At 60.2% G+C, this 57,671-nt stretch carries 46 protein-coding genes and 1 pseudogene (2 of these 47 only partly in view); 20 read left to right on the top strand and 27 right to left on the bottom strand.

All coding sequences use genetic code 11. The features are described 5' to 3' along the window. The 6 genes in view from DQ393_RS13825 to DQ393_RS13800 are tightly spaced (at most 42 nt apart) and all read left to right on the top strand, a layout consistent with a single transcriptional unit that may run on beyond the window. Positions 1 to 74 carry the end of a putative bifunctional diguanylate cyclase/phosphodiesterase gene (locus tag DQ393_RS13825; RefSeq protein WP_112342342.1) on the top strand. Its footprint begins 1,630 nt before the window's first position, so 74 of the gene's 1,704 nt are visible here — the last part of the coding sequence; its start codon lies beyond the left edge, outside the window; its stop codon occupies positions 72 to 74. A 42-nt stretch (positions 75 to 116) separates the two neighbouring features. Continuing rightward, positions 117 to 623, top strand: coding sequence for a ubiquinone biosynthesis methyltransferase UbiE (locus DQ393_RS13820; RefSeq protein ID WP_112342341.1), 507 nt, complete (start codon positions 117 to 119; stop codon positions 621 to 623). After that, a complete protein-coding gene (locus tag DQ393_RS13815; RefSeq protein ID WP_112342340.1) occupies positions 620 to 1,795 on the top strand; it encodes a class I SAM-dependent methyltransferase in 1,176 nt (391 codons plus the stop codon). The genes DQ393_RS13820 and DQ393_RS13815 overlap by 4 nt, the downstream gene beginning before the upstream one ends. Beyond that, positions 1,792 to 4,152 carry a SpoIIE family protein phosphatase gene (locus tag DQ393_RS13810; RefSeq protein ID WP_112342339.1) on the top strand — a complete coding sequence of 787 codons (2,361 nt, stop codon included), beginning with the start codon at positions 1,792 to 1,794 and terminating at the stop codon, positions 4,150 to 4,152. The genes DQ393_RS13815 and DQ393_RS13810 overlap by 4 nt, the downstream gene beginning before the upstream one ends. A gap of 4 nt (positions 4,153 to 4,156) precedes the next feature. Continuing rightward, a complete protein-coding gene (locus DQ393_RS13805; protein ID WP_112342338.1) occupies positions 4,157 to 4,705 on the top strand; it encodes a slr1658 superfamily regulator in 549 nt (182 codons plus the stop codon). 24 nt (positions 4,706 to 4,729) lie between these two features. Continuing rightward, the gene (locus tag DQ393_RS13800; protein WP_112342337.1) at positions 4,730 to 5,068 is read left to right on the top strand and encodes a slr1659 superfamily regulator; all 339 of its coding nucleotides are present in this window, start codon (positions 4,730 to 4,732) and stop codon (positions 5,066 to 5,068) included. A gap of 138 nt (positions 5,069 to 5,206) precedes the next feature. Here the strand turns inward: DQ393_RS13800 and DQ393_RS13795 are convergent. The 4 genes and pseudogenes from DQ393_RS13795 to DQ393_RS13780 form a co-directional block, all read right to left on the bottom strand. Then, a pseudogene (locus DQ393_RS13795) lies at positions 5,207 to 7,200 on the bottom strand (glycosyltransferase). Continuing rightward, a complete protein-coding gene (locus DQ393_RS13790) occupies positions 7,182 to 8,414 on the bottom strand; it encodes an HlyD family secretion protein (protein ID WP_112342496.1) in 1,233 nt (410 codons plus the stop codon). Before DQ393_RS13790 ends, DQ393_RS13795 begins: the two are co-directional and overlap by 19 nt. 250 nt (positions 8,415 to 8,664) lie before the next feature. After that, entirely contained in the window at positions 8,665 to 10,107 is a 1,443-nt protein-coding gene (locus DQ393_RS13785; RefSeq protein ID WP_112342336.1) for a M81 family metallopeptidase, read from the bottom strand. A gap of 8 nt (positions 10,108 to 10,115) precedes the next feature. Beyond that, positions 10,116 to 11,249, bottom strand: a complete 1,134-nt coding sequence (locus tag DQ393_RS13780; protein ID WP_112342335.1) for an ROK family transcriptional regulator — start codon at positions 11,247 to 11,249, stop codon at positions 10,116 to 10,118. A gap of 365 nt (positions 11,250 to 11,614) precedes the next feature. Between DQ393_RS13780 and DQ393_RS13775 the strand changes: the two genes are divergently transcribed. After that, positions 11,615 to 13,114 (top strand): MDR family MFS transporter, encoded by a 1,500-nt coding sequence (locus DQ393_RS13775; RefSeq protein ID WP_112342334.1) that lies wholly within the window; start codon positions 11,615 to 11,617, stop codon positions 13,112 to 13,114. A 6-nt stretch (positions 13,115 to 13,120) separates the two neighbouring features. Here DQ393_RS13775 and DQ393_RS13770 read toward each other — a convergent pair whose 3' ends face one another. Next, positions 13,121 to 13,915, bottom strand: coding sequence for a FadR/GntR family transcriptional regulator (locus DQ393_RS13770; protein ID WP_112342333.1), 795 nt, complete (start codon positions 13,913 to 13,915; stop codon positions 13,121 to 13,123). 474 nt (positions 13,916 to 14,389) lie between these two features. Here DQ393_RS13770 and DQ393_RS13765 point away from each other — a divergent pair, with 474 nt between their 5' ends. Next, positions 14,390 to 15,790: a DHA2 family efflux MFS transporter permease subunit gene (locus tag DQ393_RS13765; protein WP_245430351.1), complete on the top strand. Its 1,401-nt coding sequence runs from the start codon at positions 14,390 to 14,392 to the stop codon at positions 15,788 to 15,790. 22 nt (positions 15,791 to 15,812) lie between these two features. On the opposite strand, the gene DQ393_RS33420 is transcribed toward DQ393_RS13765, so the two are convergent. After that, complete coding sequence (locus tag DQ393_RS33420; RefSeq protein WP_162943969.1) at positions 15,813 to 15,953, bottom strand: hypothetical protein; 141 nt, start codon at positions 15,951 to 15,953, stop codon at positions 15,813 to 15,815. A gap of 248 nt (positions 15,954 to 16,201) precedes the next feature. Between DQ393_RS33420 and DQ393_RS13760 the strand changes: the two genes are divergently transcribed. After that, entirely contained in the window at positions 16,202 to 17,248 is a 1,047-nt protein-coding gene (locus DQ393_RS13760) for an NAD(P)-dependent alcohol dehydrogenase (protein WP_112342332.1), read from the top strand. Positions 17,249 to 17,420: 172 nt separating this feature from the next. Continuing rightward, on the top strand, positions 17,421 to 19,163 hold the full coding sequence (locus DQ393_RS13755) for a cation:proton antiporter (protein ID WP_112342331.1): 1,743 nt from the start codon (positions 17,421 to 17,423) through the stop codon (positions 19,161 to 19,163). A gap of 15 nt (positions 19,164 to 19,178) precedes the next feature. On the opposite strand, the gene DQ393_RS13750 is transcribed toward DQ393_RS13755, so the two are convergent. Then, positions 19,179 to 20,090 (bottom strand): acetamidase/formamidase family protein, encoded by a 912-nt coding sequence (locus DQ393_RS13750; RefSeq protein WP_112342330.1) that lies wholly within the window; start codon positions 20,088 to 20,090, stop codon positions 19,179 to 19,181. Between the two features lie 140 nt (positions 20,091 to 20,230). After that, positions 20,231 to 21,181 (bottom strand): GlxA family transcriptional regulator, encoded by a 951-nt coding sequence (locus DQ393_RS13745; RefSeq protein WP_112342329.1) that lies wholly within the window; start codon positions 21,179 to 21,181, stop codon positions 20,231 to 20,233. Between the two features lie 85 nt (positions 21,182 to 21,266). On the opposite strand from DQ393_RS13745, the gene DQ393_RS13740 reads away from it, so the two are divergent. From DQ393_RS13740 to DQ393_RS13730, 3 genes are all read left to right on the top strand, one after another. Beyond that, positions 21,267 to 21,956, top strand: coding sequence for a DJ-1/PfpI family protein (locus DQ393_RS13740; RefSeq protein WP_112342328.1), 690 nt, complete (start codon positions 21,267 to 21,269; stop codon positions 21,954 to 21,956). Between the two features lie 339 nt (positions 21,957 to 22,295). Continuing rightward, positions 22,296 to 23,228, top strand: a complete 933-nt coding sequence (locus DQ393_RS13735) for an alpha/beta hydrolase (protein ID WP_432422003.1) — start codon at positions 22,296 to 22,298, stop codon at positions 23,226 to 23,228. Positions 23,229 to 23,581: 353 nt separating this feature from the next. Then, positions 23,582 to 24,415 carry an alpha/beta fold hydrolase gene (locus tag DQ393_RS13730; protein WP_112342326.1) on the top strand — a complete coding sequence of 278 codons (834 nt, stop codon included), beginning with the start codon at positions 23,582 to 23,584 and terminating at the stop codon, positions 24,413 to 24,415. A 77-nt stretch (positions 24,416 to 24,492) separates the two neighbouring features. Here the strand turns inward: DQ393_RS13730 and DQ393_RS33415 are convergent, their stop codons facing one another. From DQ393_RS33415 to DQ393_RS13650, 17 genes are all read right to left on the bottom strand, one after another. After that, positions 24,493 to 24,666, bottom strand: a complete 174-nt coding sequence (locus DQ393_RS33415) for a hypothetical protein (protein ID WP_015342656.1) — start codon at positions 24,664 to 24,666, stop codon at positions 24,493 to 24,495. A 202-nt stretch (positions 24,667 to 24,868) separates the two neighbouring features. Then, positions 24,869 to 25,177, bottom strand: a complete 309-nt coding sequence (locus DQ393_RS34220) for a hypothetical protein (RefSeq protein WP_348628021.1) — start codon at positions 25,175 to 25,177, stop codon at positions 24,869 to 24,871. 262 nt (positions 25,178 to 25,439) lie between these two features. Continuing rightward, positions 25,440 to 26,471 carry a zinc transporter ZntB gene (locus DQ393_RS13720; RefSeq protein ID WP_112342324.1) on the bottom strand — a complete coding sequence of 344 codons (1,032 nt, stop codon included), beginning with the start codon at positions 26,469 to 26,471 and terminating at the stop codon, positions 25,440 to 25,442. Between the two features lie 136 nt (positions 26,472 to 26,607). Continuing rightward, positions 26,608 to 29,265, bottom strand: coding sequence for a nitrate reductase (locus DQ393_RS13715; RefSeq protein WP_112342323.1), 2,658 nt, complete (start codon positions 29,263 to 29,265; stop codon positions 26,608 to 26,610). Between the two features lie 219 nt (positions 29,266 to 29,484). Further along, on the bottom strand, positions 29,485 to 29,820 hold the full coding sequence (nirD, locus tag DQ393_RS13710; protein ID WP_112342322.1) for a nitrite reductase small subunit NirD: 336 nt from the start codon (positions 29,818 to 29,820) through the stop codon (positions 29,485 to 29,487). A 4-nt stretch (positions 29,821 to 29,824) separates the two neighbouring features. After that, complete coding sequence (nirB, locus tag DQ393_RS13705; RefSeq protein ID WP_112342321.1) at positions 29,825 to 32,275, bottom strand: nitrite reductase large subunit NirB; 2,451 nt, start codon at positions 32,273 to 32,275, stop codon at positions 29,825 to 29,827. Positions 32,276 to 32,279: 4 nt separating this feature from the next. Continuing rightward, positions 32,280 to 33,077: an ABC transporter ATP-binding protein gene (locus DQ393_RS13700; RefSeq protein WP_112342320.1), complete on the bottom strand. Its 798-nt coding sequence runs from the start codon at positions 33,075 to 33,077 to the stop codon at positions 32,280 to 32,282. A 10-nt stretch (positions 33,078 to 33,087) separates the two neighbouring features. After that, positions 33,088 to 33,984 carry a nitrate ABC transporter permease gene (ntrB, locus tag DQ393_RS13695; RefSeq protein WP_112342319.1) on the bottom strand — a complete coding sequence of 299 codons (897 nt, stop codon included), beginning with the start codon at positions 33,982 to 33,984 and terminating at the stop codon, positions 33,088 to 33,090. A gap of 34 nt (positions 33,985 to 34,018) precedes the next feature. Further along, positions 34,019 to 35,317, bottom strand: coding sequence for a CmpA/NrtA family ABC transporter substrate-binding protein (locus DQ393_RS13690; RefSeq protein ID WP_112342318.1), 1,299 nt, complete (start codon positions 35,315 to 35,317; stop codon positions 34,019 to 34,021). A gap of 366 nt (positions 35,318 to 35,683) precedes the next feature. Further along, on the bottom strand, positions 35,684 to 36,982 hold the full coding sequence (locus tag DQ393_RS13685; protein ID WP_245430361.1) for a CmpA/NrtA family ABC transporter substrate-binding protein: 1,299 nt from the start codon (positions 36,980 to 36,982) through the stop codon (positions 35,684 to 35,686). 55 nt (positions 36,983 to 37,037) lie between these two features. Beyond that, entirely contained in the window at positions 37,038 to 37,625 is a 588-nt protein-coding gene (locus DQ393_RS13680) for an ANTAR domain-containing response regulator (protein ID WP_112342316.1), read from the bottom strand. 116 nt (positions 37,626 to 37,741) lie between these two features. Beyond that, entirely contained in the window at positions 37,742 to 38,794 is a 1,053-nt protein-coding gene (locus DQ393_RS13675; protein WP_112342315.1) for a siderophore-interacting protein, read from the bottom strand. Further along, positions 38,791 to 40,782, bottom strand: a complete 1,992-nt coding sequence (gene fhuB / locus DQ393_RS13670) for a Fe(3+)-hydroxamate ABC transporter permease FhuB (RefSeq protein WP_112342494.1) — start codon at positions 40,780 to 40,782, stop codon at positions 38,791 to 38,793. Before fhuB ends, DQ393_RS13675 begins: the two co-directional genes overlap by 4 nt. A gap of 7 nt (positions 40,783 to 40,789) precedes the next feature. Continuing rightward, the gene (locus DQ393_RS13665; RefSeq protein ID WP_112342314.1) at positions 40,790 to 41,683 is read right to left on the bottom strand and encodes an ABC transporter substrate-binding protein; all 894 of its coding nucleotides are present in this window, start codon (positions 41,681 to 41,683) and stop codon (positions 40,790 to 40,792) included. A 101-nt stretch (positions 41,684 to 41,784) separates the two neighbouring features. Continuing rightward, on the bottom strand, positions 41,785 to 43,971 hold the full coding sequence (locus tag DQ393_RS13660; protein ID WP_112342313.1) for a TonB-dependent siderophore receptor: 2,187 nt from the start codon (positions 43,969 to 43,971) through the stop codon (positions 41,785 to 41,787). 169 nt (positions 43,972 to 44,140) lie between these two features. Further along, on the bottom strand, positions 44,141 to 45,025 hold the full coding sequence (locus DQ393_RS13655) for an AraC family transcriptional regulator (protein ID WP_112342312.1): 885 nt from the start codon (positions 45,023 to 45,025) through the stop codon (positions 44,141 to 44,143). Positions 45,026 to 45,234: 209 nt separating this feature from the next. Then, on the bottom strand, positions 45,235 to 45,885 hold the full coding sequence (locus tag DQ393_RS13650; protein WP_112342311.1) for a hypothetical protein: 651 nt from the start codon (positions 45,883 to 45,885) through the stop codon (positions 45,235 to 45,237). Between the two features lie 326 nt (positions 45,886 to 46,211). Between DQ393_RS13650 and htpG the strand changes: the two genes are divergently transcribed. The 4 genes from htpG (at position 46,212) to DQ393_RS13630 (ending at position 52,530) form a co-directional block, all read left to right on the top strand. Then, the gene (htpG, locus tag DQ393_RS13645; protein ID WP_112342310.1) at positions 46,212 to 48,101 is read left to right on the top strand and encodes a molecular chaperone HtpG; all 1,890 of its coding nucleotides are present in this window, start codon (positions 46,212 to 46,214) and stop codon (positions 48,099 to 48,101) included. Positions 48,102 to 48,374: 273 nt separating this feature from the next. Next, positions 48,375 to 49,148, top strand: coding sequence for a siderophore-interacting protein (locus tag DQ393_RS13640; protein WP_112342309.1), 774 nt, complete (start codon positions 48,375 to 48,377; stop codon positions 49,146 to 49,148). Between the two features lie 335 nt (positions 49,149 to 49,483). Then, the gene (locus tag DQ393_RS13635) at positions 49,484 to 51,223 is read left to right on the top strand and encodes a type I secretion system permease/ATPase (RefSeq protein ID WP_112342308.1); all 1,740 of its coding nucleotides are present in this window, start codon (positions 49,484 to 49,486) and stop codon (positions 51,221 to 51,223) included. After that, positions 51,220 to 52,530, top strand: a complete 1,311-nt coding sequence (locus DQ393_RS13630) for an HlyD family type I secretion periplasmic adaptor subunit (protein ID WP_112342307.1) — start codon at positions 51,220 to 51,222, stop codon at positions 52,528 to 52,530. The genes DQ393_RS13635 and DQ393_RS13630 overlap by 4 nt, the downstream gene beginning before the upstream one ends. Before the next feature lie 90 nt (positions 52,531 to 52,620). Here DQ393_RS13630 and DQ393_RS13625 read toward each other — a convergent pair whose 3' ends face one another. Together DQ393_RS13625 and DQ393_RS13620 are read right to left on the bottom strand one after the other, a co-directional pair. Continuing rightward, positions 52,621 to 54,057, bottom strand: coding sequence for a family 16 glycosylhydrolase (locus DQ393_RS13625; protein ID WP_112342306.1), 1,437 nt, complete (start codon positions 54,055 to 54,057; stop codon positions 52,621 to 52,623). A gap of 226 nt (positions 54,058 to 54,283) precedes the next feature. Next, positions 54,284 to 55,207: a LysR family transcriptional regulator gene (locus DQ393_RS13620; RefSeq protein ID WP_112342305.1), complete on the bottom strand. Its 924-nt coding sequence runs from the start codon at positions 55,205 to 55,207 to the stop codon at positions 54,284 to 54,286. A gap of 149 nt (positions 55,208 to 55,356) precedes the next feature. On the opposite strand from DQ393_RS13620, the gene DQ393_RS13615 reads away from it, so the two are divergent. From DQ393_RS13615 to DQ393_RS13605, 3 genes are all read left to right on the top strand, one after another. Continuing rightward, positions 55,357 to 56,205 (top strand): DODA-type extradiol aromatic ring-opening family dioxygenase, encoded by an 849-nt coding sequence (locus DQ393_RS13615; RefSeq protein WP_112342304.1) that lies wholly within the window; start codon positions 55,357 to 55,359, stop codon positions 56,203 to 56,205. Between the two features lie 109 nt (positions 56,206 to 56,314). Then, positions 56,315 to 56,737, top strand: coding sequence for a DoxX family protein (locus tag DQ393_RS13610; RefSeq protein WP_112342303.1), 423 nt, complete (start codon positions 56,315 to 56,317; stop codon positions 56,735 to 56,737). Positions 56,738 to 56,898: 161 nt separating this feature from the next. After that, positions 56,899 to 57,671, top strand: the 5' portion of a protein-coding gene (locus DQ393_RS13605) for an NADP-dependent oxidoreductase (protein WP_112342302.1). Its footprint extends 130 nt past the window's final position; the window shows 773 of its 903 coding nt (coding positions 1-773); it begins with the start codon at positions 56,899 to 56,901; the stop codon falls past the right edge of the window.

The following is a 57,671-nucleotide window of genomic DNA, read 5'->3' as shown; positions in this document are numbered from 1 at the left end:
TTGATGATTTCATAAGGCAGGGCGCGCGCACTCAATCCATCGCGACATTCGGGGAATTTCACGCCAGCCCGTGAATTTCCGAAGCGCATTTCATTCGGGAGTTTCTCGAGAGTACCATGGAGAGGCAAGTGGACGCGGCTTTCAAGCCATTGCTTGAACTGGAAATGGAGATGGCGACCCTGGTGGCGGACTGGTCGCATTGCGATCAATGCGCCGCTTATCTGGCCCACATGGTCAGCCACGATCGCCACGATTCCATCCGCCATGCCAATCTGCTTTCGGCAGCTCTGAATGAGCTCTTCGAGATGTCCTTCCACACCAGGGAGAGCGACGGTGTTCTTCGCTGTCGTTTCTATCGAAATGGCACGATCGAACGGATCGAATTGACCTTTCCCTGCTCGGCCGAGCAACGCAATTCATATGAGACAATCGTCGAGCGCATTGGAAACGGCCTGGCGTTGGCAAACTATCTCGATGTCATCACCGATGACGCTGCGCGCGCTGAGCACGCGATCCTTCTCGGCCTTGCCGTCAACTACGATGCAGACATCGAACTGTCCGCTCAGGATACAGGAATGATGACTTTCGTGGTGGATCTCGCGCTTGAGAGGCTACTCAATTGAGCAATCTCTCCTCTGCACGTTTCACGGCGCAATTCGACGTCAATAATCAGGAATTCTCCCTGGCAGGGGTTCTCAGGCCGCGTTCGGTTGCGGAGCTTGCCGATGATCTCGCGCTGCTGCGCGACGGCATCGAGAGGGTGAACGGCGTCTGCTATGTCAATCTGAAGCGTGTCACCCATATGAACAACACGGCGTTCCGCGCCCTGACACATGTCCTCCTCGATGCCACGCGATCGAGGCCCGATCTCAAACTGACGGTCGTCGCTTCGAGCGTCGTTGCATGGGCATCGCGACTGTTTCGCCATTTGAGCGATCTGTCGCCCAATATCACCGTCGAGATCTATGATTCCGCCTTCTATCCCGGGCAGACATTCGTAGAGGACCAGAGCTTCATACCGATCCTTCGCACGCAGACGAAAATGACGTGGCGGCACGAGCGCGAGATACTGCCGCGGCATGGTCTTCGCGAAGGCTTGCATATCGCCGACATCTGTTGCGGCATCGGCGATTTCGCCATGCTGCTGCGAAAGGATTTCAAGCCGGCGCGGATCGTGGCTCTCGACCATTCGGTGCCCAGCCTGGAATATGCCCGCAAGGTGGCGGACGACTTCGGCGTCCAGGATATCGAATATACCTATGGCGATGCATCCCAGATGCTGTTCGACAGCGACCAGTTCGATTTCGTGACCTGCAGGCACTCATTGCAGATATTCGACCGCCCGGATGTTTTGCTGCGGGAGCTCTATCGCATATGCAAGCCGGGCGGCAGGGTCTACATCACCAACGAGAAGAACTCCCATTGTCTTGGCGAACCCAGAGCCGACAGCATCCAATGGACCTATAACGAGGTCGCGAAGCTGTTCGCCCATTTCGATATGGATGTCGAAATGGGTCCCAAGGGTCGCCGCATGCTGTTGGATGCCGGCTTCAAGGATGTGCGGATGGAAAGCTTCATGGTTACCAATCTCGACGGCGACCCACAGGACTTCGCCGACATCATCACGGCGTGGCAGAATGTCTATGCCGATGAAATGGCGGTCAGAAGAGGAGATTCGGCCGCATTCATCGAGCGATTCAAGCAAGGTTTCGCCGATCATATTTTTGCCGCGCTCCATCCAAGAGGCTATGCCGGCTGGCCGATCTGGGCTTCATCGGGACAGAAACCGCTATGACAGACACGCCAATTGTCAAGCAACGGCTCGGGCTGCGTTCATTTCGTGCCAAGTTTCTGCTCGTCGTCGGGGGGGCGGTTCTGTTCGACCTCTTGGTCAGCGGTGGCCTTGCGCTTTGGAACGTGCAGCGCCTTTCGCGCAACGCCACGACCGAGGTAGGACAGGGCCTGGAAAAGGCGAGCCAGGATTACATTCGCTCTTATGCGGATTCCACCGCCGCAGAAGTCGGTCTGCTGATCGACCAGGTCCATTCCGATGTGAAGGCGTTGGCAGGCGTGCTTCAGGGACAGATCGACGATCCGGCGAGAAGTGTCGATGTCGGTGCCGCCATGAGCAGAGCTTCTCCAGGCGCCGTAACGGTGACCTACGATCCGGTTGGCCAGTGGTCGCAAAACCCACCCGGCACGCCCTCGGTTATCAGCGTCTGGGGTTATCTGCTCGACAAGGATCATCATCCTCTGCCCCAGGTGCAGGCAGACATAGAATGGAGCGCGGTGCTCGATCTGGTTGCCCCTTCCTTGCTGCATAACGGCGCATCGAAGCTACAGATGTACTATATCGGCCCGAGGGAGCGTCCGATTTTCCGGACTGCGCCCTATACGACGCAGGCACAGACCTTCGACAAACTTTATCCCGGACACAATAGCGCAGACTTCTGGACCTTCTTTTTTCCGGGCCTCTACGAATCCTGGCAGCAATGGGCCTCCAACCCATCATCGCGCCCGGTTGCCGATTACATCACCCAGACAGCCCCCTATACCGACGCCATCACCGGCAAGCTGATCGTCAGCTTTTTTCATCCGCTCTGGACCCCGGATCGGCATCGTTTGGCCGGTGCCGCCGGCGCCGATATCACGCTCACGCAACTTGCCGAAATCGTTGAACACGTCAAAGTCGCCCAAACCGGCTTCGGCTTCCTTGCCATGTCGAACGGAAACGTCGTCGCAATCAACCCGGTGGGCGAAAAGGTCATCGGCTTGCGCGCCGCCAGCGATGCTGCCGCCAAGGGAGTTACCGGCCTCGACCGGTCCTTGCGCAACAGCATGCAAACGGCCATCACCAAGCTGCCGCTCGACGCCGATGGTGTGATCCAGCACATCAGCCTTCGCGAACAGGGAGAGGACGTTCCCTATCTCGTGGTTGTCAAGCAATTGCCCCCGACCAATCTTTGGGTGGACGGACCCGTGCAACGCGAGGTCATGTCGCTGGGAATAGTGGTGCCGGAGCGCGAGATCTATGCCTCGCTCATTGCCGCCAAGGACGAGATATCGCGGGCGACCAACCGCATCCTGCTCTATCAGATCATGGCGGTCCTGGTGTCCCTGATCATCGTCACGGCGGCGGTGTTTGCTGCCTCGAAGCGTGTCACCAGCGGCATCAGCGCGCTGGCGAGCGCCGCCAAGCGCATACAAGCGAAGGATTATTCGGTCAGGGTCGATATCTCGACCAGGGACGAGGTGGCGGAGGCCGGCATCGCATTCAACCGGATGGCGGAGGATATCAGTTTCCACACGGAAAACCTCGAAAACCTCGTTTCGGAGCGAACCAAGGAGATTGAAGCGGCCAAGGAAGAGATTTCAGCTCTCAACAGCCAATTGAAGAACGAAAACCTGCGGCTGGCTGCGGAGCTCAATGTCGCCAGGCAGATCCAGCTTATGGTCCTGCCGCGGGCCAAGGAGCTGACGGCCAACAAGCATCTGGAGATCGCCGCCTATATGCGCCCGGCCGACGAAGTCGGCGGCGACTATTATGATGTTCTGCAAAATGGAAACAACCTGAAGATCGGCATCGGCGACGTGACCGGCCACGGGCTGGAGAGCGGCGTGCTGATGCTGATGGTGCAATCGATCGCTCGCGCCCTGCAGGAGGCAGGCGAGATGGATCCGGCAAAATTCCTGACCGATCTCAACCGTGCAATCTTCAAGAACATCGAACGGACACGAACCGACAAGCATCTAACCTTGTCGTTCCTCGACTACGACGGCGAGAAACTGACGATATCCGGTCAGCACGAAGACATGATCATCATTCGCCGGGACGGCAAGGTGGAGCGGATAGACACGGGCGATCTCGGTCTTCCGGTCGGCCTTGAGCTCGACATAGCTCCCTTTATCGACACGCGACAAGTGCCCTTCGAGAAAGGCGACATGGTTATCCTGCATACCGACGGCGTCACCGAAGCGGAGAATTCAAAGGGCGAGCTGTTCGGCTTCGATAGGCTTTTGGAGGATGCGCGCCGCCTGCATGGCGGGACTGCGGAAGAAGTCGTCGAGGGCATACTCGACGATTTGATGGCCTACATCGGGACCCACAAGATCCATGACGATATTACCCTCGTGGTGATGCGGCACAGGTGAGGAGATGGCAACGGCAACTTTCGGCAGGGAAGATCTGTTTTCGTTCGACGCCGCCAATGCTCTACGTATCCGTCTGTTCGACGGTCCGCTGCATTTGGCGTGGCGCCATTCGGCCATCACGTCCGATTTTATCGCGGAGACGATGGCGCTTGGTTTCCGCGCTTCCGAGCGCCAATACAAGACGGTGCGACACGACATCGGTTACCTGACCAACGAGCTCATCGAAAATTCCATCAAGTTCCGCGCTTCCGGCGAAATCCTTATCGAGGCATTGCTGGATACCCATCATTTCAAGATGCGGATCGTGAACCTGATCGACCGTGAAGCGACTGCCCGCTTCCAACAACTGTTGCAGAAGGTAACGGCCGGTGATCCCGGTGATCTCCTTATAGAACAGATCGAAGCAAGCGTTCTTGCAGGAAGCGATGCGTCCGGGTTAGGACTGTTGACACTGATGAGCGACTACCAGGCTCAATTGGCCTGGCATTTTGATGAGCATGGTCCGCACAAGCAGATCAAGCTGGAAACCTATGCCGCGATGGCGATTTCATAGACGTGAACCCGCGAGAGGCCCTTTATGGAAATCAAAGAAGAAGCATTCCGCGTCTGGTCCGAAGGCAGTACCTTGTATTTCGACGGGACCATGCGCATGGCGGGTCCTGACGCCTACGCGCCTGTCTATGATCTGGCCAGGGAGATTCTTTACGGAGGCAGCGGCAAAGCGACTTTCGATCTGACTGGTCTACAGTTTTTGAATTCATCGGGTATCAATCTGCTGGCTAAGCTGACGATCGAAGCACGCAAGAATCCGGATATTCACCTCACCATATGCGGCTCGTCGCAAATCCCCTGGCAGATGAAATCCCTGCCAAATCTCAAGAAGCTCCACCCTCATGTGGATTTGCGTTTGACGTAACAATGCCGCTCATTTCGGCACGACCGCCGTCGAGATGGCGAAAGACCGCAGGCCCGCTCACTCTTTGAGTATTCATGTAGACGGGTAGAATATTGGTCCGTATCACCGCTCAAATCAGGTCGGGGAGGCAACGCTGCTTTAAGATGTGCGTACCCGGCCGAAGGAGCGCAGCAGAAGATTGATCGACACGGCGACCTTGTCGATGTCGGGAATGTCCTGCGAATAGTCGCCCGTGTAGAGCTTCACGATCATTTTGTCTCGAATAGGGCCATGAAGATCAAAGTGAAGGTGGAGATAGTATGCTTGCCTGTCGCCGCCACGGCTCATGCTCCTGCGTCGCTGCGTGACCTGCCTCAACTCCGCCCTGAAAGGCGCAAAGCCTTCAAGGTGCAAGAAGACCGATTTCGACTCGAATTGCGAGTCCGCCGGCACCGCGACGACCGCCTTGTCCAGCGCCAGGCTGACCAGCCGGCCGGAAATGTCGTCTACTGCGGCCGGCTCGTCCAATTTAAAGGCATGGAACAGTCGCTGGGGCTTCTCGAAGCAAATGAGAGAGGCGATGAGCAAAACGACGATATTAATGCCTGCCCAAAAGGCCGCGATCGGCGAAAATTCAGCCTGGGTTTGCGTGGTCTCAGGGACGAGATCGATCAGTAGCCCGAGGGCGGTGATCGTGATCAAGGCTGCAATCCAGGAAAACGTATACCGATCAAATTGGTTTGCCTGGTTGCCGCTGCCCTTGGGCGTCACCCTGAAAGGCTTGCCGAATGGCCGTATCAGGCTCGACACGACGGTCGGCAGCATTCGAAACGTCGCAAAGGTCCCGACGGCGCTTGAGATTATCGGCAAATATCGCGTTGGCGTTATCCAAAGCATGAGAAGGAAATAGGCAGTCAGCAGCGGAACTTGATAGGAGACATAGTCGGCTACATCCGTGAAATAAAGCGGCAGCAGTCCGAACCAGAGATAAGCAATCGGGATGACCAGAATCATCAAGCGCACCAGATACTGCACCAACCAAGAAGCCGGCAGGAACATGATACGTTGGAAGAGTGATAGTCCCGGGCCGCGCAGAGGGCCATTGTGCAGGAAAAGCGTCTGAATGCCCCCTGGCACCAGCGCTCGCGCTGAACGAAATAGCCCGTCAGATTTTCCGCTGCGAGTCCCATGGACAGACGTTCGTTCAAATAGCGCGTCTTGTAACCCTTGTTGAGCATGGAAAGCGTGGTCAGCAGATCCTCTGTGATGGACTCCGTCGGAAAGCCGCCGATCGCGTCGATTGCGCTGCGTCGTGCGATCGAACATGAGCCACAGCAGAAGCTGACGTCCCACCCATCCCGACTGGGCGCCATTTCGTCGAAGAACAGGCGCTGTTCATCCGGCCAGATGTTCTCAAGCCCCAGATTCGTCTGCACCGGGTCCGCATTGAAAAAATGCTGAGGTGTCTGGACGATCCCAATTGTTTCATCGGAAAAGAAGGGCAATGTCCGACGAAGAAAGTGCCGGTAGGGCACGAAGTCGGCATCGAATACGGCAATGAATTCACCCGAACTGACTTGCAGGCCATTGTTCATGTTGCCGGCTTTGGCATGCGCGTTGTTGCTGCGCGTAACGTGAATGGCGTTTTTCTGTTCGCAAAAGGTTTTCAGCCAATCGCGGCGCTGGTCGTCGAGGACATAGACCTTGAGTTTGTCAGCGGGGTAATCGAGCGACAAAGCGCCTACGATTGTTCTCTCCAGAACGTCGAGCGGCTCATTATAGGTGGGAATGAAGACGTCAACGGTCGGCAGTTCGCGTTTCTCACGGGCAAAAAAGATAGCGCCCAGCCCGTCCGCCTCGACGCTTCGGTTGACGTAGCGGCTCATGAGCAAAAGGAAGAGCACAACGTCGGCGAAGGCTAACATCTCAACGATGAAAACGAGCCAGACCCAAAAGAAATTGATCCCGTCATTGGGATAGGGAAGGACGGTTTGAGTTAAGCGCCAAAGCATGTAGCGCAGTGCGACAACTGCGACGAAGCCGCAGGTGATCGTCCTGGTCCAACTATGATGGCGTGACCAATTGAATGGCCCCAGGAGAAAGAAAGCCATTACGAGAAAGGTCGGAGCGAGGGCTAGAAGATACTGAACCACAGGTTCTTGACCCAGTTCGAAAGACCGATCCCGCGCTTGGGAAACCGGACCTGGACTGTTCGTCCTACTTGGCAGAAATTCTCGAAATCGCCGTTCATGATGGATGGTTCTAGGCGAACTCGAATACGAGCATTGCGTTGTGATGAAATCGGCAGGCTGGCTGCAAACGAGTCGGTTTCCATAGCTGCCGAACTGCCTTTCACGGAAGTGACCGTGCCCTTGAAAACATCGCTGCGTCCAAGTAGGCGAACTTGTGCGGTCAGCCCGGGATAGATCTCGTCATAATCCACTTCGGGCACGAGAATGTCGACAAACAGTTCCCGACAATCCAGTATTCGCATGAGCTCATTGTTGAGGATGACATTGGAGCCGTTGACGACGCTTCTGCTCCAAACGACACCGTCGAACGGTGCCGTCGCCGTCTCGGACTCAAGGCTGCTGACGCGGATGCCCTCCTCGGTCAGCTGCTTTTCGACCTCTGCGGCTCGTGTTTCATTTTCGGCTATGCGCGAGTTCAAATCGCTGATGTGGACGATGACCTCGTCCTGGCGCTGCTGGGAGTACGGGACGTCATTTTGACCATCTCCGAACACAAAGATTCCCTGTCGAACCGCGTTCAGCCGTTGTTGCAATTGATCGACGGTCAGATTGCTCACTTCGACCTCACCGATGGTTGCCGCGCCCGCGGCACGGGCCGCATCGACCATCCTTTCGGTAAGAATGCCCTTGGAGGCGAGATCTTTGCGGCGGTCGAGATCCACCTGTGCGGCGAAATCCTGTGCCTGTGAAACCTCCACTCTCTTTCTGAGGATCTCAACTTCACGTTCGAGGTTCGAAATCGTGGCCTGCTTGAAGATCGCCAAGCGATTGCTCAGTTGTTCGCGAAGCTGCGAGAGGTCGTCGCGCTCCTTCTTCAGGGCAATCACACGGTCGTGGGCGGTGTTGCGCTCTGCTTCAAGTGAAGCCAGAACCGCGCGGTTCACGCGCGGGTTGCTGATTTCCACGAGGTTTTGACCGGCTTTGACGGGTGTGCCGACTTTGACGGGCTCACCTGAGATCACGCCATCTATGGGCGCATTGACGAGAGCCAGCCGAGCATTGACGGTGCCGTCACGACTTGTATAGCCGGTGATTGCCGGCAGGGAGACGACAATTGCAAGCGCCAACAGCAGCAGGCCGACGACAACACGGGTTATGCGATGATTCCAAATCATGTCAGCATACAAGAGGATCGGGTTAACGGAAGCGGCCACCGAGCTGATGTCGGCAAAATACAACTAAATCTTGCGTAATTTAGCGCGGCGAAATTTAGCAGGCAAGAGGTAACCTTCGACTTGCGTTAACGAAAAGGCGCAATGGCCGTCGATCTCGATCTTCGGGCCGGTTGGAAGGTTTGTGGCTGATGTCCGCTTCCGCCGTTTGGCGCCGGTCTTCCGAGTGATCCGTGGCGCTTCCCTAGGCTTTTCAACGACGAAGGGCGCGCGCCGAAAGAGCCGTTTCGGGTGTGAAGTCGAAATCCTTGTCGAAGGGGTAGGTCGGCTTCTGCTTGCGCAGGCGCGGCAGGCGCTCGACGAACTGGTCGACGACACCGGGCGACAGCGCCATCAGATTCGGATTGGCGATCGGCGCCAGTTCCGGCGAGAGGTAGCCGGATTTGACGACGATGATCTTCGCCTTGTACGGATCGAGCTCAAGACGGGTGAAGTCGGCAATATTGTGATAGGGACGGCGCTTGGCCGACAGGACGAGGTCTATGCCGCCGATGGAAACCACGGCTTGCATGTCGCTCGCTTCGGTCGTCTCCAGCAGATACTTAACGGTGAAGCGGCCTTTCACCGGCTTGCTGCCCTTCGTGTCGAGCGATGCGCCGACAGAAAGATCGAGCGTGGCGCCGAGGCCGGCGGCGTAGCAGGTTTCTGTCGCCGCCTTGTCGGCAATGCCGGCGAAGATGACGCCTTGCGCTCCCTTGGCAATCAGCTCCGCCAGCACGTCGGCGCGGTCGCCGACCCCGCCGCCCGTCGGATTGTCGCCGGATTCCGCCAGAACCACGGGCGCGGTCGTGCTCGCAATCGCTCTTGCGACACATTCCTCGATCGAGCCGGTCTCCGAGCCGAAAACGAAATCTTTGCGCACATCCCAATAGGCCTGCGCTAGGCGCTTTGCCTCGCGCTCGAGAACGGCGCGATCCGTGCCGGTCATGATGGCGGCGGCCGTCGCGCGTGGCTCGTCTGCCCAGACATAGCCGACCATCAAAGACGCATCCCAGACGCCGTCGATGGCATCGATACCGGGCAGCATGTCGTAAAGGCCCTTGGCAGGTTCATCGACGGTGCTGGTGCGCTCGCCCGGCAGCACGACGGGGATCGGTGCCCACAACAGGATCGGCTTGACGCCGGTCCTCAGGCTTTCCGTCAGCATCTTGACGGCGCGGCGCATGGTTTCCTCGACATCGATATGCGGCGCCGTGCGATAGGTGGAATACATGTCGAGCGCGTCGATGATGCGCTGGGTGACATTGCCGTGCAGGTCGTAGCTCGCCGAGACCATGCAATCGTCGCCGACGACGGCGCGGGCGGCATTGATCCAGTCGCCTTCGGCATCTTCCATGCCCTCGACATACATGGCGCCGTGCATGGCGAGATAGAGCCCATCAAGCGGCAGCAACGCTTTCAGCCTTTCCAGGAATTCCCCCTTGAAGGCCTCGTAGGTGTGGCGCGCGACCGGGCCGCCGGCAATGGCTCTGGCATGGATGGTCGGCAGGAATTCGCCGTCGTAATCCCTAAGAAAGGCGAAGTAGGGCGCTGCCGTCAGCTCCGCGCCGCGCAGGACGCGAAAGTCCTTCTCTTCGTTCAGGACCGGATTGTAGGTGCTGCATTCGATATGAATGCCTCCGACGGCGATGCGCATGGGGAACCTCAATAGGGAGTGGGACCAATCAGGAAATTATGGGCGGCGATGCTGGCAGCACCCCGCGCCCAGACATCGCCATCGACGCGATGCGTGCGGATCGGCGTCTGGCCGGCATAGCGCGGCAGGACATTGGCTTCGGCTGCCTGCCGCATGACGGTGCCGAGCAGGCCATCGAACCGCCCCTCGACGTGGGTGATCAAGATAAGGCCGGGGTCGTTGAACTGGATCAGATGGGCAATCGCCAGTCCAAGCGCGCTGCCGGCCCGATGCAGGATGCGGATCGCCGCAGCATTGCCGATGGACGCTTCCGTCTCGAGATCATTGAGAGAATGGCAGGCAAGACCCTCCGCCTTCGCCATTTCCTTGATCGCCTTCAGAGAGGCCACGGTGTCCAGGCAGCCGCGCTTGCCGCAACGGCAGGGCGAACCGTTGGGTTCTATGGTGCAATGGGCAATCTCGCCGGCGCCGCCATGATTGCCGCGATAGAGTTTTCCGCCGACGAAATGGGCGCAGCCAATGCCGTCGTCGAAGGAAACGACGCTGAAATTCTGCACGTCGCGGGCGCTGCCGAACAGCTTCTCGCTGACGGCGACCGCCTTGGCGTCGTTCTCGATGAAGGTGTCGATGCCGGTCTTCTGCCTGATGATGCCGGCAAGCGGCACGTCCTGCCATCCGAGCAGCGTGGATTTGACGCAATTTGCCTGCTTCTCGTCGACGAAGCCGGAGAGTGCCACGCCGAGACCGGAAAGCTTGCGGTCGGCGTCTTCTCGTTCTGCGAGCAGTTTCGGCAGCGTATCGGCGATCATCTCGGCGATGGCATCGGGGTCGCGGGACAATGGCATGGTCTGACGCGCGATGATATTGCCGTTGAAATCGCTGAGCACCAGGGGTGCCGGATCTTCCAGCAGCGAAATCCCGACGAAGAAGGCGCCCTCCGGATGCAGATCCAAAAGGATCGACGGGCGGCCCTGACCGTAGATGGTTTCCGTCTCCCGCAGGACGCCAAGGGAAATCAGATCGCGCGCGATTCCGCTCATGGCGGCTTTGCTCAAGCCCATGGATGCCGCCAAAACCGTGCGGCTCAAAGGACCTGACTGGCCGATGACCCGCAAGAGCTGCTGCTGGGAAGAGGTGAGCAATTCCGCGCTCCGTTGGAATTTCGGTTGGCACTGCCGCAGATAAGTTCAAAAAATGAACAAAGCTGCAGAAGTTAATTCATTAAGGCGCAATTATGTGATATCGTCAATGGCTGCAGTAGTGCAGTTGGATCCGATGTTCCGAGACTTCAGGCAGCTGCGCCAGTCAAGAAGCGAACGCGCCGGCGTTTAGCCAGTTGACATCGACCGGCATCAATATGCAAAGCTTATTATAACGATTCCGCGGGCCCCGTCCTCCAATCGTCCTTGTCCCTAGACTTCGATCCCAACAGCTAAGCGCTCGATCATGGCCTTAATCGCGGCCTGTGCGTCTTCGACATCGGGTGCAGCAGTCAGAAAGGAATGCCATGTCCAGCACGGTCGATCGCTCGAGACGCCCGTTGGTCATTGTCTCGATCATGCTCGCGACCTTCATGGTCGCTGTGGAGGCGACAATCGTCGCGACTGCCATGCCGCGTATCGTCGGCCAGCTCGGCGGCTTCACCTATTACAGCTGGGTCTTTTCCGCCTTTCTCCTGGCGCAGTCCACCACGACGGTCATCTATGGTAAGCTCTCCGACATTTTCGGCCGTAAGCCCATGCTCGTCTGCGGCATCCTCATCTTTCTGCTGGGATCGACGCTTGCAGGCTTTGCCTGGTCGATGGCCTCGCTCATCGTCTTCAGGCTGCTGCAGGGGCTTGGTGCGGGTGCCATTCAGCCCGTAACCATGACGGTCGTGGGCGATCTCTACAAGCTGGAAGAGCGTGCGAAGGTGCAGGGTGCGCTTGCCAGCGTCTGGGCGATCTCCGCTGTCATCGGCCCGCTTGCCGGCGGCATCATTGTCGACAACCTCTCCTGGGCCTGGATTTTCTGGATCAACCTGCCGCTTGGCGTACTCGCCATTGCCGGTTTCATGATCTTTCTGCATGAGTCCGTCACGCCGCGCGAAGCAAAGATCGACTATCTCGGCACGATCCTGTTTTCGATATCCATCGTGTCGCTGCTCGTGATCCTGACGGAGACCGATGCGGGCTTTGCCATTCTTTGTCCCCTTGCGATCGCCTTCGTCGTCTCCGGCGTCCTGTTCCTGCGGCAGGAGCGGCGCGCGCCTGAGCCGATCATCTCGATCGCTCTCTGGAGCCGGCGGCTGATTGCCACCAGCAATGCTGCCACCCTGCTTGCCGGCATGGCGCTCATCGGTCTGACCACGGTCCTGCCGATCTACGTTCAGGGCGTGCTCGGCCGTTCGCCGCTCGAGGCAGGTTTTACGCTCACCATGCTGATCGTCGGCTGGCCACTCGCCGTCATGCTTGCAAGCCGCTTCTTCCGCACCTTCGGTATCCGCACGACCTTGCGCGCCGGCAGTCTGATGTTTCCCTTCGGCTCGCTCTTCCTGCTGTTGCTGATGCCGGAAAGCAGTCCGCTGATTGCCGGCATCGGCTCGTTCCTGATGGGTTTCGGCATGGGCCTTATCAGCCTCACCAGCGTGGTGTTAGTGCAGGAAAGCGTCGAATGGTCGATGCGCGGCAGTGCCACCGCATCGATCATCTTCTCACGCAGTCTCGGCAACACGCTTGGCGCAACCGCGCTCGGTGCGATCATGAATATCGGTATCGCGCATTACGGCAGCGGTGAGCTGGCAGCGAAGCTCCACGATATCCTCAACCAGCCGACCGGCCTTTCCGATCTTGTCGGCGATCCCGCAATTCGGGGCGTCTTCAATGCCGCATTGCACTGGAGCTTCTGGGGCGTCGTCATCGTCGCCTTGACGACCTGCGCGACCATTTGGCTTATCCCGGTCACGCGTGACGCTGGTCGCGGATCGTCCGTCCCCAAGACGGATGCCCAGGATGCGATGACTCACTAACCCGCGTCAGAAGCCGTAGTCGCGGGCAAGCCAGGCATCCAGCAGGTTTCTCGATGCCTTGATTGCAGCATCCGTATCCTGCGCGACGATGGCGTCGAGGATGGCCTTGTGAAGGGGCAGGGCACGCTTTTGGCCTTCGGCTATGTCTTCCTGGCCGGAAAGAGTGCGGTTGGCGTAGATCCCGACGGCGATCAGGTCGATCAGCTGTGAATAGATCATATTGTGCGTGGCGGCGAAGATCGCCGTATGGAAGCGCAAGTCGGCATCGGCATTGCTATTGACGTCGCCGATGGTGGACGCCATCTCCTCGTAGGCGGAACTGATCGCGGCAATGTCGCTCTCGGTGCGGCGCAGAGCCGCACGGGCGGTGGCTTCCGGCTCGAGCGCCAGCCGCAAGTCCTTGATCGAGCGCATGATTTCGACCGATGGTCCGGTTTCGTAGTACCAGACCATGACGTCCGTATCGAGGTGATGCCAGTTGGAACGTTCCTTGACGCGCGTGCCGACGCGGGTCTTGATCTCCACCAACCCCTTGCCGGCAAGGCATTTCATCGCTTCGCGAATGACGGTGCGGCTGATGCCGAACTGTTCGACGAGGTCCGGTTCGTTCGGCAGCGTCGTGCCGACGGGATAGTCGCTGCGCACGATACGGCGGCCGAGCTCATGGACGAAATAGCCGAAGACGCCGCGCCGCGGGATCGTACCGTATTTTCGCACAAAGGCGTCGAAGGGCGATTGGGTTACGATCAGTTTTGACTCCGGCGTCGCCGGGGGGATCAATGCGTCGTGGCCATGTTTCATTATGGGGCTCTTGTTCCTTATTGATGCGCCGTTGCGAAGACACTCGTCAGCCTAGACCCATTGGGAGGCTTAAAACCGTGTCTCGGTTAGTTTGGGGCTGTTCCATATTGTTATGACGTTGATCCTGTAGTTCTCCCTGCGGCCTTCTTCCGACGAAAAACCCTAGCATGTCTTGCGCATGCATGCCTACTGGCGGCGGATTGATCGTTCCGTTCACCAACATGAACCTGCCGGCACGCCTCGCATGACGCGTGTTTGGATCGAGGGCGGTCGGCTTGCCGATCAAATTGCGCGCCCTTCGCTTCGCGAAACGTGATCGCCCAATCGATTGATGGGACGATTTCGGCCTATCGTAAACGTTCCCGAACCGGTTAAATGCATTCGGGTGCGAGGCGGATTCGGAGTGGCCGACAGATGAATGACATGTCCACGTGTGGGCACAGGGAGGAGCGACAAGAGACCGGGTCCCGGTCGTTGTTGATTGCATTGCTGGTGGCAGGCGCCTTCTTCATGGAAAATCTCGACGGCACCGTCATCGCGACTGCATTGCCACAGATGGCCGTTTCCTTCGGTGCCCGCCCCGTCGATCTCAATATCGGCATGAGTGCCTATCTGCTGACGCTTGGCGTCTTCATTCCGATCAGCGGCTGGATCAGCGATCGTTTCGGCGCCCGCCTTGTCTTCACGACGGCGGTCGTCGTCTTCACGCTCGCCTCGGTCCTGTGCGGCTTTGCCAATAGCGTCGGCTCCTTCGTCGCCATGCGCATTCTGCAGGGCATCGGCGGGGCGATGATGGTGCCGGTGGGCAGGCTGGTCGTTTTGAACAACACGCCGAAGGACAAGCTGATTTCGGCTATCGCAACGATCACCTGGCCGGCGCTGGTGGCGCCGATCCTCGGGCCGCCGCTCGGCGGCTTCATCACCGACCATGCAAGCTGGCGCTGGATCTTCTTCCTCAATCTGCCGCTCGGCATTCTCGCCTTTGTCTTTTCGCTCATGCTCATTCCCGAAACCAAGAGTACGGCGCGTCCGCCTTTCGATTGGATCGGCTTCATCGTCAGCGGCATTGGTCTGGCGAGCCTGATGTATGGGTTGGAGCTGATCGGGCGGCCGGAACCGCTATGGCTGGAGGCCTGGGCCTATGTGCTTGCAGGCTTCGTCCTGCTTGCCGTTGCCGTATTCCATTTTCTCCGGACGGAGCACCCGCTCATCGATCTCTCAGGAATGAAGCTGCCTACCTTCGCCATCACCATCTCAGGCGGATCGCTGTTCCGCACCGCGATCGGTGCGGTTCCCTTTCTGCTGCCGCTGATGCTTCAGGTCGGCTTCGGGCTCAGCGCCTTTCATGCCGGCATGCTGACGCTTGCCGTCTTTGCCGGCAATCTGGCGATGAAGCCGACAACAACGCCCATCCTGCGCCGCTTCGGTTTCAAGCCGGTCCTGATCGTCAACGGCATCCTCAATGCCATCTTCATCGCGGCCTGTGCGCTGTTTTCGCCCGATACGCCTCTCTGGTTCGTCGTGCCGGTGCTGTTCATCGGCGGCATGTGCCGGTCGATGCACTTCACCGCGCTGAATACGATCGCTTTTGCCGATATTCCGCCGCAGCAGATGACAGGCGCCAACACGCTGTTCAGCATGGCCTTTCAGCTGACCATGGGCATGGGCATCGCCGTCGGCGCCATCGGCATCCGCATCGGCCAGGCAATCAGCGCGCCGCTTGGTGCAAGCGGCATCGTTGCCATCGAATTCCGCCTGGCTTTCGTCATGCTGGGTATCATTGCGCTGCTAGCCGTACTGGACTGCCTGCCGCTGGACCGCAGGGCAGGTGACAATGTCTCGCGCAAGCCGAAAATGGCGAGGAAGGCGGCGTGACGATCATGTCTTTCCGAAGTGGTCAGTGCGGGTATTCGATGATGTTGTAGTGCAGCAATATCACGGGTATCGCCATCAGGATGATCAGAAGCATTGCGAAGCTTGCCGCACGCAGCATCTTCATCCGGCGGGCGCGCTGACCGGTCCAATCATATACTGTCATAATGAGCCCCTCCTTCTCCATTATTAGAAAGGCAAGAAATGGAACTCCAGTCAATATTGGCAATAGGGAGCTAAAAAATAAGGAATTCCTAATATTAATGCTGATGAACTGTTGCCTGCAGGAGGGCGGCGGAAGTTTATCGGCATCGCTTAAAGATCGTTTTATGACGTCAGCTCACACGATATAACGGACAAAGGTTTCGTCCCTGTGTCAGCGGGGCGTTGGTTGCTTGGAAAGAGGAAGAGGCGATGAGCAAGATGCGTGCCCTGGTTTTGGAGCGTCAGCATGAACTGTCGATCCGCGATATCGATCTGCCGCAGGAGGTTGGGCAAGGCGAGGTGAAGATCAAGATCCATACCGTCGGCGTCTGCGGATCCGACGTGCACTACTATACGCATGGCAAAATCGGCCCCTTCGTCGTCAACGCGCCGATGGTGCTCGGCCATGAAGCAGCGGGCACGGTGGTCGAAGTCGGTGCCGGCGTGACGCATCTGAAAGTCGGCGACCGGGTCTGTATGGAACCCGGCATTCCCGATGCGAATTCGAAGGCCAGCCGCCTCGGCATGTACAATGTCGATCCGGCCGTCACCTTCTGGGCGACACCGCCGATCCATGGCGTTCTCACACCCTTCGTCGTTCATCCGGCCAACTATACTTTCAAGCTGCCTGACAATGTCAGCTTTGCGGAAGGTGCGATGGTCGAGCCCTTCGCGGTGGGCATGCAGGCGGCGACCAAGGCCCGCATCACGCCCGGCGACACCGCCGTCGTGCTCGGTGCCGGTCCGATCGGCATCATGGTTGCGGTCGCAGCACTTGCCGGCGGCTGCGCGCGGGCGATCGTTGCCGATCTTGCCCAGCCAAAGCTCGATATCGCCGCTCAGTATCAGGGCGTCATCCCCGTCAACATTCGCGAGAACAACCTGGTGGAAGAGGTCAGCCGGCTCACGGACGGCTGGGGCGCCGATGTCGTCTTCGAATGCTCGGGTTCGCCGAAGGCCTGGGAAACCGTCATGGCACTGCCGCGTCCGGGCGGCGTCATCGTTGCCGTCGGCCTGCCGGTCAATCCGGTCGGCTTTGACGTTTCGACGGCTTCGACCAAGGAAATTCGCATCGAGACGATCTTCCGCTATGCGCATCAGTACGAACGTTCCATTGCGCTGATCGCATCCGGCCGCGTCGATCTGAAGCCGCTGATCTCGGAAACCTTTGTCTTCGAGGATTCCATCAAGGCCTTCGACCGAGCCGTCGAGGCACGGCCTACGGACGTCAAGTTGCAGATCGTTCTGGATCAGTAAGCTTCAGCTGTCACATCGCCTTGCCTTGAGCCTGATACCGGGTTCCGTGTATCGGCAAGGCGATGTTTTTCCTCAGTTGCATACGACCCGGTAGACGGCTCGGCAAAAGCGATGCTAGGTAGCCTTCAACAGAGGGAATAGGCTTTAACGCCGTGAAACGGGAAGGACCGCCGTGCCGCACGACGTTGCATTGATCGCATTGATTGCCGCCGGCTTCGTGTTCGCGGCCATTTTCGGCTATCTGGCCGACAGGCTGCATCTGCCGCCGCTGGTCGGCTATCTGGTGGCCGGTGTCATCATCGGCTCGTCGACACCGGGCTTTGTCGCCGATGTGTCGCTGGCGTCGCAGTTGGCCGAGATCGGCGTCATTCTGCTGATGTTCGGCGTTGGCCTGCACTTCTCCGCCGCCGACCTTCTGGCGGTGCGCGGCGTCGCCATTCCGGGCGCCATAGGACAGATCGCAATCGCGACGGTGCTGGGTGTCGGGTTGACGTCGCTATGGGGCTGGAGCGTCGGCGCCGGCGTGGTCTTCGGTCTCAGCCTTGCCGTTGCCAGTACCGTCGTGCTGTTGAAGGCGCTGGAAGAGCGCAATCTGGTCAGTTCGACCAATGGCCGCGTCGCTGTCGGCTGGCTGATCGTCGAAGATCTGGCCATGGTGCTGGCGCTCGTGCTGCTGCCTGCTTTTGCAGGCGTTCTGGGTGGTCACGCCGATGCAGGCGAACATGCCGCTTCCGGCTCGATCTGGCTGACGATCGGCATGACGCTCCTCAAGGTGGCCGCCTTCGCAGCCGTTGCGATCTTCATCGGGCCGCGCGTGGTGCCTTGGCTTTTGACCTCGGTTGCCCGCACAGGCTCGCGCGAGCTCTTCACGCTGTCGGTTCTGGCGATCGCGCTCGGCATTGCCTTCGGCGCTGCGGAAATCTTCGGCGTGTCGTTTGCGCTGGGTGCCTTCTTTGCCGGCCTCGTGATGAGTGAATCGCATCTCAGCCACAGGGCGGCAGCCGACTCCCTACCGTTGCAGAATGCCTTTTCGGTGCTGTTCTTCGTATCCGTCGGCATGCTTTTCGATCCCTCGGTCCTGATCCGCGAACCGCTGATGATCATCGGCGTGCTTGCGCTGATCATGCTGGGCAAATCGCTGATCGCCTTCGGCGTCGTGCTGTTGCTGCGCTATCCCGCCAGCATCGGCTTTGCCGTTGCGGCAGGTCTGGCACAGATCGGCGAATTCTCCTTCATTCTGGCGGGGCTCGGCGTTTCGCTGGGGTTGCTGACACGGGAAGGGCAGGATCTCATCCTTGCCGGCGCGATCCTGTCGATCACGCTCAATCCATTGGCCTTCTACGCCACGGAGAAGCTGGAAAAGTGGACCTTTGCCCGCTGGCCGTTCTTGGCAAATAAATACGGCATGGCCAAGCAGGACGGCCTGCGTCGTCAACTGACCGCGATCAACAAGCAGCGCGAGGAGCGCGATCGCCAGCATCATCTCGAAATCGAGCAGCTCATCGAAACTTTCCCGATGTTTGCCGAACTTGACGATAACGAGCATGAGGAGCTGCTGCTGCTCTTCCGGCCGCGATCGGCCTCGCCGGGTGACCGCGTCATTCGAACCGGGGATCGCGGCGACAGCATGTTCTTCATCGCCTCCGGCGCGGTCGAGGTGCAGCTGGAGGATGACGAGATCCGGCTCGGCGCCGGCTCCTTCTTCGGCGAAATGGCGCTACTGACCGGCGCACGCCGCACGGCCGACGTCGTCGCCGTCGATTTCTGTCAGCTCTTCGTGCTGGACCGCCGTGACTTCAATCTCTTCATGTCGCGTCATCCGCAATTGCGGGCCGCCGTCAGCCGCATGGCGCGCGAGCGGCAGGAGAGCAACGTGTCACGCCAGAGGCGCGACCTGTCGCAGGATGCAGGCTGATATCAGGCCGGCGCTTTATCGACGTTTCAGCCAGTTTTTCGAAACGCGGCAGGCCATGGTATAGGCGGGGTCGAAGACGTTGCCGACATCATAGCGCACGACCTGACCGAGTAGGTGGCTCGCCGCCGTCTTGTCGAGGCCGTAATCGGAGCCGAGCCAGCGCAGCATTTCGCTGGTGGCATGCTGCAGGGCCTGATCGAGCGGCCGGGCATTGCCGATGGTGAAGATATCCTCCGTCGTCTCGCCGCGTGGCCAGATGATCGTCCTTTTCTTTTCGACGCTGAGGCGCACCGTCACTTCGAACGTGGTTTCGATCCCGGTGCCGACGATCTCGCCGTCGCCTTGCACCGCGTGACAATCGCCCAGAAAGAAGAGAGCGCCGGGTGCTGAGACCGGGAACCAGACGGTCGTGCCCGGTCCGAGCAGCCGATAATCCATGTTACCGCCGAATTCGCCGCTGGTGGCGGTCGATATGGCCTGACCGAGAGACGGCGCAACCCCGAAGCAGCCGATCATCGGAGCGAGCGGCAGCGTAAAGGTTTCGAGACCCGTCACCGGTTCGGCCAATCGCGTCGTGAGGTTCTGGCGGTCGATCTGCCAGATCACCTTCTCGCGTGCCGGTAGCGCCCGGACATCCTGTGGATCGACGACATTGGCGGCGACCACGCTGCCGGTGAAACCCGTATCGCGCGTCGGCACCATTGCGACGATCTCGACCTTGAGAGAATCTCCCGGCTCAGCGCCCTCGACGAAGATCGGGCCGTTCATCGGATTGGGGCCGGATATCTGGCGGACATCATGCTTGTCGTAGCCGGCGGCATCGAGCGTTTCGGTAATAACCGTATCGCCATCGGCAACATGCAAGGCCGGTGGCAGCGAACCGATGACATTGTGATAGGTGTTGGGAATGAAACGATGGGTCGCCATCCTGCTTAAGCCTTTGTGGATTCAGATCGCTGCAGCCTATGCCGACTTCGAATGTCGGGGAAAGAGCGCAGCGACCATATTCATGCAGAAAGACCACTTCGCTTCAGGTGCGGGCAAATGTTGGCCGTCGCAGTCAACCCTCAAGCGAAATGATCGCGAAATGCCTGCGGCGTGGTCCCGAATTTCCGCATGAAATTGCGACGCATGGTTTCTTCCGAACTGAAGCCGCAGCGCATACGTACCTGATGCACGCTCAGGCCGTCCTCCAGAAGGCGGCGGGCCGCTTCGATGCGGATTTCCTCGACGGCTCGCGCGGGCGTGCGCCCGGTCGCCTTCAGGTAATGGCGCGAGAAGCTGCGTGCGCTCATATTCGCTTGCTCGGCGAGCGCCGGCAGGGAAAGATCGGTGCGCAGATTGTCCATGATCCAGCCATGCAGACGGTCGAAGCGTTCGCCGCCTTCCTGAAGCTTCAGGGTCGTACTGAATTGCGCCTGACCGCCAGGGCGCTTCAGAAAGACGACGAGTTCGCGCGCGACCGAAAGTGCCAGCGTACGGCCAAGGTCTGCCTCGATCAAGGCGAGGGAAAGATCGATGCCGGCGGTCACGCCGGCGGAACTCCAGATCTGCCCGTCCTGGACGAAGATCGGATCGGGCTCGAGCTTCACCTGCGGAAAGCGCCTGGCGAATTCTTCGCAACGGTTCCAATGGGTCGCCGCCCGTCGCCCGTCCAGAAGACCGGCTTCTGCAAGCAGAAAGGCGCCGCTGCAGACGGAGGCTATCCGCCGGGCACTCGCGGCTCGTCGGCGCACCCATTCGATCAGGCCGAGATTGTCGCAAGCTTTATTGACGCCCCAGCCGCCGGCGATGATCAAGGTGTCGAGCGGACCATCGGTATCGTTAAGCGGCGCGGTTACGAGCGCTAGGCCCGAGCTGGTTCGGGTCTGCGTGTATTCCGCCACCACGACAGCCTCGTAGGGTTTCGGCCGACCGAGCCCGAGCACCGCCTCGTTGGCGCTGGTAAAGACCTGCAGCGGGCCGGTTATGTCAAGCAGCTGGGCGTTGTCAAAAGCGAGAATTTCGATGCGGCGCATGATTGGCAAGAAATGACGGTGGTTTGGCAAATATGCCAGATCGTTGTCGCATAGGTTTGGAAAAGTCAATCATCGGAGACATGTCATGACCATTCGCTTCGGCCTGCTTGCCTTTCCAGGCGTCCAGCAACTCGATCTGACCGCACCTTACGAGGTATTCGCCTCCATGGATGATGCCGAGGTGCATCTCATCTGGAAGGATGCGTCGCCTGTCGTTTCGGCGACGAAGCTGGTGTTGCAACCGACGACGACGTTTGCCGAATGCCCGCCGCTCGATGTGATCTGCGTTCCCGGAGGCGTCGGGGTCAATGCACTGCTGGAGGATGAAGCGGTCCTCGGTTTCATCCGGAAGCAGGCAGCCCGAGCCCGCTTCGTGACGTCGGTGTGCACCGGGGCTCTCGTCCTCGGCGCGGCCGGTCTGCTCAAGGGCAAGAAGGCGACGACCCATTGGAATGCGTGCGATTTCCTCGAGAGTTTCGGAGCCATCGCCACGCCGGGGCGCGTCGTGCGGGACGGCAATCTCCTTACGGCGGGCGGCGTGACTGCCGGCATCGATTTCGGACTGACGATCGTTGCCGCCTTGCGTGGCCGGGAGGAAGCCGAAGGCATCCAGTTGTCGCTGGAATATGCGCCGGAGCCGCCGTTTCATTCCGGATTGCCGGAAATGGCCAGCGCCGAGGTGCTGGCAGGAACCAAGGCGCGCCTTGCCGGCTCGAGGACGGCGCGAGAGGCGATCATGGCTCGCCTTACGGCCGCCCGACACCAGCCCGGATGAGCTTCGATTTGTCCACCGGCATTGTCACCTGAATGAAACGGAGCGCCGATAGGGAAGCGATCGTAGGTTGATCATGTCGAGGTCGTGATGGGCGGACGGGCAAATGGAATTCCAGTCTCACGTCACCCATCATACTTGACACAAATAGCTTTTCTGCGACCGTGGGATCATGACATCGTCCATGGCCTTGCGGGGAAAAAAGCTCATTTGATGAACTGGTTCCGATCATTTCGCTGTGTGTCACGCGTCTTCATGGCGACGACAATCCTGATCGGCGCAGGCCTGATCAGCGCAAGTCTTTCTCCGATAATCCCGGTTGTCGCTGCCGAGACATCCGAGATGGCGCCGCAGACCAAGGCGTCGAGCGAGCAAGTGGAAAAGCTCATAGGCACATTGCGCGACAGCAATGCCATGTCAGGCGCGGACCTTGTGCAGCGGCGTGCCGGTTTCGAAAGGCTCATGGCATCGACGCCAGGTCCGATGCGCGTACAGATACGGCATGTCGATGCCAATGGTGTCGATGGCGATTTGATATGGCCCGCGCGATTGCATCATCCGATCGGTCGGCGCGCCGTTCTCTACCTGCATGGCGGCGGCTTCTACAGCGGTTCGCTCCGAACGCATATCAACATCGCGGGCGCGCTTGCCAAGGCGGCATCGGCCGATGTCCTGCTGATCGATTATCGCCTTGCGCCGGAGAGTAGCTTTCCCGCGCAAAGGGACGATGCGGTTGCGGCCTATCGCTGGCTTCTGACGTCGGGATACAAGGCCGGCAATATCGTTATTGCCGGCGAATCGGTCGGCGCAACCTTGGCTATCGAGGTCGCTCTCAACCAGCTCCACCTGAGGGGGCCGCTGCCTGCGGCTATCGTCGCAATGAGCCCGGTCACCGACTTTGCGGGAACAGGAGCCTCGCTGGTGGCCAATGCGTCCGAGGATCCATTCATGGGCAAGGACGAGCTGACCCTCATCCGCAATGCATTCGTTCGGGACCGATCCCTCGACGATCCGGACATATCGCCGCTCTATGGCAATTTCTCCGGCTTTCCGCCGCTGCTGATACAAGTCGGTTCGCGCGAGACGCTGCTCGACGACAGCACGAGGCTGGCGGACAAGGTGCGTCAGGCAGGTGGCAGCGTGAATCTGGAAATCTGGCCGGGCATGATCCATCAGTGGCAGATTTTCCCCTTCTGGCTCGACGATGCCAGAAAGTCGAATGCGAGAGTTGCAGAATTCGCGATATCGCATTTTGCCGATAGGCCGATGCAATAGTTTTCACGCGCAAGGGCGTGCCAAGCCTTGATCCATACGAGATCGGGTGGCGAGTGTTTGTTTTGCCTGTCTTTGCGCCGCCATCGCAACACTATTTATTTATTGCGATAAATGATTGCGAGATATTTTTGGGTAGACAAGGCAAAAGAAAGGTCTTATGCATATGTTTATCGCAATAATAAATCGTGCACTAACATTTATTGGAGATTGAAATGAGCCAGTCGATCCATCAAGCTACCCGCCGGGGCGTTATGACGGCCGGGCTCGGCCTTGCCGCCGCTGCAGCCATCACCCCATTCGCTCAACCTGCACAAGCCTCTACAAAGCAACCAACTTCGAAAGGTAAGGACACAATGAGCAGCAGCACGATCACCACCAAGGACGGCACGCAGATCTTCTACAAGGATTGGGGAACAGGCCAGCCGATCGTCTTCCATCACGGATGGCCCTTGAGCTCCGATGATTGGGACGCCCAGATGCTCTTCTTCCTTCATCAGGGCTACCGCGTCATCGCCCATGACCGCCGCGGCCACGGCCGCTCCAGCCAGACGGCAACCGGCAACGAGATGGATACCTACGCCGCCGATGTGGCAGCACTTGCCGAGCATCTCGACCTCAAGGGCGCCATCCATGTCGGCCATTCCACGGGCGGCGGCGAAGTTGCCCGCTATGTGGCGCAGTATGGCGGTCATGGCCGTGTTTCGAAGGCTGTGCTGATCGGCGCAGTGCCGCCGATCATGGTCAAATCCGAAAAGAACCCCGGCGGCCTGCCGCTGGAAGTCTTCGATGGTTTCCGCGCCGCGCTTGCGGCCAACCGCGCCCAGTTCTTCCGCGATATTCCGGCGGGACCGTTCTATGGCTTCAACCGCCCCGGCGCCGTCGTTTCGCAGGGCGTGATCGACAATTGGTGGCGTCAGGGCATGATGGGCGGCACCAAGGCCCATTATGATTGCATCAAGGCCTTCTCGGAAACCGACTTTACCGAAGACCTGAAGAAGATCGAAGTGCCGACGCTCGTCATGCATGGCGACGATGACCAGATCGTGCCGATCGCGGATTCGGCGCTTCTCTCCTCGAAGCTGCTGAAGAACGGCACGCTCAAGGTCTACAAGGGCTTCCCACACGGCATGGCCACCACCCATGCGGACATCATCAATGCGGATCTGCTGGCCTTCTTCAAGGCCTGAAGCAATCCAAGAGCAGTGCGCCCGCCTTTTGGCGGGCGCTTCACAGCCTGCCGGGTGCTGTTACCGCCCCCACCATTTCAGCTGTCGAGTTTCAACGAGAGCTGAACGGCGCGCGGCAAGGGCGGTAGCGGCCGGCTGATTTCGACACGGCGCGTCCAGGTGGCGCGCCGTTCCTGTTCGCGCTCCCGAAGTGCCTTCGAGACAGCGACAAAGGTCATTGCACGTTCGATGACTTGTTCTGCCTTGGTCATGGAAATCTCCATTTGTTCACTTTATGTTCTCACATTGGACACACAAAGTCAAGCAAAGCAGGAGCTCAGGCCGATTGCCATCGACAGGGCATTCCTTCCTCCCTCAGGGGAGGAACTTGTGGCGCCGGCATGCCCCTATGCAATTGCCCCGGCTTCGATGGGCCGAGACTTCGATCGGCTGATTGTTTGGCTGCCTGGATCGCTACTGGCGGCGCAGGTTGATCTCACTGGTAATGATGGATTGGCCGGAGGTCGGATCCTTGTCGATGGTCCTCAGCGTCAGCTGGCCGCCACCCTGTCTGCGGATGATCATATTGGCATTCCTGTCGCCATTGACGAGGCGAGCCCAGTTCACCGCCAGATTGATGACATCGCCCTGCCTGCTGCCCGAAAGCTGCGATGTCGCGCCGGATGGGCCGGTATAGGTGCCGGAATATCGGTTTCCCCGGGCCGTGAGCTGCGCCGAAATCGAGCGACTGATGATGAGAAGGCCGCGGCAGTTCCCTTTCATGGAAATCGAAGTACCCGGTGCGTTGATGTCGAATCCGCAGGAGACATTAATGGGTGGGCTGCCGATTGTTCGGAGCACCTTGCCGGTTCCCGTCCAGCTGCCGTTCAACGGTTCCAGAAATCCACTCTCATCCGCAGCTGCGGGAGCTGCGGCACAAAACCCTGCAAGGATTGCGAGAAGGCATGCCTGTCGGCGCATAGTGAAAGCCTTTTCACGGGAATTGATGGAGAACGCTGCAAAGACATTGACGGTTCCGCCGCAGTCACAGCCAATTGATGCGCTTCAGCACATAAAGAGTAATGACGGAGGTAACGGCGACCAAAGCGACGATGATGACGAACGCCCAGGTGTCGTTGACGCCTGGAATGCCGCCGACATTCATGCCGAAAAGACCGGCGACGACACTCGGAGGCAGGAGGAGCGCAGCGAGCGCTGCAAGCCGGTTTGAGTTGCGGGCGATGCGCTCGCTGATGACGGTGGAAAGGTCGTCGTGCAGAATGCTTGTCCGGTCACGGATCGCGTCGAGATATTCGATGCAGCGCATCAGCTTGTCGATGACCTCGCGCATTCGGAGTTTATCGCGCTCGGCAAGCCAGGGGGCGTCGTCATGTTCGATGCGGGTGAGGGCATCGCGCTGCGGCGAAAGATAACGGCGCAGCTGCACGGCCTGGCGGCGAAGCAGCTTCAGCCGCTCGCGGACTTCGGCTGCTTCGCCATGGAAGATCAGCTCATCCAGCTCGTCCACTTCCTCATCCATCTGATCAAGAACGGGCTCCAGGTCCCTCACGAGCTTGTCGCTGACGAGAGCAAGCAGTTCGCCGGTACGCTTGGGCCCTTTGCCTTTCCCCAGCGCCTGGCGAATATCGCGAAGGGCTGTGATGTAATGTCCTCTGTCGCGAAGCGTCACGACACGGTTCTCGTCCACCCAGGCATGAATGGGCACGAGATCCAGCTCCTCCGCGGCGCCTTCGACATCCTCAGGAGGAGCGGCGCACACGCCGCGAAGGATGATCAGCAGGCCGTCGTCAACCGGCTCGACGCGGGGGCGGGATTCGTCTTCCAGCAGGGCATCGGCGACGAGTGGATCGAAGCCGCCACTGCTCATTACCCATGCTGCCGCAGCATCATGATTACGCTCGAGATGGACCCAGAGAACGCCATCCGCGGGCTTCCAGTTCTGCAGGCCGGCTGCGCCAATCTCGCGACAGCCGCCATTGCCGTCGAGAAGAACCGCGAAACGTATGCCGGGCTCGACGCCGTAGCTGAGTTGAACCTTCTGGCCTGCAATCTCCATCCGCTCCCATCCTCCCCCGAGTATAAAAGAAAGCGAAATCATGCGTCTATTTTTGTAGTTCTAGCACCGCTCGGCTTGAGGCGGAACTGGAGTCTATGGCGGATGCTCGTGTTTATGGGCTTTCAGGGTAAGGCGATTATTCCGCCGCCGCGGCAAGACAGCCGTCGATGATGGTGCGGATCTCGGCGCGGCAGGAGCCGCAATTGGTTCCGGCATTGAGCTCCCTGCCGACGGCTTCCACGCTATGGCAACCGCCCCGAATGGCCGCGACGATCTGATTGACGCCGACGCCGAAGCAGGAGCAGACCGTCGCACCGGCGTCGATCGTATCGGCTCCCGGTCTGCCGGCGATGAGCGCAAACCGTTTGCTGAGATTGCCATGCGGTGCCGAAAGCTGGGCGATCGCCCAGTTTCTGGCCACGGCTACAGGCTGCCGCGCGACGAAGAGAGCCGCAAGCAGCCGCTCGCCATCGAAGAAGGCAAGACGCAGGTCTCCGGAGGTCTGATCGGCATAGCCGAGCGGCTCGAGATCGGCAGGTATGTCGAATGTCATGCGGCACCAGCCGACCCAGTCGTCAGGCGCCAGATCGAATGCAAGTTCCGTCCGCCAGCCGCCATCGGCCCTGGCAAGCGCCCAATAGGCGCTGTCGAGATCGTGCGGCTTTGCTGTTGAGACCGCGAAGCAATAATGCGAGGCCTGGAAGCGGCGGGCGCGGACTGCGATATTCTTCGACGCGGGCTGGCCGGAAATCGGGTCCGTAACGGGAGCGACCACGGCGTCGATACGGGCTTTGGCGGCGAAGCTGTCGTTCCAGTGCATCGGTACGAAGAGGCTGCCGCGCGCCTGCCGCTCCGTCACCAAGGCGCGGACGATCACCTTGCCGTGCGGGCTTTCGATTTCGACCAGGCCGGCTTCGGCGACCCCGATCTCGATCGCGTCGCGCGGATGGATCTCGGCGAAGGGCTCGGCGATGTGGGCCGATAGCCGCGCGCTCTTGCCGGTGCGCGTCATCGTGTGCCAGTGATCGCGAACGCGCCCGGTATTGAGCGTCAGGGGGAAGCGGCTATCGGTTCGATCGGTTGCCGGGGGGGCTATGGCGATGAAGCGCGCCTTGCGATCGGAGTGATAAAATCCGCCATCTGCGAAGAAGCGGGTGATCCGTGGTGCCGCCCCGGCTGGCTGTGGCCATTGGAACGGCGTGAGCGCGTCGTATTCTTCTGTGGAGATCGCTTGATAAGCGCCGATGTCGAAGTCCCGGCTTCCCTCGTTTTCGAAGCCGGAAAGACCTGCGTGCTCGGCGAAGATCTCCGCATTCGTACGAAAGGAAAAGGCTTGGGAAAATCCCATGCGGCGGCCGACTTCGGCCATTTGCCACCAGTCGGGCCTGGCTTCGCCCGGGGCTGCCAGAAACCGGCGCTGCCTGGACATCCGCCGTTCGGAATTGGTGACGGTGCCGTCCTTTTCGCCCCAACCCAGCGAGGGCAGCAACACACGCGCGTGCCGCGTCGTATCCGTCTCGCGCAGGATGTCGGAGACGACGACGAAGGGGCAGGCCTTGATGGCCGCCTCGACGGCATCGGCGTCCGGCATGGAGACGACCGGGTTGGTCGCCATGATCCACAATGCCTTGATGCGGCCGTCGGCGACGGCGCGAAACATGTCGACCGCCTTCAATCCCGGCTTTCCGGCAATCCGCGGCGACTGCCAGAAGCGCTGCACGCGATCGCGATCCCCGGCATTCTCGATCGCCATGTGAGCGGCAAGCATGTTGGCGAGACCGCCGACCTCGCGGCCGCCCATAGCATTCGGCTGGCCGGTCAGCGAGAAGGGTCCCATGCCGGGCCGGCCGATGCGGCCGGTCGCGAGATGGCAATTGATGATGGCGTTGACCTTGTCGGTGCCGGATGAGGATTGGTTGACGCCCTGGCTGTAGCAGGTCACGACCTTCTCCGTCTGTGCAAACAGCCGGTAGAATTCGCGAAGCTGCATGGCGGGCAAGCCCGTCAGTTCAAGCATGCGGTTGAACGACAGGGCGCCGGCGGCGGCGAAAGCCTCGGCAAAGCTGCCGGTATGCTCGGCAATGTAATTCTGGTCGATGGTGTTGCTTGTGATCAAATGCTCGAACAGGCCCAGGAAAAGGGCAACGTCGCCATCCGGCCGGATCGCCAGATGCAGATCGGCGATATCGCAGGTCATGGTCCGGCGCGGGTCGACGACGACGATCTTCATCGCCGGCCGTGCCGCCTTTGCCGCCGCCAGTCGCTGGTAGATGACCGGGTGGCACCAGGCTAGATTGGAGCCGGTGAGGATGATGAGGTCGGCAAGCTCGATGTCCTCGTAAGTGCCCGGCACCGTATCCGAACCGAAGGCGCGGCGATGACCGGCGACCGAGGATGACATGCAGAGCCGCGAATTCGTGTCGATATTGCCCGAGCCGATAAAGCCCTTCATCAGCTTGTTGGCAACGTAATAATCCTCCGTCAGCAGCTGGCCGGAGACGTAGAAGCCAACGGCATCAGGGCCATGCTCGGCAATCGTCTCACTGAAGCGTTTCGCGACCAGATCAAGCGCCTCGTCCCAGCTTGCCCTCTGGCCGGCAATTTCCGGATGGAGCAGGCGTCCGTCGAGGTCGATCGTTTCGGCAAGGGCGGAGCCCTTCGAGCACAGGCGTCCGAAGTTGGCAGGGTGGTCAGGGTCGCCTTTGACGGAAACCTTGCCGTCATGGTCGACCTTGGCGATGACGCCGCATCCGACGCCGCAATAGGGGCAGGTGGTTTTGGTTTCAATGGACATGGATTGCGTCCATGAAGGTTAGAGCCTGGGAGAACACCCCCCTCTGTCCCTGCGGGACATCTCCCCCACAAGGGGGGAGATCACCTGGTGCCGTTTTTGCCGATCTTTCCGTTTTGGCTCGATAAAGGTGACGTCTCGCTCCGGCCAATCTCCCCCCTTGTGGGGGAGATGTCAGCGAAGCTGACAGAGGGGGGGGGTTTTTCCCGCGCACCGTCATCGTCACTCCGCCGCCATCATCAGGCTTTCGAGCGCGATGAAAAGCGCGCCGTCCTCGTTGCGGACGGGAATGGTCCGCACCTCGCCCTGGTCGGCTCCAAGTGCCTTGCCGGTTTCGAGCGAGATCACCCAGTTGTGCAGCGGGCAGGTCACGGCTTTCCCGTGGACGATGCCCTCCGAGAGCGGGCCGCCCTTGTGTGGGCAGTGGTCCTCGATGGCGAAGACCTCGTTTTCGGCCGTGCGGAACACGGCGATCTTGCCCTGCGGGGTTTTCACGCAGCGTGCGCCGCGAGGCGGGATGTCGGAGATGTCGCCGATTTCGATCCAATTCATATTCATCTCCTCACTCGGCGGCCTGCGGGAAGCCGACTGTCGCCATCGGCTTGAACTCGTGTTTGTCCTTACCGGAGACGCGCTCGGACCAGGGGTCGACCTGCGCGAATTTCTGGCTGAAGACGAAGCGCTCGTAATAGGCCTTGCGCTTTTCGGCATCACCCATGATCTGGCGGCGGATTTCGTCGAGGCCGATGCGCTTGGCCCATTTGTAGATACGTTCGAGGTAGCGGGCCTGTTCGCGGTACATCTGCGTCAGCGCCACGATATGTTCAAGCGCCTCGTCTTCCGTCTTGACGAGGCCCAGCACTTCCGTGCCCTTGATGTCGAGACCGGCGGCACCGGCGAAGTGGATTTCGAAGCCGCTGTCGACGCAGATGACGCCGACATCCTTGCAGGTCGCCTCGGCACAATTGCGCGGACAGCCGGAAACCGCCATCTTCACCTTCGCCGGCGTCCACGAGCCCCACATGAACTTCTCGATGCGGATGCCGAGGCCGGTCGAATCCTGCGTTCCGAAGCGGCACCAGTCGGAGCCGACGCAGGTCTTCACCGTGCGCAGGCCCTTGGCATAAGCCTGGCCGGAGATGAAACCGGCCTTGCCGAGGTCGGCCCAGACGGCGGGCAGGTCCTCCTTCTGCACGCCAAGCAAGTCGATGCGCTGACCGCCGGTGACCTTCACCATCGGGATCTCGAACTTGTCGACGACATCGGCGATGGCCCGCAGCTCGTTCGAGCTGGTGACGCCACCCCACATGCGCGGCACGACGGAATAAGTGCCGTCCTTCTGGATGTTGGCGTGGACGCGCTCATTGATGAAGCGCGACTGATAGTCGTCGGCATATTCATCCGGCCAGTCGCAGACGAGGTAGTAATTCAACGCCGGGCGGCATTTCGCGCAGCCGCAGGAGGTCTTCCATTCAAGCTCCTGCATGACGGCAGGAATGGTCTTCAGGCCCTTGGCTTTTATCAGCCTTCTGACATCGTCATGGCCGAGCTCGGTGCAGGTGCACATCGGCTGGACGGTGGCAGGATTGTAGCTGTCGCCGAGCGTGATCGACATCAGCTGTTCGACGAGTCCGGTGCAGGAGCCGCAGGAGGCCGAAGCCTTCGTGTGGGCGCGCACGTCGTCGAGTGAGGTCAGGCCCTTGGCCGTGATCGTCGAGGTGATCTTGCCCTTGCAGACGCCGTTGCAGCCGCAGATCTCCGCATCATCCGGCAAGGCTGCAACGGCCGCCATAGGGTCCAGCGGTGACCCTCCCTGATAGGCCTGGCCGAAGATCAGGGTTTCGCGCATATCGGAGATATCGATCGCCTTCTTCTTCAGGTCGTTGAACCAGGCGCCGTCGGCCGTCTCGCCGTAAAGCACGGTGCCGATGATCTTGTTGTCTTTCAGCACGAGGCGCTTATAGACCCCGGCCGCCGCATCGCGCAGGACGATCTCTTCGCGGTCGTCGCCATCGGCGAAGTCGCCGAGCGAGAACAGGTCGATGCCCGTGACCTTGAGCTTTGTCGGCGTGTCCGAGTGTACGAAAGCGGCGCTCGTATCGCCGGCCAGATGCGAGGCGGCCACACGCGCCATCTCGTAGAGTGGGGCAACGAGCCCATAGACCATGCCGCCAACTTCGGCACATTCGCCAAGTGCCATGATCGAGCCGTCCGAGGTCTGCATGCCGTCATCGACGACGATGCCGCGGTTGACGGCGATGCCGGCTTCCTTGGCAAGGCCGACATTGGGACGGATCCCGACGGCCATGACGACGAGCGTGGCCGGGATCACGCGGCCGTCGTCGAGTTCGATCCCCTCGACCTTGCCATCACCGATGATCGCCTTGGTGTTGGCCTTGGTGATGACCTTGATGCCGCGCTCCTCGACGGCCTTTTGCAGGAGATAGCCGGCGGCCGGATCGAGCTGACGTTCCATCAGCGTCGGCTGCACATGGAGAACGGTGACATCCATACCACGCAGGCTGAGGCCGGCGGCGGCTTCGAGACCGAGCAGGCCGCCGCCGATGACAACGGCCTTCTCGCGCGACTGAGCCGCAAGCAGCATGGCCTGCACATCGTCTAGATCGCGATAGGTGATGACCCCACGCAATTCCTTGCCCGGAACCGGAATGATGAAGGGGACGGAACCGGTTGCGATGACAAGCTTGTCATAGCTCTCGGTCACGCCATGATCGGAGGTGACCGTCTTTGCCACCCGGTCGATGGCGACGATCTTGTGTCCCTTGTAGAGGGTGATGCCGTGCTTGATGTACCAGCCGTCGCCATGGATGATAATCTGCTCGAAGTCCTTTTCGCCGGAAAGAACCGGCGACAGCATGATGCGGTCGTAATTGACGCGCGGCTCGGCGTTGAAGATCGTGACCTGATAGAGATCCGGCGCTTTTTCCAGCAGGTGCTCCAGCATGCGCCCTGGCGCCATGCCGTTGCCGATGATGACGAGTTTCTGGGTCATGGTATCACTCCGCGGCTTCAACGAAGCGGTGGCGTTCGTAGAGGAACTTCAGCACGGCCTCGCGGCATTTGAGGTAGGTTCTGTCGGACGCAAGCTCGATGCGGTTGCGCGGCCGCGGGATCGGCACTTCGAGGATATCGCCGATATGGGCAGCCGGGCCGTTGGTCATCATGACGATGCGGTCGGAGAGCAATACGGCTTCATCGACATCATGGGTGATCATCACCATGGTGCTGCCGAGGCGGGCATGGATTTCCATGACGGCATCCTGAAGATGGGCGCGGGTGAGCGCATCCAGTGCCCCGAAGGGCTCGTCGAGCAACAGGATCTTGGGCTGCATGGCGAGCGCGCGGGCAATGCCGACACGCTGCTTCATGCCGCCGGAGATTTCCGAGGGACGCTTGTCCTTGGCATGTGCCATCTGCACGAGATCGAGGTTGCGCATGACCCAGTCATGACGCTCGGCCTTACTTTTGGTGCCACGGAACACCTTCGAAACGGCGAGATTGACGTTCTCGTAGACGCTGAGCCAGGGCAGTAGGCTGTGGTTCTGGAAGACCACGGCCCGATCAGGACCCGGTGAGTTCACCTCGCGGTTCTCAAGCAGCACCGCGCCGGCAGAGACCGGCGTCAGGCCGGCAATGAGGTTCAGCAGGGTGGATTTGCCGCAGCCCGAATGGCCGATGATCGACACGAATTCGCCCTTGTCGATGACGAGTTCGATGCCCTTCAGGACTTCGGCACGCTGGCCGCCGCGGTCGAAATACTTGTCGATATGATCGAGCTTCAGATAGGCGCTCATCCTGTTCTCCTCAATTGCCAGTCACGCCGCGGGTCACGACAGCACCAAGGCCTGCGACCAGACGGTCGAGGACAAAGCCGGTGATGCCGATATAAGCGAGCGCGACGATGATGTCGGGCAGGCGCGACGAGTTCCACGCGTCCCAGATGAAGAAGCCGATGCCGACACCGCCGGTTAGCATTTCGGCGGCAACGATCGCTAGCCAGGAGAGGCCTGCGCCGATGCGAAGACCCGTGAAGATGTAGGGGGCGGCCGCCGGCACCATGATGCGGAAGAAGAATTCGATCTGGTTCAGCCGCAGCACCTTGGCGACGTTGCGATAATCCTGCGGAATGTTGCGAACGCCGACCGCCGTGTTGATGATGACTGGCCAGATCGAGGTGATGAAGATCACGAAAATCGCCGACGGGTTGGAATTCTGGAAGGCCGCGAGCGACAGCGGCAGCCACGCCAGCGGCGGCACGGTGCGCAGTACCTGGAAGATCGGATCGAGCCCACGCATCGCCCAGACCGATTGTCCGATCACCGCACCGATCAGCACGCCGGCAACGGCCGCAAGGCCGAAGCCATAGGCGACGCGTTGCAGCGAGACGAGCACGCGCCAGGCAAGCCCGATATCCTGCGGTCCATTATAGAAGAACGGATAGACGATGAGGTCGTAGCTGTCCTGCCAGACCTGCGAAGGCGGCGGCAGGCTTGCGCCCGGCTGCTCACAGAGCAGCTGCCAGATAGCGAGCAGAAGCACCAGGACTACCAGGGGCGGCAGGACGCTGCGCAAGACCGAGACGGCGATACGACCTGGATCGATGCGCCGAGCCGGGTGGACCGCCAATGTCACGACATGGCTCTTTGCGGGAGCAGGCGCTTGCGCAACGGCGGCTTGCTGTTTGCGGGCGGTTACGGACATTGAACGAATCCTTTTTGGAAGAGAGTGCCGACCATCACGACGCCACCTTGATCGAGAGGCTTTCGAGATAGGCAGTGGGGTTTTCGGGATCGAAAACCTTGCCGTCGAAGAAGGTCTCTTTGCCGCGTGAGGTCGATGCGGGAATATCGGCTGAGGCAACGCCGAGATCCTTGGCCGCGTCGCGCCAGATATCCTGGCGGTTCACCTGGCCGACCAGCGTCTTGATGTCGGTATTGGGAGCGAACTTGCCCCAGCGAATGTTTTCGGCAATGAACCAGGCGTCATGGCTATGATAGGGATAGGAAACGCCGCCCTTCCAGAACTTCATGTAAAGATCGGTACCCTTGGCGATCCGGCCGTTGCCGTAGTTGATGTCGCCCTTGAGGCGGCCGAGTACATCCTTTGGCGGCACGTTGAACCATTGCCGCTTGCCGAGGATGGTCGCCATCTCCTCCTTGTTATCCATGCTGTCGCACCATTGCTGGGCTTCCATGACCGCCATCAGCAGGGCCTTGGCGGCATTCGGATTCTTCTCGATCCAGTCTGCGCGCATGCCGAGCGCTTTTTCCGGGTGGCCCTTCCAGATTTCGCCGGTCGTACAGGCTGTAAAGCCGATCCCCTGATTGACGAGCTGCTCGTTCCAAGGCTCGCCGACGCAGAAGACGTCCATGTTGCCGACCTTCATGTTCGCCACCATCTGCGGCGGCGGCACGACGATGGTCGAGACGTCCTTGTCGGGATGGATGCCGCCGGCGGCCAGCCAATAGCGGATCCACAGATCATGCGTGCCGCCCGGGAAGGTCATGGCCGCCTTGATCTCTTTGCCTGCGGCTCTTTTCGCATCGAAGGCGGCTTTCAGCCCGGATGCGTCAAGCTGCACGCCGGTTTCCGCATATTCCTTTGCGACCGAAATGCCCTGGCTGTCGTAATTGAGACGCGCGAGGATCGCCATCGGCACGGGCTGGTTGTTCTGCGTTACGTTGCCGGTGTGTATGAGATAGGGGAGCGGCGAGAGAATATGGGCGCCGTCGATGCCGTTTGCCGCCCCGCCAAGCACGAGGTTGTCGCGGGTTGCACCCCAGGATGCCTGCTTGGCCACATCGACGTTGGAAAGGCCATGCTTTTCGAACAGGCCTTTTTCCTTGGCAATGACCAGCGGCGCGGCATCCGTTAGCGCGATGTAACCAAGCTTCACATCCGACACTTCAGGTCCGGCGGTTGCTGCGAAGGCGCCGGAGGGGAAAGCCGTCCTGACGGCGCCGATCAGGGCTGCCGTGGCGGATGTCTTCAAAAGGTTTCGGCGCGTAATACCACCGGACAGGATCTTCTTCACTTGCAGTTTCCCCTTGTTTTGCTCGTGACGCGTGGATTTTGGACATAAAAAAACGCCGCTCGGTCGATGCAGCCCGGGACAGGAAGGAAATCCTCGGGGCAAGAACCTTGCGACGTCGATGTCTTTGCGAGCGCGTTATCAGCGCATTGCGTGCTTCGATCGCCGTTGACCGAAGCGAAACTAGATAAGCAAGCTGCGTGCCAGTTTTCGATATTGTTGTTAATGCACTGAAATCATGTAATTATTTCAGTTAATACCGGCCTTGGCTGTTTTGTGTGCGAATGCTGAAGCTGCTAAAATTTTGGGCGGATGGTTGCCATCCTGCCTGGAACCCTGCGTTTATTCTGTGCAGTGCAGAGCCGCCGACTAAATATCGTCGGCGGAAAATTGCGCCGCACTCGTCGTCTTCACCGCGAAGCCGTCGATATAGCTCGCCAGGTCTGCGGGATCGAAAACGTGACCGTCCATGAAGCGGTCGCCATCCCTGTCGCCCTCTATGCGGATATCTGCGTCATCGGGCGAGGCCTCGTTTCCAAGGGCTAGCCGGTAGAGGTCCGATCGATAGGCGGAAGCCGCCATCGCCATGTTCTGCTTGGAAAGCGCGCTTTGCCCCCAGCGCACCATCTGGCTGAATATCCACAGGGCCAGGCTCGGGCGCGGGTAATTGGCGAAGCCGGCATGAAAGCTGAAATATCGGTCGATCACCCGCCGATTGCCCTTGGCGTCGAGATTGAACTCGCCCGCCAGCACGTGGCGGATAATGCCGACAGGCGCTGCGATATAGCGCTGATCGGCAAGTGCTTCGGCAAGGGCATCATGATTTTCTGCTTTGTCGCACCAGCGCGCTGCCGCGTCGAGCGCCACGATGAGGCGCGAAACGATTTCGGGGTGGCTTTCTGCCCATTCCGGGCGCATGCCGATCACCTTTTCCGGCGCCGAGGGCCATATGTCCTGCTTGGCGGCAACGATGCGGCCGACGCCACGCTCGGAGGCGACCATGTTCCATGGCGCGCCGACACAAAAGCCGTCGATTGCTCCGGCCGCAAGGGCATCGGAAGTCAGCGGCGGCGGTACGACGACAAGCTTCACGTCCCGGTCGGGATCGATGCCGCCGGCGGCCAGCCAATAGCGGAACTCGTAGTTATGCGATGAGAACGGATAGGTCATGCCGAGTGTCGGCGGCTGCTCGCCGCGTGCTTTCATCGTGCCGACCACCTTTGCGAACGCCTGCGAATTTTCCAATGCGCTGGCGTGGTCGGAGAGGCCGGTGTCGTTGCACATGCGCTCGAAGAGCCGTGTCGACAGCGTGATGGCATTGCCGCCGTTGCCGAGCGAGAATGGCGTAATCGTCGGCGAGGGATTCGAGCCGAGCCCCAGCATCGCCGCGACCGGCATGGGCGAGAGCATATGGGCGATATCGAACTGACGAAAGGCAAGCCGGTCTCGGATATTGGCCCAGGAAACATCCTTGATGAGATCGAGCGCGATTCCCTCCTTGCGCGCGAAACCGAATTCCGCGGCCGCGATCAGAACTGAAGCATCGACCAGTGGAATGAAGCCTGCACGCAGTGTGCGCGGGCCTTCGCTTGCAATTCGCGCAGGCGCGGCAGGGTTGCTACTGCCTGCCTTGCGAGCACTGGCGAAATGGGCTGCCTGCATTCTCATGTTCACTCCGATGTCTCCCATGCGCGCGTGGCGGACGAGGTTGGTCTCAGCGCGCTCACATCAGCAATCCCGCTGCCGTCACGACGCTTTGCGCGATCTCGGACATTTTCTTCTTCTCGTTCATGGCCGTCTGCCGCAGCAGCGCAAAGGCCTCATCTTCCGAAAGTCCGCGCATCTTCATGAGGATGCCCTTGGCGCGCTCGACGATCTTGCGTTCCTCCAGCGCCGACTTGGCCTCCGCCAATTCCCGTTGCAATCGGCTGAAGGCGTTGAAGCGGCTGACCGCCATATCGAGGATCGGCTTGACCCGCTCCTTCTTCAGACCGTCGACGATATAGGCCGAAACGCCGGCCTCGACAGCTGCTTCGATCGAGGCCGTATCGGAGCGGTCGACGAACATGGCGATCGGCCGGCCCACGGTTCGCGTCAGCTGAAACAGATGTTCCATCATGTCGCGGTTCGGATTTTCAAGATCGATGATGATGACATCAGGGTGAAGTGTCTCGATCGTGCGCGCCACGCCCTGCACTTCATGGATGACCGTCACCCGCGCATGACCAGCCTCCCGCAGGCCTTCCTCGATGATCGAGGCCCGGATGGTGTTTTCATCGATCACAAGAATGGTCAGATCGAGACGGCTCATGCCATCTTTATGGCGCAATGCAGCAAGGCGAACAAGTGTTGCTCGCTGAAATATTGGGCGATTTAAAACATAGCCTAAATATTGGGCTACTTCGACCTGTTCTGACTATTTCCTCATCAACGCTGCCAATAGGCGGCTATGCTGAACGTGCCGGGATCCCTGGCGATCTCGCTCTTGACGAAAGCGCGGACGGCACGGGCCTGCTTCTGTTCGCACGCGGCCCAGACAAAGGTCTCCGGATCGGCCGCAGGCACGATGTCGCGCAGAATGCGTTCAAGCGTATCGGTCGTCCCGGCGGCCGCGCCGTTGCGATGCAGCCAGCTGACATCCATCGATGCGCTTGATGTCAGCGGCTGCTCTTCTTGCTTGCCGGCGACCTCGAGAAAGATCCGCAGCTCGGCATCGGCAGGCACGGAGGCCGCGATGCGGGCGATGGCCGGCAGCGCGGTTTCGTCGCCGGCGAGGATGAGCTTGCGCGCTGTCGGCACGCCGCCGCCGCCGGGGCCGATGAGGCCGGCGCGATCGCCCGGGCGGGCAGTCATCGCCCAGTTCGCTCCAGGAACGTTGTCACCTTCATGCACGACGAAATCGATGTTCATCTCGCCGCGGGCAAGATCGATGCTGCGGATTGTATAGGCGCGGATGGTCAGTGCATCATCGCCCTTCGGCCAATGGATGCGGCCGTCCGGCTCCGTATGCGGCCAGACCGGCTCGCGACCCTTCGGTGGAATGAGCAGGCGAACATGCATGCCGCCCTCGACGAAATGCCCGGCATCATCGGTCGCGACGACGACGCGGCGCATATGCGGGGTGATATCGTGGGCATCGGCGACCCTGATTTGGCGGAAGTTCGGTATGGCTGATGGTTGTGGCCCATCGGCCCAATTGAGGGCGAGCGTGTTGCCGGTGGAAAGTTCGAACAGGTTTTCGGCGACCATGCTGCGGATCGTGAAGAGCATCGCCGCTGTCGGGCAGCGCAGCTTGATGTCGAGGCGATCGCTGCTGACGGCGATGTCGGCGCTGCCGATGACGGTGTCGAGGCGGGCTCCGGCCTCGCTCCGCGTGATAGTGACATGCTCGGCAAACCGCGCGCAGAACTGATCCAGCAGCAGGCCGGCATCCTTATGTGTGGCCACGCCGGAAGCGGTGAAATCCCTGGCATGCATCATTGCTTAGTCTCTTTGCGGGTCAGGAACCAGATGAGATAGGGGCCGCCGATCAGGGCTGCGAACAGACCGACGGGAACCTCGTAGGGAAAGATCACCATTCGCGACAGCCAATCGGCCAGCACGAGCAGCATGGCGCCAAGCAGCAGGCTGGCCAGCAATTGCTTGACCGTCTCGCGGAAGCCGATAAGGCGGGCCAGATGCGGCGCGATCAGCCCTGTCAAACTAAGCGGGCCGACGAGGAAAGAGGGGATCGCGGTCAGGAGGGCTGCCAGTACCGCCAAAGTCAACCGGCTTGCCGCGACCGACAGGCCGACGGAGCGGGAGACGTCGCCGCCAAGCGGCAGGATGTCGAACCACCGCCGCAGGACGGGCAATGCCGGTATGAGGAGGGCGGCCGAAATGACACCGGTCCAGGCCTCGAAGGAGCCGGCGCGGTTGGTGGAGCCCGACAGCCAGCTCAGTAGCAGATAACCGCGCAAGTCGCCACGCGAAAGAACGATCGTGACGATCGCCATCGACAGCGCACCGATCGCAATGCCGGAGAGCAGCAGACGCTCCGAACCAAAGCCGCCGCGAGCGCTGAATGCCATGATGGTAAGGAATGCAATCAACGCTCCGAGCGTCATCGCCGTGATGGTGATGGCGGGCGAGGGGAAGACGAACAGGAAGAGGGCCGCCGTCAGTCCGGCGCCACCGCCAGCACTGACGCCGAGGACCTCGGGGCTTGCAAGCGGATTGGCGGTCAGACGCTGCATGATGAAGCCGGCTGCGGCCAGCATCGCGCCGGCAGTCGCTGCAACGATAGTGCGTGGCAGGCGAAAAGGCAAAAGCTCCGAGAACCGGCTGCCGAGCGCCACCTGCCAACCCTCGATGCCGCGTCCGACCGACAGAGCAAAGACCAGCAGAAGAATGAAGCCGACGGCGAGCAAGACAAGCGCCCGCCCGGGAGCGGCAAGGTTTCGCCGTGCCGGTGGGATGCCATCGGCGTGCGGTGCGCTGCGCGAATGCAGGCGCGGCAAGAGTAGAAACAGGAGCGGTCCGCCGAGAAGTGCGGTCGCCGCCCCTGTCGGGGCGAGATCGGTAAATCCCGGCGACAGAAGCTGGACGACGCAATCCGTAAGGAACAACAGCCCGGCGCCGGCAAGCGGCGCGGCAATCAGCAGTTGCCTGGTGCCGCGTGCACCACAAAATCTTGCCAGATGCGGCGCTGCAAGGCCGAGAAAGCCGATGATGCCGACTTGCGCCGTCACCGAGGCTGCGAGCCAGACGGCGAGTGCCAGAACAGTAAAGCGCATGCCGTGCAAGGCCAGGCCGAGGCTCTTTGCGCTATTATCGTCCAGGCTCATGACCGTGAGCGGGCGAACGAGTAGGAGGGCTGCTGCAAAGCCAATAGCAAGGCGAGGGACAAGCGTGACGACGCCATCCCAGCTCTGCTGATTGAGCGCGCCCGCACCCCAGATAAAGACGGACATGGCGTATTCGCCACGTGCAAGAATGATGGTGACGCTGAGTGCGGTCGCGACCAATGTCACCATCATGCCGCAGAGTGCTACAGTCACCGGATCGAGGCTGCGACGCCAGCTCAGAGCAAGAACGATCAGGACAGCCGCAAGCCCGCCGGCAAAGGCGGACATTTCCCGCGGCAAGCCGAGGAGAAGCGGAAAGAGGCCAACGGCGATCGTCATCGCCAGCTGCGAGCCGGCGGCGATCCCAAGGGTCGATGCATCGGCGATCGGGTTGCGCAAGATCCTTTGCAGCAGAGCGCCGGAAAGGCCGAGCGCTGCGCCAGCGATGATCGCGATCGCCGAGCGCGGCAGCAGGCTATCGATGAGCAGGATGTGATTGAGCGCTGCAGCATCGGGCGTATCCGCGGCAAGCTTCGGCCGCAGGAAGACGAGCGCCGCAAAGGCAAGGATGCAGACGGCAGCAAGCAGGGTGGCATTGCGCATCAGCGGCCTATCCCCGCCAATCATGTCTCTGGCAATCATGCGGCGATCAGCCATTCCATGCACGGGCGAGCCCTCCCGCAAGCAGATCGGCGAAGCGCTCCGCTGCGGGCAGCGCACCATAGGGATTGATGGAGCCGAGCAGGAGAACGCGGCCTTGCTGTACCGGCGGGAGCGCCTTCCAGAATGCGCTTTGCCGGAGTTCGGCCAAGGCTTCGGCGGGATGTGGCGGGATCAGGACGATCCACGTGTCCGGTATGGCGGCCAGCCGCTCGATGCCAACGGGCGCGGTCGCCGAATAGCTCGTGAGGTCCGGCCAGGCATTGGCAAGCCCGGTGCGGGCCAGGACCTCTCCGAACATGCTGTCGGAGCCGAAAACGCGGAAATGCCTGGCGTCGCCGAGGTTGATCGGCAGGATCGGGCGATGATCGCCCTTGCCGAAGCTGACGCGATAGGCCTCCAGCTTTTGCCGCAAGGCCTCGACGAGCGCACGGCCGGTCGGAAGCTCGAGCCGCTCTGCGATCGCAAGCGTCATCTCTTCGGAAAGCCGGTAGGGGCTGGCTCCTGGCCGATAGACGGCATGGCTCTCGACCGGGGCGATCAGGCGCAGGCGATCGTCGGCCCAGGCATAGAAATTGGAGTTGAGGATCAGCTCAGGCTTGGCGGCATAAAGGACCTCGAAATTCGGCGTTCCGCGCAGCCCGAGATCGGCGACATCAGCGGGAATAGCCGGCGTGACGGCAAGGTCTCGGAACTGCAGCAGCTCGGTGCCGGCGACCACATTGGCGCCAAGCGCCAGTAGGGTTTCCAGAATGGCCCAATCGAGCGTCGCGACACGTCGGCTCGTCGTGGCGCGCGCTGGCGTCAAACCGATAAGCGCAGCGGCACCCGTCATGGCTAGCAGTTGCCGACGTGATAGCCTGTGAGCGCTTCTTGCCGTCATGCTGGCGTCGCCTCTGGTTTCAAATCGGTGCGGGGATTGCCTTGCAGCAATCCCCGGTTCCTTGCCATCATTGAAAAACAAAGTATACCTTTATTATCAACTTACCACTTCTTGCTGAGCTTGAAGGTAACGGTTCTCGCTTCGCCGTAGCCGCAGACGTTCTCGCCGGCGCAACCCGAGACATATTCCTTGTCGAACAGGTTCGAAACGTTGAGCGCTGCACCCCAGCCCTTCTTCTCGTAGCGGATGCCCGCATCGAAGAGCGTTGCCGAAGGCACGCGCAGGGTGTTGGCCTGGTCCGCCCAGGACTTGCCCTGGTAGCGCACGCCGGCACCGATGCTAAGGCCGTCAAGGGCGTCGCTGGTGAAGGCGTAGTCGAGCCAGAGCGACGCCGTGGAGTTCGGCACCAGATAGGGCGAGTTGCCGACGATGGAGGAGTCCAGGTCCTTGGTGACTTCGAGATCGGTATAGGAGTAGGAGCCGAGCAGCTTCCAGTTTTCGTCCAGATTGACCTTGCCTTCGAATTCCACGCCGCGCGAACGGACCTCGCCGACCTGTCGCTGCAGGAAGGTGACAGGATCGGTCAGAGCCATGTTCTTGCGATCGATCTGGAAGATGGACGCCGTGAACAGGCCGTCGATGAAGTCCGGCTCGTATTTGACGCCCGCTTCGTACTGCTCGCCCTTTTCCGGAAGCAGCCCTCCGCCGGTGACGCTGGTGCCGACCAGCGGCCGGAAGAAGGTGCCGGCGCTGACATAGGGCGTGATGCCGTTGGCGAATTCGTAGGCGAGGCCCACGCGGCCGCTCGGTGCGCTGTCGTTCGAGCTGTAGGTGGTGCCGACCTTTGCATCGGAATTGGTGTCGACGAAGTCGTAGCGGCCGTTGAGCGTCACCAGCCAGCCGCCGCCGAAGCGGATCTGGTCCTGCGTATAGACGCCCAATTGCTGCTGCGTCAGCACCTGGTTGAGATAGACGAAGTTCGTACCTTGAGCGGTGCCGTAGACCGGATTGATGGCGCTGATCGGGTTGGAGCCGCAGCAGGCCTGTATCTGGTCGAGGCGGTAGATCGAGTAGTCGGTGCCGATCAGGAAATCGTGGCTTAAGGGACCGGTGTCGAACTTGTTTTCCGCACGGGTGTCGACGGAGAAGGTATCGACCTTGGAGCGCTCGAAGAAACCGATGCGGTTCAGCATGTAGTTGGGATCGTCGTAGCCTGGGCTGAGCGGATTGCCATCCACATAGCCGTTCAGATACGGGCCTTCCTCGCGCTTGTAGAGGTGACCGTAGCGCGCATTCTGCGACACGGTCCAGCCGCCGTCGAAATCATGCGAGAATTCATAGCCGAGCATCTGCTGGGCATATTTCAGATTGTCGATACTGCGTTCGCCATAGAAGGCATCGCGCTTAATCTTGCCGAAGGGTGCATCGACCACGGTGCCGACATAGGGGAAGAAGCCATTGCCGCTGTGGATTTCGTCAAGACCGCTCAGCATGCCGAAGACGGTCAGCTTGGTGGAATCGTCCGGCGAGATGGTGACCTGCGGCATGATGAAGCCGCGCAGATCGTGGGTGCCGTCGCTATAGGTGTCGCCGCCGGCGATCTTGCCGGTCAGGCGGTAGCGATAGACGCCGTCGGCCGAAAGCTTGTCGGAGAAGTCGAAGCCGACGAAGGCGTTGCCGAGATTGTTGATGCCGATCTCAGTATAATAATAGGGATCGTCGGTCGGCTCCTTGCGGACCATGTTGACGAGGCCGCCGGGATTGGAGCCGCCGTAAAGTACGGAGGACGGACCCTTCAGCACTTCGACGCGCTCGAGCATGAACGGATCGATCTGGAAGCCGCCGAAGCCGTAGCTGTAGAGCGTCAGGCCATTCATGAAGACGCCGCTCTGCGTCGCATCGAAGCCGCGGATGTAGAACCAGTCAGTATCGCCGTCATTGCCGAAGGGCTGCGTGGTGACGCCCGGCGTGTAGCGCAGCGCCTCGTCGACCTTGTTGGTGATGCCGCGATCCTGCATTTCCTGTTGGCCGATGACAGAAACCGATTGCGGCACCTCGGTGATCGGCGTGTCGGATTTCGAGCCCGCCGTGGTCTTCTTGGCGACATAGCCCTTGACCGGGGCCGTGCCGCTGGCTTCGCTCTTCTCTTGCGAGCCTTGAATGACCAACGGCTGCAGCTCGGTCGGCTTTTCCTGCGCGTTGGCCTGAGAGCCTGCCAGAAGTGCCAAAATGGCTACGCCCGTCGCCATGAGCCGCGCCCGCGATACGTCCTGCTTCAATCCCTGCATTTCCGCTATTTGTCCCGAATTCTTGCGCCCGTTCGGCTATGACAGCCGATCCCTCAATAAGGTGAGGAGTTAACTCATATTTACCGGCGCGGCTTGTCTGTAACGGGGAAAATTGAATGTTTTTGGGCAATTCTCCGCGAGAGATACAATTGCTCGCAGACTGTGGTTTTCAGGCCAGCTTGCTGCGTTTCCAACTCGCCGGCGCGGTACCGACATTCTTTCGGAAGACGCGGGTGAAATGCGCCTGATCGGCAAAGCCGGTTTCGACGGCGACGGTCGTTAGCGGCATCTCGCTGTTCAGGAGCAGATGCTTGGCCTTTTCGAGCCTGGCCTGCGTTTGCCACTGATGCGGCGGCACACCTGTGGACGCCTTGAAGGCATGGCTGAAATGCGATTGCGAGAGGCCGGTCAATTCGGCCAGTTCTTCCAGCCGGATGGCGCGCGTGCAGTTCTCTTCGATATAGTCCACCGCACGGCGCAGCTGCCAGGTGGCGAGACCGCTGCGCTTGCGGGGCCGGGTGCCGCGCAGTTGCAGAACATTGATCAACAGCGAAAGTGTCAGGCCGTCGCCATAGAGATCGTGCAGCGGCTCGGGGTTTTCGCACTCGGCCGCGATCAGCTCGGCAAGCGCCATCACCCGCGGGTCGTTGAAATGCAGCTGCGGACGGTCGAGCCGCGCCGGGTCGATATGTTCCATCAGGCGCTGGCTGACAACGCCAGCATCGAAATGAATATCGAGGTGGCGCACGAACTCGACGCCTGCCATGTCGACCCAGAGCTCCATGCCAGCGGGAATGTAGGAGATGCGTCCGCTATCGTAATTCTGCAGCCGGCCTTGTGCGCGTGGCGACGGGCGGACATTGGTCGTGCCTGGGCCGCGCTGCTCCAGCAGGATGAAAAGCCGCGGGTCCCTCGCGACATAGTACCCGCCGGCCTGTGCCGCGCAATTGACGTTCCAGATGTCGGCAACCATGCCGTTCCATTGGCGGCGATGCATGCCGCCGATCACGGAAAAGCCTCCGATCTTGTTTTGCATTCGTGGTTGAAACGTCATTCGCAGCTTCCGGCGTCGCTTTCCCGCTTTAATCCTTCAAATTATACTCAAGTTATTACAGCAACACCTTTTGGATGGCAATCTCCGTGTGGTTGCCGCACGAAATGACGATCGGCATGCACGCGAAAGCAAACGGGATTCCTTTTCGAGCATCCCGCCTGCGATGTCGAACCAGCCAATATTAAAGCTGCGTGTGTCGGAACCTTATCCTAGAACAGCCCTGCCGTTCTCATCGTCTTCGAATTCGGCTGATAAGAGGCCTCGATTATACCGGAGGGCTGGCGCTTGGGTGACGGTTGTGGCGCAATGGCGTGCGCGGGTGTGGCTGCCGAGCCCCGCAGCGTGCCGCAGTTTCCCGAACTGCTTGTCTTGACCTGCGGCTTGCCGCTCCCCGTGCTGAAATATTGCATGGTTCGCGTGCAGGTGCCCTTGCCCGATGTCGTAGAAATCATCGTATATCCCTGAGCACCTGGAGGAAGGCGGGAGAGGTCTATCTTGGTGAGGTTATCCGCGCCATCGGGCCATTGCGCCAAGAGCGGCGCGTTGTTCAACATGGCCGCCATCTCCCGATCCATGGCGGCCGAGATGCGCTCCATGTCGGCGAAGGGCGAGGCGTCGTCAAATGGATCGAAGGCGGCAATGAGGGAGGAAGCCGCATCGGGATTGCCTAGAAACGATATAACTGGAGGCTGATCGCCGCTATAGCGGATCACCTCCAGTGAGCCGTCCGGCAAGCGGACCGTCATTTGATGCATCTGGGCGGATTGCTCGGTCTTCTGCTGAGCGAATGCCTGACCCGCCAATCCTGCGGCGGCGATAAGACCAGCGCCGATGAGAAGTGTATTGCGGAGGGTTTGCACAATGGTCTCCTTTGCTTGAAGAACATCTCCGACGGGTTTTCGAACGAATGGCTTCGAAACCCGTCGATGCGACGATTTCGATCTTGGCCCGGCCTCCGCCAAATTTATGGCAATCCCTGCGGCACCGCGCCGCAGTTGTGCCGTACAGATGTCAATCCTGCGTGATAGATCCAAATACAGACATTGCCGGACTGATGATTTCTAACCGTGAAAGAAAGGCCATTCGCCCATTTTGAGTCTGGCATGACAACGCAAGCTTGAAATTTCCCTCGTCTTCCGCCACCTGTTCGGCGCGACGTTCAACATTCCCAGGAGACTAGACGCATATGACAACCACCGCCGCAGAAATGACCGCCGAGAGCCACGTCTTCGAGGCCGACGTTGCCCGCCTTCTGCATATGATGGTTCACTCGGTTTATTCGGACAAGGATGTCTTCCTGCGCGAGCTGATCTCGAATGCGGCCGATGCCTGCGAGAAGCTGCGCTATGAGGCGATCGCGCAGCCCGGCCTGCTTGCGAACGATCCCGACAGCCGCATCCTGCTGACACTCGACGCCGATGGCAGCAAACTCGTCGTCGAAGATAACGGCATCGGCATGAGCCGCGACGAGATGATCGAGGCGCTGGGCACGATCGCCCGTTCCGGCACGCGCGCCTTCATGGAGCGCATCGAGGCCAATAAGCAGGGCGAGGGCGCGCAGCTTATCGGCCAGTTCGGCGTCGGCTTCTATTCCTGCTTCATGGTGGCCGACCGCGTCGATGTCGTCTCGCGGCGCGCCGGTGCGGAAGATGCCTGGCTTTGGTCTTCCGACGGCAAGGGCGGGTATAGCGTTGCGCCCGTCGATGTCAGCGAAGCGCCGGCGCGCGGCACCCGCATCACGCTGCATCTGATGGAAGATGCCAAGAGCTACGCTTCGCGCTGGAGCGTCGAGCGCATCGTCAAGGAACAGTCCGGCCATGTGCCGGTGCCGATCAAGATCGCTGAAAAGCCCGGCGAAGAAGCGACACAGCTCACCGACGGCACCGCGCTCTGGACGAAATCGAAGAACGACATCACGGCCGAGGAATATACCGATTTCTATCGCGGCGTTTCCGGCCAGTATGACGAGCCGGCGCTGACGGTGCATTTCCGTGCCGAGGGACGCCATGAATATTCAGCGCTCGCTTTCGTGCCCGGCTCGCAGCCCTTTGACCTCTTCGATCCCGATCGCAAGGGCCGCATGAAGCTCTATGTGAAGCGCGTCTTCATCACCGATGAAGCCGAATTGCTGCCGCGCTATCTCCGCTTCGTGCGCGGGCTGGTCGACACGTCGGACCTGCCGCTCAACGTCTCGCGCGAGATGATCCAGGAAAGCCCGATCCTGACGGCGATCCGCAAGGGTGTGACCAACCGCATCATCACGGCGATCGAGAAGCAGGCGGAGAGCGATCATGACGCCTTCCTGAAGATTTGGGAGAATTTTGGCAGCCTCATCAAGGAAGGCATCTATGAGGACTTCGAACGTCGTTCTCAGCTTCTGGCACTTTCGCGCTTCCGCACTACGACGTCGGGCGACGGCTATCGCTCGCTTGCCGACTACATCAAGGATGCCAAGGAAGGCCAGCAGTCGATCTACTATCTCGTCGGTGGCAGCCTGGAGCAGCTGAAGGCTTCGCCCCAGCTTGAAGGTTTCCGTGCCCGCGGCATCGAAGTCCTGTTGCTGACCGATTCCGTCGATAGCTTCTGGGTGACCAACGCCCCGGAATTTGACGGCAAGAGCTTCAAATCGATTACGCAGGGCTCTGCTGATCTTGCCCAGTTCAAGAAGCAGGACGAAGACAAGCCTGAAAGCGAAAGCGCGCCCGCCGAAGTCCAGGCATTCCTGGACTACGCCAAGCAGAAGCTGGCCGATGAGGTCTCCGATGTGCGCGCATCCGACCGCCTGATCGAAAGCGCCGTCTGCCTCGTTGCCTCCGAGCAGGGTTATGATCGCCAGTTGGAGAAGATCTTGCAGGGCGCCGGCCGTCTACAGTCCGGCGCCAAACCGATCCTGGAAATCAACATGGATCATCCTGTCGTCAAGGCCATTGCCGCCAAGGCCGATTCACCGGCCCTGCGCGATGATGCCGCCTTCCTTCTGCTCGATCAGGCCCGCGTGCTGGATGGCGACAAGCCTGCCGATCCGCGCGCCTTTGCCGAACGTCTGGCACGGCTGATGGAGAAGGCGCTGCAGTAATCCAACGGGATCGGCACGGCTCGAAACGGCTGTGCCGATCCATTCGCGGAGGGCTGCGATCACGTTATGCTGAGGCGCAAAAAACTTGCCTGAATTTATCATCTTTTCGTTGCGGGGCGAGCTCTTCTTCTATAGAAATGTCAGATTGGCAGGGCCTTGCTCTGCCACGTAAGCGTTAACGTCACTCAACGCGTATGATCGAACGGCTCTGCGGCTTCGGTCTGCGCGACTGTGTCCTGCGGATCGAGATCGAAGCGCCTCGAAAGGACACCCATGGATACCCCTCATAATTCCAACTCGGCCATCTCCGCCCCGAAGATCGAGCGCGTGCGGCATGAGCTGAAGCGGCGCTCTTTGACGGTAACGGCCGTCGACAGGATCACGCCCGGCATGCTGCGCGTTCAACTGGCCGGCGAAGACCTCGCCGATTTCGTCAGCTTGGCGCCTGACGACCACATCAAGGTTTTCGTAGCCGGCGCGGGCGAGGAGATGGAGCGGCGTGACTATACGCCTCGCCAATACGACACCGACGCGCGCACGCTTGTCCTCGATTTTGCCATCCACGAGGCAGGCCCCGCCACGCAATGGGCGCTCGACGCCCGCGTCGGCGACAGGCTGGAGATCGGCGGTCCCCGTGGCTCGGCCGTTGTGTCCGCAGATATCGAGAATTGGCTGCTCATCGGCGACGAGACGGCGCTGCCGGCCATCGGCCGCCGGATCGAGGAGGCACGTGCGGGTGTGCGCATAACGGCGATCGCTGCGGTTGCCGATGCTCATGAACATCAGGCATTTCAAACCGATGCGCAGCTGGATATGCGCTGGGCATATCGACCTCTCTCGGAAGCAGCGGATCCGTCCTCGCTTCTGGAGATATTGCAGTCGATCGATGTGGTGCCCGGCACGTTCGTCTGGATCGCCGCCGAGGCTTCCGTCACGCGCGCCTTGCGCTCCTACCTCGTCGAAGAACGCGGCTATCCGCTGAGCTGGATCAAGGCGTCCGGCTATTGGGTCAAGGGCAAGGCGGATACGGCGGAGAAATTCGATTGAAGGCGGAAGGCAGGCGGCAGGTCGCCGCCTGCTCGTCTTAATATGATAGGTCAGGCATCTTGCCGGAACAGGCTGCTGCCCCATTTCATGGCGCAATTGTCCCGCAAGTGGACAAGGCGTTCCGCGATAAGGTTGGGTTCACCGAAACTGCATTCCGGGCAGATTTCGACTTCCTAAATTGCGTGGGATCACCGAAGGTTAGGTGCGAAGCGAGAACGGCGGATGATACCGTTGACGATCGCTTTGCAGGTCCATGCGCCGAGCGGGAGGCGGTGCTTTGGGCGTCATGTAAATCCCTGTCGTACGCGACGGCCAATGTTGAGGATCGACGCAAGGTGCTTGCCGTCCCGAAAGACCCGCCGCAGACATTCGTCGCACTGATGCTGTCGGCGCTTCGCAAGGCCTTCATCGGCATCGCCCTGGCGAGCGCCGCCATCAACGTGCTGGCGCTGACCGGCTCCTTCTTCATGCTGCAGGTCTATGATCGGGTCATTCCGAGCCATAGCCTGCCGACATTGTCCGGTCTCGTCATCATCGTCGTGACCCTCTATCTGTTTCAGGGCGTAATCGAATTCCTGCGCTCCATGCTGCTTGTACGCATCGGTATGTCGCTCGACGAACGTCTAAACAGGAAGGTCTTCGGCGCGCTTCTATTCCTGCCGAGCAAAAAACAGACATCGGACGACGGGCTGCAATCAGTGCGTGATCTCGAGCAGATCCGCTCCTTCATTTCCGGCAGCGGTTCGACGGCGCTGTTCGATCTTCCCTGGGTGCCTTTCTATCTGCTCCTTTGCTTTCTGTTCCACTTCTGGATCGGCTTTACGGCTCTTTGCGGTGCCTTGTTGCTCGTCGGCATGACCGTGGCTGCCGAAATGCTGTCGCGTCGACCGGCCCTGGAGGCGGCCAGGTCTTCGGCAGCACGCCTCGGCTTCGCCCAGGCTGCGCGGCGGAACTGGGAGGCTGCTATTGCCATGGGGTTTGTTGGCCGTCTGAGCGAGAAGTGGGCGGCCATGAACGGCGACTATCTCCGACATCAGCTGGCGGCGAGCACGATCGTCGGGGCACTCACAATCGCTGCCAAGATGGCGCGCATGATGCTTCAGTCCGGCGTTCTCGCCGTCGGGGCGATCCTCGTCATTCGGCAGGAGGCGACGGGTGGCATCATCATTGCCAGTTCGATCCTGGTGACACGGGCGCTGGCGCCCGTCGAGCTCGCGATCGGCCAGTGGAAAGGCCTTGTCGCCGCGCGTCAGGGCTGGGTGCGGCTTGCCGCGCTTCTCGACGTCGTGCCGCCCGAGCAGCAGGCCTTCGCTTTGCCGCCGCCGTCGCGCGAGCTTAGCGTCGAGAATATCAGCGTTACCTCTCCCGGCAGCCGCGATCTCATCCTGCGCAATATCTCGTTCAGGATATCGTCGGGCACGGTGCTCGGCGTCATCGGTCCGAGCGCGTCGGGCAAGTCCTCCCTTGCGCGGGCGATCGCCGGCCTATGGCCGGTTCCCCTTGGCGCCGTGCGGCTCGATCGTGCCGCGCTGTCGCAATGGAATAGCGACGAACTCGGTCGGCATATCGGCTATCTGCCGCAGGATGTGGACCTGTTCGACGGCTCGATCGCCGAAAACATTTCCCGGTTTGCCGAGGAAGTGGATACGAAGCCGATCATCGCTGCGGCGAAGGCTGCGGGGGTTTACGACATGATCGTCAAGCTTCCGGATGGCTTCGATACGAGGATCGGCGAGAGCGGATCGCGCCTTTCAGCCGGGCAGAGGCAGCGCATAGCCCTGGCGAGAGCGCTTTACAACGATCCATTCCTGGTGGTTCTCGATGAGCCGAACTCCAATCTGGATGCGGAGGGAGAGGCCGCGCTGACCGAGGCCCTCGCAGGCGTGCGGAAGCGCGGCGCCATCGCGATCGTCATTGCCCACAGGCCAAGCGCCCTGGCCGCTGCCGATACCGTCATGATCGTTGCCGGCGGTCAGGTTCAGGCGTTCGGTCCGAAGAAAGACATACTCGGGCCATCGCCCAAGCAGGTCGGAACGACGCATTTTGCCGTTGCCGGCGGGGAGACGCATGGATGACCGACAAGGCTTCGCCATCGACCGAACGGACGATCCGCCGCCTGTCCCTGCTTGTGGTGGCGGCCGTAGCGCTGCTGTTTGGTGTGATGGGCGGCCTTGCGGCGGCGACCAGGATTTCCGGAGCGGTGATTGCCTCGGGCACGCTTGTCGTGGACAGCTATGTGAAGCCGGTGAAGCACCTGAAAGGCGGGATCGCCCGCGCGATCCTGGTGAAGAACGGCGATCATGTCGCGGCCGGCCAGGTGCTCGTGCGCCTGGACGACACGCAGACCAAGGCCAACCTTGCCATCATTCGCAAGCGGCTGAACGAGCTTTCCGCCCGCACGGCGCGTCTGGCGGCGGAGCGCGACGGCAGGCAGGATATCGCCTTTCCCACCGAACTTCTCTCGGACGCTACTGACGCAGATGTCGCGGCGATCATGGCCGGCGAACGCCGGCTCTTTCTCGATCGCCATGCTTCGCGCGAGGGCCAGAAGTCGCAGCTGCAGGAGCGTATTCAACAGTTGAAGCAGGAGATCGAGGGGCTCGTGGCGCAGGAGCAGGGCAAGCGGCGGGAGATCACGCTCATCGCCAGGGAGCTCGGCAGCCTTGAAGGCCTGCTCAACCAGGGCATCATCTCGGCGACAAAGGTTTACTCCCTGCAGCGGGAAAGCGCTTCGCTGAACGGCGATCTCGGAAACCTCGTCTCGTCCATCGCCCAGACCAAAGGCAAGATTGCGGAAACCGAACTACAGATCCTGCAGATCGATGCAGACCGCAGTTCGGAAGTGTCCGAGCAATTGCGTCAGGCCGAGAGCGATAGCGGCCAGTTTTCCGAGCGTCTGGTTGCGGCTGAAGATGACTTGAAGCGGATCGACATCAAGGCACCTCAGGCTGGCATCGTCGACCAGCTAAGCATCCATGCCGCAGGGGCCGTCATCTCGCCGGCAGAAGCGATCCTGCAGATAGTCCCGGATAAGGATGCGCTGGTAGCGGAGCTTAAACTTGCGCCGCAGGATATCGACCAGATTACCGTGGGCCAGGCGGTATCCCTGCGCTTTCCCGCCTTCAATCAGCGGATCACCCCGGAGCTGAACGGGCATGTCGATACGATCTCGGCGGACCTGACGACGGATCAGCGTTCGGGGCAAAGCTACTATGTCGTACGGGTCAAGGTGGCAAAGCAGGAATGGGATCGGCTTGGCCAGCTTACACCGCTGCCCGGCATGCCTGTGGAGGCCTTTCTGCAGACGGGCGAGAGAAGCGTTCTCGCCTATCTGACAAAGCCGATGACCGACCAGATCCGGCGGGCGTTCAGGGAGGATTAGGGTGGTTTCGACCGGGTTACAGTCTCTTCCCAGCGGCCGCCCGATTTGCGTCGGACGGCCGCTCTGGAGTCCGTCGAGTTCCGAGCCCGCTCAGATATGCCAATCCGTCGTATGCGCGGATTGGGCCGAGGTGGTGAGCTGGGCGGCATGATCGTCCAGGGAATAGGCCTTGATATAGTCGATCTTCATCTCGGACCCGTTCGGGAGTCCATCTGTCGGCGTGCCCGCCACCCCGCCGACGGCGAGATCGACCAGCATATACATCGGGCCGTGCATATCGGCTGGCGTATCGGCATGGGCAACGGCGACGTCGTCGAAATACCAGACGATCTGATCCTTGTCCCAAAGCACGCCGTAATTGTGGAAGCCGTTCGTGCTTGGGACTTCCACTGGAATAGACGTCTTCGTGTGCTCGCCGGTGGCATTGGAATGAACCGTCACATTGACGGTGGTGGGGTTCTGCCCGCGCATTTCCACCACGTCGAGTTCCGGCGGCCAGGAACCGTCCTCCGGCAGCAGCCAGAAGGCCGGCCAGACGCCCTGATTATGCGGCATCTCCGCCCGCATTTCGAAATAGCCATAGGTCTGCGAGAAGGTGGAGTGGGTGGTCAGAAGGCCGGATGTGTAATCATGGTTCTCGACGATCGATTTCAACGCATCCGGCGTTTGTTTTGCCGTGATTGTCAGAACGCCGTCCGAGACGGAAAACGGGTTTACCGATGCCGTCGGCGCGTAGGACGGATTGATGTACCATTGCAACTCGTCATTCAGGCTGCTGCCCTTGTCCGGCGCCCAGGAATATTTCGCATCCCAGGTGCCCTGCGTTCCCTGGTGCAGCGACAGCGTATTGAAATCGTCCGAAAAAGTCTGCGTCAGCGATGCTCTGTCGAGCCCGAGCTGAAACTGATCTTCATGCAGATCGGAGATGGTCTTGTTGGCGAAGACCAGACTTTCGCCATTGCCGAGATCGAGCCGGACATTGGCGCCTTCCTGCGTGGAATGGCTGACAACCTGATCGAAGGACGTCAGGCCGTATTGATTGAGCCGAACCTTGTCGTCATCGCTGAAGTCGGCGATGAGATCGCTGCCGTTACCCTTGGTGATGAGGAAGGTATCAGCCCCGCCGCCGCCAATGAGCACATCGTTGCCGCCGCGTCCGTCGATGGTCTGGCTGCCGCTACCGCCGGTGATGATGTTGTCGGCGTCGTTGCCATAGGCGTGACGGTTGTCACCCGTGACGGTAAGATTTTCGACATTGGCGGGCAGCGTGTAATCCATCCAGGTGTTGATGGTATCGATGCCGGCATTGGGGGCTTCATAGACCCGATTGTTGCTCGAGTAGATATAATAGATGTCGTCGCCTGTGCCGCCCATTAGCGTTACGTTGACGGTGTTGTCGCCCCATATGGAATCATTGCCAGCGGTACCGTAGAGGGTCGGTCCCGAGCCGGTGGCGGAAAAGAAACCTGTCGACGTACCGCTATAGTAAAGCGGTTGTCCAAGAGCATTCAAAACTGAATTGGGCATGAGAAACCTCTTCCTTGGTGCCGGACCAGCTCCTCCACCGATCTAATATTTCTCCCCACTCATATGCATCAGATAGCGTGCATTGTTTTTCCGCCCAGCCCCGGCGGCAAGTTTTTTCGCCGCTATCGCCAAGGATGGGAGCGCTATGGGCGGATAAGCGGAAACGCCCGCGTCCGTTCCGCTTTCTTGCTGTGCCGCCCTGGCGTGACTTGCAGATCAGGCAGGCCTATGTCGCCAATTGAGTCTCGGCCGACATCGGGCAAAGGCTTTTTCGGGAGGCGAGGAAATCGATGAAGGTGCGAACTTTGGCGGAAAGGTATTTTCTGGTGGGATAGACCGCATGCAGGGTGGCTTTGAATGTCACATCCTCAGGCAGAACCATTTCCAAGTGGCCATCGGCGACGTCGGCCTGTGTCATCCATACCGGCAAAAAGACCAGGCCCATGCCTTCCAATGCTGCCAGATGCAGCATGATTTCGTTTTCGCTTTGCATGACCGTGCGGAAGCTCACTGTTTCAGGGCCTTTCCTCCCATCGAGCGCGAAATTGCCACTCGCATTCATGCCGCTACAGGCCAGCAGTGAATGACCATTGAGATTGCTCACCTCGGCCGGACGCCCGGTGCGCGCGAGATAAGCGGGCGATCCCACGAGGTGAAAAGGGACCTGCAACAAGGGACGTGCGACGAGGCCGGGATCGAGCCGCCCCGGTGTTGTCGCACGCAGGGCAAGATCGAAGCCTTCGTCGACCAGATTGACGATCCGGCCGCTGAGATCCATGTCGAAGCGCACGTCCGGATAGCGCTGGTGATATTCGGCGAGCGCGCGTGCGACAAGCGCATTTGCTATCCACACCGGAGCGCTCAATCTCAAGGTTCCGCGCGGCATGACGGTGACGTTGCTGACGGCCGCTTCCACTTCGTCAAGGCCGTCAAGCATTTGTCGGCTCTGGTTGAAGTAGAGCATACCGCTCTCCGTCATGCTGACATGGCGGCTGGTTCGGTTCAGCAAGCGAGTGCCCAGCCGATTTTCCAGATGCATGACATGTTTGCTCGCCATTGCAGGCGAGAGACCAAGGCGATCGGCTGCGGCGGTAAAGCTCTTCAGCTCAGCCACCGTGCAAAAGACCCGCAGGCTCATCAACGTATCTATAGATCATCAACATAGAGGAAATGTTCCTTCAATGTAAGTCGCATTGATCAATGATAATGAAAGATCAATTTGCATTGCGCGACGCTGCGTAACTCATCACCTCTCTGGTTTTGAGGCTGGTGGCAGTCGCCTCGAAAGGATGCAACACCGTGAATAAGTTTCGCCTCCCAACCTATTTCATCAGCCATGGCGGCGGTCCCTGGCCATATATGACCGGTGATTTCCGCAGTAATTTCGACAAGCTCGAGCAATCCTTGATCGACATGCGTCTTGAGCTCGGCAATACGGTCCAGGCAGTACTGGTCGTTTCCGGTCACTGGGAAGAGCATGGTTTCGCCATATCATCAGGTGCCCATCCGGGGATGGTCTACGACTATCACGGCTTTCCGGAATATCTTTACAGCATCAAATACGGCGCGCCCGGCTCGCCGGAACTTGCCAGGAGCGTGCAGGCATTGCTGCAGGAACGCGGCATCGAGGCAGGGCTCAATCCGACCCGAGGCTTCGACCATGGCACCTTCAGCATTCTCAAGCCGCTCTATCCCGAAGAAGATGTTCCGGTCGTTCAGCTTTCGCTCGATGCCGGCTACGATCCCGCCCTGCACCTTGAAGTCGGGCGCGCGCTGGCCCCGCTGCGCGACGAGGGCGTTCTGATCATCGGAAGCGGCCTCAGTTATCATAATCTTCCCGCAATGCGCGGGAAGGAGGGCTACGAACCATCCCGGCAGTTTGACGCCTGGCTCCAGCAGATCCTGGTCCATTCGTCCGCCTATGAGCGCGCAAAGCTGCTGCTCGAATGGGAACAGGCACCATCTGCCCGCGCGGCACATCCACGCGAGGATCATCTCATTCCGTTGATGGTGGCTGTCGGCGCGGCAAGGGATGAACCGGGCGCCGTCACCTATCACCAGACCGATTTTGCAGGCGGGCTTACGGCATCCAGCTTCCGCTTCGGCGATGTACCGGCATTGGTGGCAGCCGACGGATCAGCCAAATGAGCGAGCTGTCGAAGCGTACTCACGCCGCTGACGGGGCCTCCGGACGGAAAATCTCAAACTCAAATCCATCGCCGGTTGATGCACTCAACGGCCAATCAGGAGAAGCACTATGTTGAATACCACCAAATGGACGCCCCATGTTCTCGGGATTTTGCGGATCGTCACCGCGCTGCTGTTCCTTGAACATGCGACCATGAAGTTCTTCCAGTTCCCAGCGGCAATTCCCGGCGTAAGCTATCCGTTGCCGGCCATCATGCTCGCCGCCGGCGCCATTGAAATCGTCACCGGCCTGCTGATGACCATCGGTCTCTATACGCGCATCGCTGCCTTTGTCGCATCGGGCGAAATGGCGGCCGCTTATTGGATGGCGCATGCACCTCAGGGCTTCTGGCCGGCGCTCAACATGGGTGAGGCCGCCATCATGTTTTGCTTCATCTTCCTCTATATCGCCTTTGCCGGCGCCGGCAGCTGGGCATTGGACAACGCCCTGCGCGGCTCTTCGAAACAGGTATCGCTCACGGAACGAGCATGAAGCCAATGCGCTCCCGTCATTCGATGGGAGCGTGTCATCCAAGCGATCTGAATAGCGGTCGGCGTTTCTTGCCGATCCGGTAGCCCATTCATTGGCCTCCTCGACGCTCTGCACAGGAGCCGGAATCCGTAGAGGCCATAGCGAACCCATGGAGACAAGCAATGAAGGCTGTGCTTCTGAAATCCTATGGCGACATCGATCAATTCGAAATCGGCGATATTCCTGCGCCAAAGCCGGGTGCCGGCGAGGTTTTGATCAAGATCGAGGCATCGGCCGTCAATCCGTTCGATCTCATTTTGCGCCAGGGTTTCATGTCGCAATACATTCCGCTTCCGCTCCCGGCGGTTCTAGGCGGGGACGCCGCCGGCACGATTGCAGACATTGGCGAAGGTGTCGAAGGGTTGGCGGTTGGCGATCGCGTCGTAGTCGATTTCCCCGCGAATGGCAAAGGAGCGCATGCCGAATTCGGGCTCGTTCCAGCCACCTCCGTTGCCAAGCTGCCCGCTGCGTTGAGTTTCGAGCAGGGAGCGGCATTGGTAAAGGCTGGCCTGACCGGGAGACAGACTGTGGATGCCTTGGGTGTCAAGACAGGTGACCGGGTATTGATCTCGGGTGCGCTCGGCTCCGTCGGCCGTGCCGCCATCCAATATCTCAAGCAAATAGGTGCCCAGCCGGTCGCGGGCGTTCGGCCCGAGCGGATGGGCGAGGCGCGCGAGCTGGTCGGGGAAGGCGTGGACATTACCGTGCCGGCAAAGAGCCCCAGCTTTCAATATGCCATCAGCGCCGCTGCGCCGGTGGCTAAAAATCTCATCGAAAATGTGGTCGATGGCGGCCAGGTCGCAAGCATTGTTCCAGTACCCGAGGACGCCAACCAAGGCAACCGCGTGGCCATCCGCGAGCTCTATCATCGAACCGATGCCGCAACGCTTGACGC

The sequence above is a fragment of the Martinezella tropici genome (assembly GCF_003287875.1).
GTDB classification, from domain to species: domain Bacteria; phylum Pseudomonadota; class Alphaproteobacteria; order Rhizobiales; family Rhizobiaceae; genus Rhizobium; species Rhizobium tropici_C.
Note: the sequence above shows the minus strand (reverse complement) of the source record. Positions and strands in the feature narration are given on the sequence as shown.

Bases quoted from the DNA above. Each gene is read 5' to 3' on its own strand.
- DQ393_RS13720 (WP_112342324.1), bottom strand. From the start codon at position 26,471: ATGGAGATTGCAGGCCAGAAGGTTCAACTCAGCTACGGCGTCGAGCCC.
- DQ393_RS13760 (WP_112342332.1), top strand. From the start codon at position 16,202: ATGAGCAAGATGCGTGCCCTGGTTTTGGAGCGTCAGCATGAACTGTCG.
- DQ393_RS13655 (WP_112342312.1), bottom strand. From the start codon at position 45,025: ATGACGTTTCAACCACGAATGCAAAACAAGATCGGAGGCTTTTCCGTG.
- DQ393_RS13735 (WP_432422003.1), top strand. From the start codon at position 22,296: ATGGCGCCGCAGACCAAGGCGTCGAGCGAGCAAGTGGAAAAGCTCATA.
- DQ393_RS13700 (WP_112342320.1), bottom strand. From the start codon at position 33,077: ATGAGCGCCTATCTGAAGCTCGATCATATCGACAAGTATTTCGACCGC.
- DQ393_RS13820 (WP_112342341.1), top strand. From the start codon at position 117: ATGGAGAGGCAAGTGGACGCGGCTTTCAAGCCATTGCTTGAACTGGAA.
- DQ393_RS13675 (WP_112342315.1), bottom strand. From the start codon at position 38,794: ATGATGCATGCCAGGGATTTCACCGCTTCCGGCGTGGCCACACATAAG.
- DQ393_RS13805 (WP_112342338.1), top strand. From the start codon at position 4,157: ATGGCAACGGCAACTTTCGGCAGGGAAGATCTGTTTTCGTTCGACGCC.
- DQ393_RS13800 (WP_112342337.1), top strand. From the start codon at position 4,730: ATGGAAATCAAAGAAGAAGCATTCCGCGTCTGGTCCGAAGGCAGTACC.
- DQ393_RS13745 (WP_112342329.1), bottom strand. From the start codon at position 21,181: ATGCGCCGCATCGAAATTCTCGCTTTTGACAACGCCCAGCTGCTTGAC.
- DQ393_RS13665 (WP_112342314.1), bottom strand. From the start codon at position 41,683: ATGACGGCAAGAAGCGCTCACAGGCTATCACGTCGGCAACTGCTAGCC.
- DQ393_RS33420 (WP_162943969.1), bottom strand. From the start codon at position 15,953: ATGACAGTATATGATTGGACCGGTCAGCGCGCCCGCCGGATGAAGATG.
- nirB (WP_112342321.1), bottom strand. From the start codon at position 32,275: ATGACCCAGAAACTCGTCATCATCGGCAACGGCATGGCGCCAGGGCGC.
- DQ393_RS13810 (WP_112342339.1), top strand. From the start codon at position 1,792: ATGACAGACACGCCAATTGTCAAGCAACGGCTCGGGCTGCGTTCATTT.
- DQ393_RS13630 (WP_112342307.1), top strand. From the start codon at position 51,220: ATGACCGACAAGGCTTCGCCATCGACCGAACGGACGATCCGCCGCCTG.
- DQ393_RS13785 (WP_112342336.1), bottom strand. From the start codon at position 10,107: ATGCGCATCGCCGTCGGAGGCATTCATATCGAATGCAGCACCTACAAT.
- DQ393_RS13715 (WP_112342323.1), bottom strand. From the start codon at position 29,265: ATGTCCATTGAAACCAAAACCACCTGCCCCTATTGCGGCGTCGGATGC.
- htpG (WP_112342310.1), top strand. From the start codon at position 46,212: ATGACAACCACCGCCGCAGAAATGACCGCCGAGAGCCACGTCTTCGAG.
- DQ393_RS13680 (WP_112342316.1), bottom strand. From the start codon at position 37,625: ATGAGCCGTCTCGATCTGACCATTCTTGTGATCGATGAAAACACCATC.
- ntrB (WP_112342319.1), bottom strand. From the start codon at position 33,984: ATGTCCGTAACCGCCCGCAAACAGCAAGCCGCCGTTGCGCAAGCGCCT.
- DQ393_RS13730 (WP_112342326.1), top strand. From the start codon at position 23,582: ATGAGCAGCAGCACGATCACCACCAAGGACGGCACGCAGATCTTCTAC.
- DQ393_RS13640 (WP_112342309.1), top strand. From the start codon at position 48,375: ATGGATACCCCTCATAATTCCAACTCGGCCATCTCCGCCCCGAAGATC.
- nirD (WP_112342322.1), bottom strand. From the start codon at position 29,820: ATGAATATGAATTGGATCGAAATCGGCGACATCTCCGACATCCCGCCT.
- DQ393_RS13685 (WP_245430361.1), bottom strand. From the start codon at position 36,982: ATGAGAATGCAGGCAGCCCATTTCGCCAGTGCTCGCAAGGCAGGCAGT.
- DQ393_RS13740 (WP_112342328.1), top strand. From the start codon at position 21,267: ATGACCATTCGCTTCGGCCTGCTTGCCTTTCCAGGCGTCCAGCAACTC.
- DQ393_RS13660 (WP_112342313.1), bottom strand. From the start codon at position 43,971: ATGCAGGGATTGAAGCAGGACGTATCGCGGGCGCGGCTCATGGCGACG.
- fhuB (WP_112342494.1), bottom strand. From the start codon at position 40,782: ATGATTGCCAGAGACATGATTGGCGGGGATAGGCCGCTGATGCGCAAT.
- DQ393_RS13750 (WP_112342330.1), bottom strand. From the start codon at position 20,090: ATGGCGACCCATCGTTTCATTCCCAACACCTATCACAATGTCATCGGT.
- DQ393_RS33415 (WP_015342656.1), bottom strand. From the start codon at position 24,666: ATGACCAAGGCAGAACAAGTCATCGAACGTGCAATGACCTTTGTCGCT.
- DQ393_RS13625 (WP_112342306.1), bottom strand. From the start codon at position 54,057: ATGCCCAATTCAGTTTTGAATGCTCTTGGACAACCGCTTTACTATAGC.
- DQ393_RS13610 (WP_112342303.1), top strand. From the start codon at position 56,315: ATGTTGAATACCACCAAATGGACGCCCCATGTTCTCGGGATTTTGCGG.
- DQ393_RS34220 (WP_348628021.1), bottom strand. From the start codon at position 25,177: ATGAAAGGGAACTGCCGCGGCCTTCTCATCATCAGTCGCTCGATTTCG.
- DQ393_RS13775 (WP_112342334.1), top strand. From the start codon at position 11,615: ATGTCCAGCACGGTCGATCGCTCGAGACGCCCGTTGGTCATTGTCTCG.
- DQ393_RS13770 (WP_112342333.1), bottom strand. From the start codon at position 13,915: ATGAAACATGGCCACGACGCATTGATCCCCCCGGCGACGCCGGAGTCA.
- DQ393_RS13790 (WP_112342496.1), bottom strand. From the start codon at position 8,414: ATGATTTGGAATCATCGCATAACCCGTGTTGTCGTCGGCCTGCTGCTG.